This window comes from Rhodococcus sp. IEGM 1330 (genome assembly GCF_033142445.1).
In the GTDB taxonomy this organism is placed as follows: domain Bacteria; phylum Actinomycetota; class Actinomycetes; order Mycobacteriales; family Mycobacteriaceae; genus Rhodococcoides.
Genome location: NZ_JAWLSB010000001.1, coordinates 1 through 57,671, shown reverse-complemented (window position 1 = coordinate 57,671; position 57,671 = coordinate 1). Strand labels below are relative to the sequence as shown.

Sequence of the window (57,671 nt, the reverse complement as noted above, 5' to 3'; positions counted from 1 at the left end):
CCGGCGGAGACGTCGTCGTCGAAACACTCACCGGGACCAGCGAGCCCGTCCTCGTGGTGCATGGGGTCTCCAGCCAGCGCATGTTGTGGAGCTGGCTGCACGCGGAGTCCCCGCACCTGACACTCGTCGCACCGGATCTCCGCGGCAGAGGTGACAGCGTGGACGTCACGGGACCGTCGTCACTGGCCCAGCACGCAGACGACCTGGACACCGTTGTGGACGGTCTGGGGCTCGACGCCGTGCATGTCTGTGGAATGTCCATGGGTGGATTCGTGGCGGTCGAATTCGCGGCCCGGTATCCGTCCCGGGTGAAGAGTCTCGTCCTCGTCGACGGGGGCGTTCCGGTAGCACCGCCCGCCGGTCTCACACGGGACGACGTGGCGGCCGTTTTCGCGGACAAGATCGCTCGAACTGAGCAACAGTGGAACGACATAGAGGACTACATCGAGTTCTTGGTGTCGACGTCGTTGCCTCTGCTCGACGGCAGCGACCCGCTGCTACGGAAGTACGCCGAACACGATCTGGCCGACGGATCGATTCGACTGTCGTCCGCTGCGGTCGTCGCCGACGCCACCGACGTGTTCTTCGGCCCTTCGCGGTTTCGGGAACTGACGATGCCGATTCGATTCCTGCACGCGCAGTGGAGCGTTGGCTCCAACTCCGCGCCGATGTACTCGACCGAGGACATCGAAGCGCTCGATCTGACGTCCATCACCCCGATGATGGGACTCGATCACGCCGGGACGATCATGACGTCGGTCGGTGCTGCCGCTGTCGGCGCGACCGTCGATCACGCTCTGCGAGGCGAATGAACACCCGATTCGTTGCGAGCGGCGAAGTGTCGAACTACGGAGCCGCTTTCCACGCGCGCCTAGGTTCGATCCCGAGCCAGGATGCGTTCGAGGTAGTCGAGGTCCTCCCGAAGCATGGAGATGGCACGTTCGGGCCCCTCGGGTACGACGGGCTTGCCGCTGTCCTGGGCAACGGTGCGCAGTGCCATGTCGGCGAGTTGCGTGGCCACGCTCCGATCGGCGTCGGCATCGCCGCTCTGATGCCACCAGGCAACCCAGTTCAGCATGCCGATGATGCCGAGTGCCGCCGTCCGCGGATCGACGGGTCTGAATTCCCCTGCCTTGACGCCGCTTTCGACGACCGTCACGAACTCCTTGAGGACGTGCCTGCGGCTCTGCTGATACGTTCTCGAAATCTCCTCGGGGAGATCGGCTTCAGACCTGATGATCAGCTTGAAGCGGTCGGCGGTCTCGGCCTGATTCAACGCGATCGCGGTGGCCATCTTGAGGAGCTTCTCGGTGGGACCGAGATCGGATCGCTCGTTGATCTGGTGCAGAACTGCGGCAGGGGTCTCGGTGCTCTCACTGATCAGGCGCGACAGCAACTCGTCCTTGTTAGCGACGTAATGATAGAGGGCCGGCCGGGTGAGGCCCGTTGCGTCGGCGATGTCCTGGAGGGTCGTGCTGGCAAAGCCCTTCTCCGCGAACAACCGCGTGGCCTGGTCGAGAATCTGCTTCTCGACCAGCTCCCGACGCGGATTTCGCGGCGCTCCCCGCTGTGAGTCCTCGCGTGTCATGACCGAAGAATAACCGTCGCTCCCGTCAACGACCGACAGACACGAGGTGGGTGCGCGCACTGACCAGACCTGCCACCGCGTCGGGCATCCACTCCTCCGGCACGTCGACGACGACGAGTGCACCGGTGCTCCGCATCATTCGCTCCGCGAGATCGAGTCGGGTCAGGACGTGATCACGCTCGCCGGACCCGGTCAGCCACACCGTGGAGCTTGCCCTGCACTCGTCGACGATGGCCGTCGCCTTCTCGTTCCACGCAGATTCGACGTCCACGGAGACCACCGTCGTCGTCGGGTCTTCGCGAAGATCGGACGGGGCGAATCGGTCGGGAAACAGCCGCCCACCGTGTTCGATGGGCCGCGAGAGGATCCACCGAGACACATCGACAGGAACCTCCGAGTCCGCAGGGACCTGCGCGTAGCTCGCGATTCCCTTCCACGCCACCTCGGAGGCAGATTCGAGGAATCGCTCGAGACCGACCTTTCCGGCGCGCGTCATGTACGCCACCATCAATTGCTCCACGGGCAGATCCATCCGTTGGGGGAAGGATTCCCACCACTGTTCACTTCGCACGGCAATCTGCTGAAGGTGCTCCACCGCGGGGCGACGCACCCGTTCGTACTCGGTGAGGGCATCGCCGACGGTCTCAGCCGCCGCCAGTGCGGTATCGAGCGCAATGGCGTCCTCCATGGCCAGCTTCGTTCCCGAGCCGATGGAGTAATGAGCGGTGTGGGCGGCGTCCCCGAGAAGAACTACGTTGTCCACCGACCAGTTTCGGCATTGGACGGTGCGGAACTGCATCCACCGGGTCCGGTTTCCGATGAGACCGTGGTTCTGGAGAGTGTCCGCGAAGGCTTTCTCGAGATAGCGTAACGACGCCTCGTCGGTATCGGCCGGGTCCGTGGCTGCTGTTGTGGCGTCGAACCCTGCGCGGGTCCACGTGTCGACATCGGTCTCGATCAGGAACGTACTGCGATCCGGCGCATAGGGATACGCGTGCGCAACAAACGTTCCGTGCTCGGTGGTGACGGGTACGAAAATGGCGCTGGGTAACGCGAAATCCGTTCCGCACCAGAGGTAGAGGCCGGCTCCGGTGGCGATGTCGGCACCGAACCTGCCGTCGGCGGTGCGCGTCGCGCTGTTGATTCCGTCCGAGGCGATGACGAGATCGACGTCGAGATCGGCCGGCTCACGGCGTTCGCCGAATTCGAGCCGAACCCCTGCGTCACGCGCTTGCTCCTGCAGGACGGACAGCAGCGTGGTCCGGGCTATCGCGAGCAGATCGCCATGGGCCAATCGGGCGATCGACTCCCCCACCTGCATCGACATCTCGTGTGAGTACGCCTGAGCGACAATTGCATCCAGTGATGGCGCATCGGCCTGCCGTAGATTCCGCTGCGTCCGTGAGGCGAGGCCCACTCCGAACCCGAACGTGGTATTCGGTGAACTTTGTTCGTAGACAGCGATGTCGGCGTGGGGGTTGGACAGTTTCAGCAGTCGTGCGGCGTAGAGGCCACCGGGGCCACCGCCGATGACTGCGACGCGGTCGAGTTTCATTCTTGCCTCTCGAGTTTCGCGGCGACGTCGAGCCGCAAACGCTTCTTGTCGATCTTGTTGACGTTGGTTCGGGGAAGCGCGTCGATCCATTCGAGGCGCTCCGGCCATTTGAACTTGGCCACACCGAGTCCCGTGAGATGCTCCTGCACGTCGGCCATCGTCAACGGGGGCCCGTCGGTGACGAGATACGCGCACGTCTTCTCGCCCAGCCGGGGGTCGGGCATCGCAACGACGGCCGCACCCACGATGGCCGGATGGTCGAGCAGAAGAAGCTCCACCTCCTCGGCGTTGATCTTCTCGCCGCCGCGGTTGATGAGGTCTTTGATGCGCCCCTCTATCGTGACGTACCGCTCGCCGGCAACGACGGAGATCGACGCCAGATCACCGGTCCGGTAGAAGCCGTCGGAGGTGAAGGCCGTCCGATTGTGCTCGGGGGCACCGAAATACCCGGTGATCGTGTACGGGCCACGGCAACACAATTCGCCGACTTCCCCGTCGGGTAGCTCGATCTCCGTGCCGGGATCGAGTATGCGCACCTCGTCCTCCGCGCAGACAGGGGTGCCGACGGTGGTGATTCGAGCGTCGCGAGGGGCGGCGACCGGGGTGACGGTGAGCAGCCCCTCGGACATCCCGAACAGCTGACCCGCCCAATGATCTCCGCAGTCGTCGACGCGGTCCATCAGCGCCGGTGACACTTTGGCACCGGACAGGATCACGTGCCGCAGACGCTCACGCACACGATCGAACTCGGGACTCGACACGGCCTGGTAATGACCGTGGCCGATCAACACCTCGGTGGCTTCCGCGCGCTCCATCAGGTCGAACGCCGATCCGACGTCGGCGGTCGCGAGTACGAGACACGCGCCCACCGAATGCGAGGCGTGCAGACCGCAGGCAATCCCTGCGTTGTGCACGATGGGGATCAGATGGGCGACGCGGCTGTCCGCGGTCCACTCGAGCCGTTGGGCGTACATGAGTGCGTTGTTCCAGTACTCGGCATGGATCCGTGGAATGACCTTGGGCACTCCCGTTGTCCCGCCGGACAATTGGAATGCAACCACATCCTCGGGATCCGTCTCGGCCTCGATGGCTTCGACGAGAGCTCGGGCCTCGGTGGGATCGATGCCGCGCCCGAGGTCTTCCAACCGCAGTTCGTCGGTCTCCACCGCCCCGACTGTCACCACGTGGCGAACGGTCTCGCTCACTGCGGCATGTTCGTGGGCGAACGAAACCAGATCGAACGACGGCAGGCCGGCCTCGACCATATGCGCGACCGCGCCCACCGCGGCACCGATGTGCGCTATCTCGTGCATTCGGTGCGCGGCCAGTGTGGCGACCGGAACCAGTCCGGCCTTGACGCAGCCGTACCAGGCCAGAACCGTCTCCAGCCGGTTCGTCATCTGGAACAACACAGGGTCCAGGCGCACCAGTCCCAGTCGAATCAATCCGGCAGCGATGGCATCGGTACGACGGTCGAGTTCGGCGAACGTCATCGAACCCTCGGCGCTGATGATCGCGAGCCTGTCGGGATACCGAAGCGCGATGTCCCGGAACCGTCGGCTCGTGGGCAGTGGGCTCCACGAACCACTCCGGCGGTAGTGCTGCGCGCGATCCTCCGGGTATCCCACCAGCCTGCCGTCCCAGTCCGAGTGGGTCGCGTCGGTGGTCACCGTCATCGTTCGGCCACCGCAGGAAGCAATCGTGAGATCTCCAACGAATGATCGGGGTGATCGGCAGGCACGATTCCCGAGTACACGGCCGTCCAGCACCCCGGGCAGCACAGCTGACGGAACACAATGGGCGTGTCGACGTAAATGGACGGATCCGACGTCACCTGCGGCCCCGCCGCCGAGGACGGCCCCTCGTAGCGAGCCAGATCCAATACGCCGCTGGTCTTCTCGTCACCGAGCAGTCGACCGCACTGTGCACAGGCGATGACCCGAACGTCCCCGACTGTCACCTCGGACAGGTTGTCGTCGAGCCTGCGGGCAAGCGAGAGGTCCATTATCGGAGCGTCGGAGTGCTGGGTGGACCGCGTACGCCGTTCGTCGATCATGTCCCGACGTCGCGCGGTAGTTGCCGCCTCGTCGACCTTTCCGTCGTAGATCACCACGCCGTAGACCTCACTGGCACCGTCGGTAGTGACCTTGCCTTCACGCAGATCGACGCTGACCGCGGCCGGATCACGATGCAGCGGATCTCCGTAACCGCCGCCGCCCTGCCAATGCATGTACAGCACCTCACCGGGAGCGACATAGCTTTCGGCGTAGCACGCGCCGAACTCCTTTCCGCCGCCGAGTTCTTCGAGGGCTCCGGGAATCTTTCCCGCAGCGAACTGCTCGATGACGTCGGTACTGCGCGCCAGAATCTCGAGTCCGGTGTTGCCGGGGTATCCGCCGGCGAGGCCGTTGTTCTGAGCCACCGCTTTACCTGCCGAGGCGAGGACGAGGCCCATCGGGAGCGAGGTCCCGTACGGCGTGACAGCGAGCGATGCACTGACACCACCGCGTTGACGACCGGGTCCACCGGAGTCCGGCTCTTCACGACGCCACAATGTGAGTAGCGGGTAGAGGAACTCGGTCATTTCCGTATCGGGGATGCGCCCCATAGGAATACAGAAGAGTCCGCCGGTGTCCATGCCGTCGGCGGTCGGGCGTGCGCCGTAGCCGCCTGCCATCGGTTCCATCATGATGTTGAGGAACGGAACGGGTTGTTCCCCGCGTTCGTCGAGGCCTGCGATCACGGCGGTGTCCCAGGTACCGCAGCACGCAGCCTGCACGCTCTTGCCGAGGTCGACCGATCGGTCGAGCATCTGCGACAGGCATTCGGCGATGAGTGTTCCCGTCAGCCAAGCGGGTCCGATCGGACCACGGCTGACCGCCGCCGGGAAGCTCGCATTGTTGATGGTGCCCTCCTCGGACACCAGGTCGAAGCATCGCATCAACCCGCCTGCAGACCAGGGAATGTCACCCGCGAGGATCGGAAGCAACGCGAGCATGACGCCGCCGCGCATGCCTGCGTACGTGCAGTTGATGACGCCCGTCTGCTTGTCGGTGCCGGTGAAGTCGAACGTGAGATGGTCGTCGGTCTTGCTCATCGCGACGGTGATCTTGTGAACCTCGCGGTCACCGGTGTGCGACTGGTCCTGGTAGCCGGTGGCCTTCCAGGTCCCGTCGGGTAGCGAGGAGAGCTTGCTGCGCAGGCGCCCTTCGGCGTCGGTCATCATGCGCTTCATGACGGCTTTGACGGTGTCGGCACCGTACTGCTCGATGACGGCCAGCATGCGGTTGCGCCCGACGGTGTTCGCGCCGATCTTGGCGCGCAGGTCGAGCCCGACCAGCATGGGAACGCGGGAGCGCCGCACCCAGAGATCCGCGACGTCGCGCTGGAGCTCGTAGTCGCGGACCACCTTGACCGGTGGAGTCGGAAGCGACTCGGAGAACACGTCTTTCGCCGACGGATCGAACGATCCGAGTCCGGAACCACCGAGGTCTGGCTCGTGGCAGATCGCGCTGGTCCAGGCGAACAGCTTGCCCTCGTGAAAGATGGGTTGGTAGACGATGACGTCACTCTGATGCAGTCCCCCACCGACCCACGGGTCGTTGCACAGGAACATGTCGCCCTCCACGATTCCCGGGTTGGCGGCGCGGTGCTGCAGGGTCCAGTAGATCGCCAGGTCGACGGCTCCGACGAGCATGGTGTTGTAGAGGCCCACCTGAACCTCTTGTCCCAGTTCGTCACTGATCGCGAAGTCGAAATCGTTCGCGTCGGTGACGATGGGTGAGCCCGACATTCGCTTGAGTGCCTCGCCCATCTCGTCGGTGACCGACCACAGTCGGTGCCGGATGACCTCGTAGGTCAGCGGGTCGAGCTCGTCGATCTGCTGCTGGGTGACGGTGTGCACCGGCAGCGTCGGTGGGAGGGTACGGGCGAGGGCGTCGGGGTCGACGGGGCGGGACGAGAAGATCTCGGACCCGGGAATTGCGGATGTCATGGTTCGGTTCTCCTGTGGTCTCAGCCGGCGACGATGTTGAGGTTGCCGAGGCGGTCGACAGTTCCGGTGGTGCCGTGCGGGACGACGACTGTGGTCGTCGGGACTTCGACGATGGCGGGGCCGGCGAGCACATGCCCGGCGGCGAGCTTGCTGTAGTCGTAGATGTCGGTGTCGACGTATCCGATTCGCCCGTCCAAGTTGACCTTTCGGGTGCCGATGCGAGCGACCGAGGCATCGGCGGAATCGGCCGACTTCAGCTCAGGGAGGGTCGGCGAGAACGGCAGGACGCCGGTTGCACGCACGCGATAGGTGATCGCCTGAATACCCGCTTCACGGAAGCCGCTGTCCTTCCCGTAAAGGTCTGCGTAGCGCTGCTCGAAGAGATCGGAGGCGTGTGCGACGCTCGACGAGTCCAGCGAGCCTTCGGGAATGGTTGTGGCAACCTCTGCCAACTGCATCGTGTACCGCATGTCGATTTCACGTTCGACCTGGACAGACGTGAAATTGAGTCCTTGTCGACCGAGGGCTTCGCGGACGCGCTTCTCCAGGCCGTCGAAATTCGCTTCGGCGCGGGCCGGATCGAGGGGCATCGCTGCTGGGTCGGACAGCTCGGCCGCGAGGACGATGTTCGACGACGCAAGACCGTAGGCCGAGAACGCCGATGCCACCTGCCCGAGCGGAACGATGACCTCCTTGACGCCGACTTCGGCTGCATAGGCAGCGCAATGCGACGGGCCGGCTCCACCGAATGCGTAGAGAACGAAGTTGCGCGGATCGTGCCCCGCTTCGACGACTGTCTTGCGCAGCAGGTCTCCGGTTTGCGCGTTCTGGACGGCATAGATCGCGGCGGCTGCGTCCTCGATCGACAGACCGAGCGGTTCCGCGATGCGGCGTCGAATAGCCTCGCGCGCAAGCTCTTTGTCGAGTGGTTTGCGACCACCGAGCAGTCCGCGTTCGGGGAGAATACCGAGGACGAGATTGGCGTCGGCATTGGTGGGTTCGGTGCCGCCCTGTCCGTAACAGGCAGGTCCGGGTACCGCCTGGGCGCTGTGCGGCCCGATCTGGAGGTTGCCGCCGGCATCCACCCACGCGATGGCACCGCCGCCGGAGCCGATGGCGTGCACCTGCAGGGTGGGCACGTTGATCGGGTGGTGATTGATGATGGTGCTCGACGCACGCACCGGCTCACCGTCCACGACGAGTCCGACGAGGAAGGTGGTTCCGCCGACGTCGGTGGCGATGATGTTCTTGTGTCCGAGTTGCTTTCCGAGTGATACGGCTCCGACCACGCCGCCGGTGAGGACCGAGCCGACCGTGCTGATGGCGTTCTTCGGGGCCTCGGCTGCGGCAACGGCACCGCCGTTGCTCTGCATCACCAGGAGTGGGCCGGCGAGATCGAGTGCGCGCAGCTTGGATTCCAGCGAACCCAGATAGTCGCGTAGTCCCGGCCCGATCTGGGTGCTCATGATCGTCGTCGCGTTGCGGGCGAACTCACGGATACGAGGACTGACTTCACAAGAGAGCGAGACGAACATATCCGGGTCGATCTCGTGGACCAACTCACGAATACGCTGCTCGTGCGAAGGGTTACGGAACGACCAGAGCAGCGAGACCGCAATTCCGGAGACGCCGTCGTCGACGAGGCTTCGGATGGCGGCGCGCGCCGAATCCTCGTCCAGCGCGACGACGACCGTGCCGTCACGGTCGAGGCGTTCGGTGACCTCGAGTGCATGCCGCTTGGGGACGAGACCATGGGACTTGCTCTGCCCCAACACGTTCTGCAGTTGCTCGGGAGAGCCACCGAGGTACCGGCCCTCGACGTTCATGATGTAGATCGAATCCCGATGCCCCTTGGTGGTCAAGAACCCGACCGGTGGAACGTTGCCCATCACCAGGGCATTGAGCGAGGACGTGGTGCCGTGTGCGATGTGGTGGGTGTTCGCGAGCATTTCCTGCACCGGACATCCGAGTTGCTCGGCCAACGCTTCGAGAACGTCGATGACCCCCTGGGAATAGTCGGGTGGAGTCGAGGGCGCTTTTGCAGCGACCACGGTGCCGGAACTGTCGTCGAGTACTGCGTCCGTGAACGTTCCGCCGACGTCCACTCCGATCACATAGGTCATGCCGGTGTGCTCCTTAGGTCCGAGTCGAAGACGTTCTGGCGTGTGAGAGCGAAACACCCTCGAACACTGCTTACGTCTGTGTCGAGTATTCGACGTGACCGACGACATGTCAAGAGTGAATGTGAGTGCTGCCACCTTCCTCGATACTGCCCGACTCGACACCCTGATTCGATTCCCCAGGTCCGAGACGCTTGACGAATCGTCGCAGACGTCGAATACTCGTCATTAGCGTCAATTAACGAAAGGAAGTTCATGAGTATCCATCGTGTGGGCTTGGTCGTACCGAGCTCCAACGTCACCGTGGAAACGGAGATGCCCGCCCTGTTGGCGCGACATCGAGATGCCCGGTTCTCGTTCCACTCCTCGCGCATGCGCATGCAGGCCGTGTCGCCGGAGCAATTGCGGGCCATGAATGCCCAGCGCGAACGGTGCATCCTCGAGTTGGGCGATGCCGGAATCGACGCAATTCTCTACGCGTGCCTCGTCGCCCTCATGGTCGCCGGGCCCGGGGAACACCAACGGGTCGAGGGGCTCATCGCGGAACAGCTCGCCACGGGCGGATCCGATGCAGCCGTCAGGTCGAGTGCGGGCGCTCTCGTGGAAGGCCTGCGGGCTCTGGACGCGAAGAACATCGTTCTGGTGACGCCGTACATGCGACCGCTCGCGGAGAAGGTGGTCGAGTACATCGAGGCCGAGGGCATTCGCGTACTCGATTGGCGTGCACTCGAGGTGTCCGACAACGCCGAAGTCGGCTGCATCCCAGGCGAACGAGTCATGGACGCGGCACGGTCGTTGGAACTCACCGGCGCCGACGCCCTGGTGATTTCCGCGTGCGTACAGATGCCGTCCCTACCGCTCGTCCAAGCAGCTGAGGACGAATTCGGCATCCCCGTTGTGTCGGCCGCGACGGCAGGTGCCTACAGCCTGCTCCGGGCGCTGGACCTACTCGTCGATCTTCCGGACGCCGGCTCACTGCTCCGGGCAGACGCCGTCGTCACGTCGTAGATCGTCACATTCCGAGAGAGGAAATCTTCATGTCCGACTTGCCACACAAGGTCCGGGGCGTCGACCACGTCGCCTACCCCACGTTCGATCCGGCAGCAACGGTCGAGTTCTACCGCGACGTTCTCGGGTTCCCCGTCGTCCACTCCATCTGCGCAGCAGGGTGGGGCCCGGAGAAGCATCCGGACTTCATCCATTTCTTCTTCGACATCGGCAACGACGACCGACTCGCCTTCTTCTACTACTTCGGCCTCGAACCGTTCGACGGTGGACCACAGGGCGATTCCTATTCACGCTTCGCCGAGGACGTACCGACCTTCTTCATCCGCTCACGTCACCTGGCAATCCACGTCGACAGCGAAGAAGACCTGATGGAATACCGGCGGCGGCTCGACGGCAGTGACTGGCCCGTGGAGATGCAAATCCAACACGAGACGATCGAGTCGATCTACACACACGATCCCAACGGCTACATGATCGAGCTCACCCGCGCGATGCGTCCGGTCACGCCGCAGGAAGATCTCGACGCGAACCTGACGATCGACGCCCTCATCGACGTCGTTCGCGGACCCGACCCGAGTATGGCGAACCTGTTGACCCGCAAGGCCGAACTGATCGTCGAACGTGCAGCCGACTGGTCGGCCGAGAACGAGGTGGGGGTGTCGTGACCACGTTGTATGTTCTCGACATTCCCGAGAACACCACTATCGCATCGGTGGCCGACGTCGACCCAGCCGTACGCGTAGACCACGTCGGCCCGTACTTCCGCATAGTCTCGGACGGGGACATCGTCATCGACCGTCGGGCCACCGGGTGCAGGCACGCCGTCTGGTACAGCAGTGTCTCGGGCTTGGCAGATTCTCGAATCACCCAGTGGGACAAAGACGCTTTGCGCGTCGAGACATCATGACTCAGGCCCGCCTCGGCGCAGGTCGGTACATCGATGCCGCCGAGGCTCCGTCGAACACGGTCACCTCGGCGCACGAGGTCACCACTGCCGACGGTGTCAAGGTCAGCGGAGTGCTGCGGACCGTTCCCGGTGCCGAGACGGTCGTTGCATTGATGCACCCGAGACAGGACCTGACACATCACGTTCTCGTGCCCGAGCTCCTCGCCCGCGGATACGCGGTGTGGACCCAGGGCACGCGATCGGTGAACAACGACATTTCGCTGGTGCACGAGCAGGCATTGCTCGACGCCGCCGCCGGGCAGGTGTTCCTACGCTCCCATTCCTTCGATCACGTTGTGACGCTGGGCCACTCGGGCGGTGGCACCTTGTTCGCGTTCTACCACGAGCAGGCCGCGCTCGCGCCCGAGCAGCGGCTGGCGGCAACGCCTGCAGGTCGGCCGATCGACCTCGCGTCCGCGGAGATGCCACTGCCGGACGGTGCGATTTTCATGGCCCCGCACCCCGGACAGGGCGCGCTGTTGCTGCGACTGATCGATCCGTCCGTCGTCGACGAATCGGACCCCATGTCCATCGACCCGACACTCGATCCCTTCGACAAGGCGAACGGATTTGTCGACGCACCTGAAAGCTCTACTTATTCCACCGATTTCATCCAGAGGTACCGCGCCGCTCAGCTCGAGCGCGTCGCTCGGCTCGACGCGATTGCGCGGTCACGGGTCACCGAAGCATCCGATGCTCGACGGCGTTTCAAGACAAGCGGTGATCCTGCCGATCGTCGAGATGCGTTGGCACCGAGAATATCGACCGTCTATCGCACCGACGCGGACCTGAGGTTCATGGACCTGTCGCTCAGCCCCAACGCCCGCCCCTACGGTTCGTTGTTCGGCCGTCGGCCGGATCTGACGAACTACGGTCTCGTCGGCTTTGCACGCTTGTCGACGCCCGATGCCTGGCTGTCGACGTGGTCCGCTCTGAGCTCCAACGCCGACTTCGTTCGGTGCGCACCCTCGGTCACGGTCCCGTCGTTGTTCGTCGAATTGACCGGCGATCAGGCGTGCTTCCCGGAGGACGCGTCGAGGATGGCCGAGGCTCTGGGCTCGGTCGACAAAACCCGCGTGGCGATCGAGGGCACCCACTTCGGTGGACCCATTCGCGATGGCGCGCCCACCGGCGCTTCTCTGGCCGCCGCCGATATCGGTGCCTGGTTGTCCCACCACTTCATCTGACCCTCTCGCGAGCGGAAAAACATGTCACGTAACACTTTTTCTCCTGTGGTCGCACTCTGCCTAGCGGCGTTGACATTGGAGGGGTACGACCTTCTGATGTACGGAACTGTGGTGCCGTCACTCCTGGCGTACCAGCCGTGGGATCTGGATCCGGCGACCGTCGGTGTCCTCGGATCAGTGGTGGGAGTCGGCATGTTGGTCGGGGCACTGGCCGCAGGCAGCATCGCGGATCGCTGGGGTAGACGGCGCGCCTTGATCGCCGCGGTCGCACTGTTCTCGGCCGCAATGGGATGCTGTGCGATTGCACCCTCTCCCGAGATGTTCGGAACAGCGCGATTCGTCGTCGGCGTCGGGGCGGGGGTTCTGATGCCGACCGCGGCGTCGATGCTGATCGAGTTTTCCCGCCTCGAAACCAGAGCACGAACGGTCGCACTGGGATTCGTGGGCACCAGTGTCGGCGGTATTGCGGCCGGAATCTTGTCCCTGTGGCTCGTCCCGGCATTCGGCTTCCGAGCTATGTTCGCAGCTGGGATGATCCCGGCGTTGTTGATTCTGCCGATGATGGTCAGATATCTCCCCGAATCTCCCGCCTTCCTGACCTCGCGGGGCAGGACCGATGCGGCACAGGTGATCTCGACTCGTTACGGACTGGAGGAGACAGTAGAGAAATCCGGTGGTGCCCCTGAATCGACAGATCGCGGGATCGGCGCACTGTTCACCGCGAACCGTGCGCGAGTGACGTTGTCCTTCTGGGTGATGACACTGTTGTGCCTCCTCGTGTTGTTCGGCGTCGCGACCTGGTTGCCCGCGGTGATGCGTTCGGCCGGATACCCGCTCGGCGCAGCACTGTCCTTTCTGCTCGTGCTCAACGTGGGCGGTGCAGTGGGCGCACTCGGCGGTGCTCACCTGGCCGATCGGTTCGGCATCAAACCGGTGACTACCCTCGGATTCCTCTGTGCAGCAGTGTCGTTGGCATTGATCGCGACCACTCCCCCTATCGGGATCGTGTACGTTCTGGTGCTGATCGCAGGAATGGGAACGACCGGGACGCAGATCCTGCTCAACACTTTCATCGGCGGCTACTACCCCGTGTCGTGCCGGACCACAGGACTGGGCGTCGCACTCGCGGTGGGACGACTCGGCGCGATCGTAGGTCCCACTTACGGCGGACTGTTCGTTGCCGCCGGCGCGGGAACCAGCACTCAGCTGTTGGCCTTCGCCTTGCCGGCAATTATCGGCGCCGGTGTGACGATTCTGATTCCAGCTGGACGGCGTTTGTCGGCGGCCGCGGCCACTGTCCCCACTCCCAGCGGTCGGTCAACCGGCCGGCGATAACGACGACAGAAACAGGCGCAGATCCGCCGCAAGACGCACCGGCTCCTCCATCGCCGCAAAGTGACCACCGTGATTCGGAACATCGGTCCAGTGCACGATGTCGAACTCCTGTTCCGCAAGGTGTCTGATGCCGATGTCGTGCGCGAACATGATGGCACCCACCGGTTGTGACGGCTTTGCCTGCGGACCGGCCCAGGCCCCACCCTCGGCCGCGTAGACGGTGTAAGCGGCGCTACCGGCGCTCCGCGTCAACCAATACAGGGTGACATGGGCGAGTATCCGGTTACGGCCGAGAGCACCATCCGGTTCCTCGTCGAACGGGTAGGTCCACGCGCGGAATTTGTCCAGCATCCATGACAACTGACCGATGGGACTGTCGGTCAGAGCAGCCCCGATCAGTTGCGGACGCGTCGACTGGATGGAGATATACCCGAACTCCGACTCCATGAACTCGCCCACCCGCCGGTAACGGCCCAATTCGGTGTCGGTGCAACGCTTCTGCTCCGCCTCGTCGGGTTCTCGGTAAGGCGCACCGATGGACCCGTTGACATGAATGGCGGCGCAGTGGTCCGGATCGAGACGACCCATCGCCGGTGCGACTCCGGCACCGTAATCACCGCCCTGCACGACATAGGAGCCGTACCCGAGGAAACTCATCAACTCCACGAACGCCTGAGCCACGCGATCGGTACTCCACCCGTCGTCGGACAGCGGCGTGGAGAAGGCGAATCCGGGGACGGACGGCACGATCACGTCGAAGGCCTGAAGGTCGGGGTCGTCCGGCTCGGTGAGCAGCGGAATGAAGTCGAGGAACTCCAGGTACGACCCCGGCCATCCATGACACAGCAGAACAGGAGTGGAGTCAGCGCGCGACGACCGCACATGCAGGTAGTGGATGCGCTGCCCGTCGATCTCCACCACGTATTGAGGGAACGACGCGAGCTGCTTTTCGACGTCCCGCCAGCGGAAATCGTCGACCCAGGTGGTCGCCATCGACCGCAGAACGGAGATCGGGACTCCGGTACTCCAGTCGTCGGCACCGAGGGGTTCGGGCAGACGTGCGTCGCGAACACGACGGGCCAAGTCGTCGAGCTCGGACTGCGGGACGTCGACAACGAACGGGGTCGGAGGCTCAGTGATTGTCATGACGTCATCATGAAACCCATCGCGGACAGCTACGGTCCGGAATCAATGGACGAAGCGGCAGTTCAGGATTGGAGTCGTCGGGCCAGATATGGCCCCGTGATGCTGTCCGGGGACGCCGCCACCTCGGCGGGAGTCCCAGTGGCGACCACGGTGCCCCCGTTGTCGCCGCCGCCGGGACCGAGATCGATGACCCAGTCTGCGGACGCTATGGCGTCCAAGTCGTGTTCCACCATCACCACGGTGTTGCCTGCGTCGACAAGCAAGTGCAGCTGGCGCATGAGCAGTGCGACATCGGAGGGATGCAGCCCTGCGGTCGGTTCGTCCAGTAGATAGAGGGCAGTGCCTCGGCGGGTGCGCTGCAATTCGGTGGCAATCTTGATGCGCTGCGCTTCTCCGCCGCTCAGCTCGGTGGCGGGTTGACCGAGCCGAAGGTAGCCGAGCCCGATATCGCGCAAGGTCTCCAGACTGCGGGATGCTCCCGCGATATCGGCGAAGAACACCGCTGCCTCGTCCACCGACATGTTCAATACCTGGGCAATTGTCTTGTCGTGCCAGGTGATTTCGAGAGTTTCCGGGGTGTATCGCGCACCGTGGCAGGTAGGGCACGGGCCGTAGGTCCCGGGAAGGAACAGCAGTTCCACCTCGACGAAACCGTCGCCCTGGCACGTGGGGCATCGTCCTTCGGCGACATTGAAGGAGAATCGTCCGGGTGCCCATCCCCGGGCCTTGGCCTCATCGGTGGCGGCAAACAGTCTGCGGACGATGTCGAACATTCCGACGTAGGTGGCCAGTGTCGATCGGGGGGTTCGGCCGATGGGGCGTTGATCCACCCGGACCAGGCGGGTGAACGACTCGATTCCGGAGACCTCGGCCACGTCGACCTCGATCTGCGCGTCGTCGTCCTCCTCTGCCGCGGTCTCGAGTCGGTGGCGCGCCACTTCGAACAAGACCTGGCTGACGAGTGTCGACTTACCGGAGCCCGACACACCCGTCACTGCCGTCAGCACAGCGTGTGGGAACTCCGCCGTCAGCTCCCGCAGATTGTGCCGGGTGACCCCGGCCAGAGTCAGCCAGCTCTGGGTGGGGCGCGCCTCACGCTGCACAGATTCCGCTCGCCCGAAGAGGTGCCTGCCGGTGACCGACTCCTCGACCTCCTCCAAGCCGGCGACGGGGCCGCTGTACAGAACCCGTCCGCCGCCCTCGCCTGCCGCAGGTCCGATATCGACCACCCAGTCTGCGCGGCGGACCACGTCCATGTCGTGTTCGACGACGAACAAGGAGTTTCCCGACGCCTTCAGCTGGTCCAGGACGTCGAGCAGTGGCTCGGCATCCGCGGGATGCAGCCCGGCGGAGGGTTCGTCCAACACGTACACCACCCCGAAGAGACCGGAACGGAGCTGGGTGGCGATCCGCAACCGCTGCGTCTCGCCAGGCGACAGCGTCGTCGAGCTACGCCCGAGCGCCAAATACCCCAGGCCCAACTCGAGCAACACGTCGATTCTGGCCAGCAGGTCGGCGGTGATGCGTACCGCCACCTCCGTAGCCTCCCCCGACTGTTCGGCGACCGGGCGCAATACTGCGGCAAGTTCTGTCAGCGAGAGCGCATTGATCTCGGCGATCGAGTGGCCGGCGATGGTGACGTCCAGCGCGTCGGCGCGCAGTCCACTGCCGGAGCACTTCGGACAGCGGACGGTCTCGGTGAACTGCAGCGCGCGGTCCCGCATCCGCTGACTGTTCGAGTCCGACAGAACATGCATGACGTGACTACGGGCGCTCCAGAACTTACCTTCGTAACTGTGGTCGACGCGGCCCTCTTCAGGCTCGATCCACACCTTGGGGTGCTCCTCGGTGAAGAGAAGCCAGTCTCGGTCCTTCTTCTTCAGCGTGCGCCACGGCGCGTCGATGTCGATACCCATGCCGCTGACGATGCTGCGCAGGTTTGCGCCTTGCCAGGCACCCGGCCACGCCGCGATCGCCCCCTCACGAATGCTCAGCGACGGGTCGGGAACGAGCAGTTCCGTTGTCACATCGTGGAAGTCGCCCAACCCGCCGCATCGCGGACAGGCCCCGGCGACGGTGTTGGGTGAAAAGGCTTCCGCCGACAGCAACGACGCACCGTCGGGATAGGTACCGGCCCGGGAGTAGAGCATGCGCAGGAGGTTCGACATGGTGGTGATGGTGCCGACGCTGGAGCGTGAACTGGGCGAACCCCGGCGTTGCTGCAGAGCAACGGCCGGGGGAAGGCCGGTGATGGAGGCGACATGGGGTGCGCCCACCTGCTGAAGCAGTCGACGCGAGTAGGGGGCAACCGACTCGAAGTAGCGTCGCTGCGCTTCGGCGTACAAGGTACTGAAAGCCAGTGACGACTTTCCAGACCCCGACACCCCTGTGAACGCGACGAACGCATTGCGGGGTATGTCGACATCGACAGCTGCCAGGTTGTGCTCGGTAGCACCGCGCACACGGACATACCCGTCCCACGTTGAGTCCGTCACCGACCGAGACTAGCTGGAGTCTTCGGCCCGAGGGCGCGGAAGTCGCGAGCTGCGGTGCATCGGTGCCATCGCGCCTCCGAGCATATCGAGGGTATCTTTTTGGTGGGTCTGGTCGTCGTGTCGCGCGCGACGGACCCGTGCATCGAGCCACTGCATCAGGACCGGGAAGAGGGAGGCGGCATGGCCGAGGAACACACCACACGGCCGCTGTTTCGCAACGGTGCCGGCAGTGCCGCGCTGACCCTGGGCATCATCGCGCTGGTCTGCGCGTTCGTACCCTTCATCGGGGATTTTGTCGCGGTCCCAACAGGTGTCGCCGCTGTGGTGTGCGGGTGGGTCGGCGTAGGCCGAGACGAAAAGGGCATGGCGACGAATGGCCGCGAGGCAATGATCGGCGCAGCTCTCGGAGGCGCGGCCATGTTCGTGGTGTTCGTGGCATACGCGGCCACCGTCGTATGAACCGTGACAGCAACACCGCAGACTCTTCCGGCTCACCTGACTCCCATCACAAAGAGTGGCAAGTCATACCGACGCAACGGTTCCGTCCATGACCCGTCCGAGCTGGCGGGGTGATTCGATGTGAGCGATGCTGACCGTTGCCATCGAGTGGCGAAGGTCAGCATCGGCTCCCGATCCCGTCCATCTTGTTTCCTGGACGTCATCGACTCGGATCACCTGGTGGCGGTGTCGCCGCTGAATCCTCGACCGGGACGTCCCGATCCAAGCCGAAATCCGGGCGGGCAGGGTCAGGACTGATGGGTGGAATTCCCCAGCCAGGACTGCAGAACCAAGGCCTGCTCGATGTCGAATCTGTTGTCGGCGATCGGGTGTCCGATCATGTGTTCTGCGCTCTTGACCCGATATTTGACGGTGTTGTAGTGCACGTGCAGTTTCTGTGCGGTGGCTTTGTGGCTCGACTGATGGTCGAAGAAAGCGAGCAACGTCTCTCGCAGTCGTTTTGCCGACTCGGTGTCGTCAGCGAGCTGCCCTAGAGTGCTGCGGATCCACTCGTTGGCGCGGCCCAGATCGGTACTGGCAAGCGAGCTGACCGCCAGTCCCGGGTCGTCGTAGGAGGTGACGGAACGGCGTGCATCGTCGGCCAGAACCGCCACCGCGCTCGCGTGCTGGGCCTGTTGATGTGTGGTCCGAAACCCTGCGCTGCCGAACTGCACGGTACCCAGAGCAATGCGAGCATCCCTGAATTCCCTGTCGTCGAACAATTCCCGGACTCCGTTCAGGTCCGGACGGTCTGATCCTCGCCCGAGCGGTAGCCACGCCCACGCAGTCAGGCTGTCTGCGGCCACGAACAGCGGTTCTGGGTTCGCACCGAGCATGTCGCAGATCCGGCGAGTCAACTGTTCGAGCCTGGACAGGCCGTCTCGTTCGGAGTCCGGTTCGACCATCCAGAGAACCGCCCCGCAATGACGCTGGTCGAGTTGATATCCGATGGTGTGGGACGCCCGCTGATTGTCCATCGGCGTCGATGACGACAACAGTTCGCGAATGCGCGTGGCCTTGACGTTGTGTCGGTTGGTAAGCCACCGTTCGTGTTCGACCTGGTACGCGGCAACGACCTGCTCCGAGATCCAGTCGATGTACACCGAGCTGATCGAGACAATGCGATGCGAGACCTGCAGTCCCAGAACAGGATCGATGGAAGACGCCTGCAATCTGGCGAAGATTCGATCCAGCAGCGTGGACTGGCCGAGCCGGTACGCACGCACGAGCGCGGTCACGGGAATCGCATGCTGGGCAAGCCTGCGGGCATATTCCATCGCAGCGGATGGTGCGTGCAGATGGTCAGCCGTGATGCCGTGCTGCAGGACGTGGAAGACGGTATCGACGTTGCCCTCGATGCTCGCACCGAGCAACTCCAGCAGCTGACTGTCCCCACCCAACTCCGCGATCTCGCGTTCGAGGACGGCACGAATGTTGCGTGACTCCTCGACCAGGTGCGCGCTCATCTCAGCGATGACGTACGCGACAACAGCTTCGACTGCGGACTCGGCGTGTACCTTGATCGGCGGCGGATGCACGGATTCGACAATAGGCGATCCGCCACGCTGCGTTTGCCCCTTTCCTCTGTTCGAGGTCTTGTCTCTGTAAGACAAACGACGCCTGAAACTCTATTTCCCGGAGATATGGCCTGCGTCACACGGGATCCTTAGCGTTGGGGCGACCGCTTCCCCCAGTGAAGGACCCTCATGCATCTGCCCGACCTTCTCGATCTGCGCGCTTCGACAGCTCCGGACGCGTCTGCCATCACCGACGATCGAGTGTCACTGTCCAATCGCGAATTCCGCGACGCCGTGAGCTCGGCGGCGGCGCTGCTGTCCAGTCGCGGTATCTCACACGGCGACGTTGTGGCGATCATGCTGCCGAATCAGGTCGAGTTCGTGATCGCCCTGTTCGCGGCGTGGCGGTTGGGTGCGACTGCGACGCCGGTCAATCCGTCGCTGACCACGCAGGAGATCGACTATCAGATCGACGACTGCTCGGCATCGCTGGTGGTCACGGCACCGGAGTTGGCATCGAAAGTCCCCGACGAGGTTGCACACGTAACGGACCTGACCGCGCACCCGGCCGCCAGTACCCGAGCAGCAACCGCCCCCGACGATCTGGCCCTGCTGATCTACACCAGCGGGACGACGGGAAAGCCCAAGGGCGTCATGCTCGACCATGCCAACCTCACGGCGATGACGTCCATGAGCGTCGAACAATTCTCCCTCGACGCCGACGAGCACAGCCTGCTGATTCTTCCGCTCTTCCACGTCAACGGCATTGTCGTGAGCATTCTTTCGCCCCTCGTGGCGGGTGGGCGCGCCACCATCGCCGGCCGATTCGACCCGTCGACGTTCTTCGACCGAGTCGAAGCTGCCCGCCCGACCTTCTTCTCGGGTGTGCCGACCATCTACGCGATACTCGCCAATCTCCCGGAAACCGTGAAACCCGACACCAGCTCGGTGCGGTTCGCCGTCTGCGGCGCGGCACCGGCGAGCCCAGCACTGCTGGCCGCATTCGAGGCCAGGTTCGGTGTACCGGTGGTCGAGGGCTACGGCCTGTCCGAGGGCACCTGCGCCTCGACGGTCAACCCGCTGAACGGTCTCAGCAAGCCGGGAACAGTCGGACTCCCGCTACCCGGTCAAGAAATTCGAATCGTCGACGAGCACGGCGACACCATCGCCGACGGGCGACCCGGTGAGGTTCTCATCAAGGGAGCCAACGTGATGCGCGGCTATCTCGGAAAACCCGAGGAGACAGCGGAGACCATCCTGGACGGCTGGCTGCGAACCGGCGATATCGGCACACTCGACGAGGACGGATATCTGACGCTTGTCGACCGCGCCAAGGACATGATCATCCGCGGCGGCGAGAACATCTACCCCAAGGAAATCGAGAACGTCGTCTACCAACTCATCGGCGTATACGAAGCGGCCGTGGTCGGTCAGCCGCACGAGGTCAGAGGCGAGGAGCCGGTGGTGTTCGTCTCGCTCACTGCCGACGCCACCATCACCGAAGCCGACATCGATGCGCACGTGAAAGCCGCACTGTCCAAGTACAAGTGGCCCGTCGACATCATCGTCGTCGACGAGGTTCCCAAGAACCCTGTCGGGAAGATCGACAAGCCCTCACTGCGCCGGCGACTGGCCGCGCCTGCCCCCACCGCGTAAACCATTCACTTCCCCGAAAGGACTCACGATGGGTCTGATGTCACCGACTCTGCCCGATATCGACCTCGGGCAGTGGCGTCGCCTCCCTCAGCTCGAACGCTTGAAAATCCAGGTCCAGCATTGGGGCGAATACGGTTTCGGCACACCCGTGGGGGCCTATCTGTTCTACGTGATCAAAATGATCGCGTACGTCACGATCCCCCTGTGGATCATCTCCTCCTCCACACCTGGCCTGGGCGCACTGTCGGAGATCGGCTCGTGGTGGACCCAGCCGATCGTCTTCCAGAAGTTCGTCCTGTTCACCGTCCTGTTCGAGGTGTTGGGATTCGGTTGCGGCTCAGGGCCGTTGACGATGCGTTTCTTCCCGCCCGTCGGCGGCTTCACCTACTGGCTCCGCCCCGGAACGATGCGGCTCGCCCCGTGGCCCAACAAGATTCCGCTCACCTCCGGTGACACCCGCACCGTCGGCGACGTCGCGCTGTACGCCGGATTGATCGCTGTGCTGGTCTGGGGACTGATCTCCGACGGAGTCGCCGGTGGTATCGGCTCCGCCGGAATGCTCGCACCGGCAGCGCCGATAGCTGTGATTGCGCTCCTGGCGCTCGTCGGCCTGCGGGACAAGACCATCTTCTTGGCCGCCCGCTCGGATCAATACCTCGTCATGGTGATCGCGTTCCTGTTCCCGTTCGTGGACATGATCATCGCGCTGAAGCTGATCATGCTGGCCATCTGGTGGGGCGCTGCGACATCCAAGCTCAACCACCACTTCCCGTTCGTGGTTTCCGTGATGATCTCCAACAGCCCGCTTCTGCCCAGCACCTGGCTCAAGCGAAAGCTGTACCGCAACTTTCCCGACGACATGCGGCCGTCGACCTTCGCGAAGATCGCCGCCCATCAGGGAACCGTCATCGAATACGTCCTGCCGGCCATCCTGATCTTTTCGATGAATTCGACGTTGACGACCGTGGTGCTGATCGGCATGACCATTTTCCACCTGTTCATCCTCTCGACCTTTCCGGCCGGGGTGCCGCTGGAATGGAACCTCTTCGTCATCGGTGCCGCGTGGTTCTTGTTCGGCAACTACACCGGCAGCGAGTACTCGCTGTGGAACGCGACCAGCGTCTGGCCGTATTCGATCGTCGTCGCGTTGGTAGCGGGCATCATCGTCGGAGGAACCAAGCCGCAGTGGATCTCGTTCCTCATGGGCATGCGGTACTACGCGGGAAACTGGGCGACCAACACGTGGATCCTGCGCCCCGGTGTCGAGGAGCGACTGCAAGCGGAGATCGTCAAGTCCGCGCCCATGACCAAGTTCCAGCTGATCAAACTGTACGACGAGGACACAGCCGAGTTCATGATGCAGAAGTTCACCGCCTGGCGATCGATGCACAGTCACGGCCGAGCGCACATGGGCCTGATTTCGCGAGCGGTCGACAACCGCGACGACTACGTCGTACGGGAGGGCGAGTTCCTGGCGGGCGCGTTGCTAGGCTGGAACTTCGGCGAAGGCCATCTGCACAATCAACAGTTGCTGGAGGCTGTGCAACGTAAATGCCATTTCGCCGACGGCGACATCCGGGTGGTCATGATCGAAGGGCAGCCGATGCACCGAGGAACTCAGAGCTACCGGATCGTCGACGCCGCAACCGGCGTCATCGAAGAAGGAACGGTTGCAGTGTCCGAGATGATCACCCGCCAGTCGTGGCTGGACGAGACGGGGTCGATTCCCGTCACCGTCACCTCGCTGCCCGACGCAGTGGGACAACGATGACGACAGCAACAGTCGTCGGATCGGGGCCCAACGGTCTCGCGGCCGCGGTGACGCTGGCGATGGCCGGTGTCGAGGTGACGGTCCTGGAAATGGCCGACAAGGTCGGCGGCGGCACCAGAACCTCCGAACTGACCCTGCCGGGTGTGCTGCACGACGATTGTTCGGCCGTGCACCCGGTGGGGGCGGCGTCACCGTTCTTCAACAGCCTCGACCTCGAAGCCCACGGATTGACGTGGAAACATCCGGAAGTCGCCGCCGTGCAACCCCTCGACAACGGCCGCGCCGGGGTGATCCACCGATCCATCACTGACACCGCGGCCGGGCTCGGCATCGACGGCGCTGCTTGGCAGCGATTCTTCGGACCGTTGGCGGATCGATTCGACGACTTGACCACCGATTTCTTCCGGCCGCTGCTGCACATGCCACGTCACCCGATCACGTTGACCAAGTTCGGCCTCAACGCGCTGGCACCGGCGTCGCTGACCGCCCGCCGGTTCAAGACACCCGAGGCGCGCGCGGCGTTCTCGGGCGTCGCGGCCCACGCTCTGTATCCACTGACTCGGCCCACCACTTCCGCCGTCGGAGTGATGATGATCGCCGCGGGCCACAAGTACGGCTGGCCGGTGGCCGAAGGCGGCTCACGGGCGATCAGCGACGCGCTGGTCTCGATATTGACCGAGCATGGCGGGAAAGTCGAGACGGGCGTCAGAGTGACTCGGCTGCAACAGATTCCGACGAGTGACATCGTCATGCTCGATCTGTCACCGACCGCGATCGCCGATATCGCCGGCGATGCTCTCCCCAAGCGAGTGGCACGGCCCTACCGTCGATGGCGCTACGGTCCAGGCGCTTTCAAGCTCGACCTCGCCGTCGAGGACGGGATTCCCTGGACGAACGACAACGCCCGCCGCGCCGGAACAGTCCATCTCGGTGGAACTTTCGAGGAGGTTGCCGCTGCGGAACGCGACGTCCATCGAGGAGTGATGCCGCGTCGGCCGTTTATCCTACTCGGCCAGCAGTACTTGGCCGACCCCAGCCGCTCGCAGGGCAACGTCCACCCGATCTGGACCTACGCTCATGTACCCAACGGATACACCGGCGACGCCAGCGAGGTGATCATCGACCAGATCGAACGCTTCGCCCCAGGTTTCCGGAAGCGAATCAGGGCCCGCTTTGTCCGATCGACCACCCAGATGCCGACCTACAACCCCAATTATGTGGGCGGCGACATCATCACCGGTTCGAACGATCCGGGACAAGTTGCTGTGCGGCCCCGCATCAGCGTGAACCCTTACTGGACCGGCATCGACGGCGTCTACATCTGTTCCGCAGCAACACCTCCAGGAGGCGGAGTACACGGAATGGGCGGATACAACGCGGCTCGGGTAGCTCTGCGCCGACTCGGCACCGTCACCGCCGTTCGTTAGCCACTGAATTCGAAGGTCGGTGGTGTGCCTCGGGTGCGCAGCTGAGGGTCGGGTGCGTCGCTGGGCGAGCGAGGGTCGCCGGGTCTATGGGCGGCCCCGGAGGTCCTCGAGGACTCCCGGTATCTACCCGCCGCTTCCGTCTCGTGTCATCGCCGTCCTCCAGCCCAGGCTGGCTCGAATCGCGTCGCCGACGTTTGCAGCGAGATCGCCGGCATCGCCGAGGTCGGTCCGCTCGAAATTGAGAAGTTCGGGTGCGGTGTGCGGCATAGGCAACCGATTCGGCTTGCTCGCGTGCGCGGTGTCCGTCTGTCGATCGATGCCCAAGCGAAATGCTCGGGATGGGGCCATGCGGGTCGTCGGTATCCGTTCGGCATCACGTGGAACTGCCGAACAGTCGATGGTGAGCAGCGTTCGATCGTGGCGTGCGAACGTCTGCTTGTCTGCAATGACAACGTACAAGCCGTCGTTCGCCTCGGCGCGCGTCGCCAGACGCGTGAGCACCCGACGAATGCGCTGCTGACACTGCGTCCGGTCCGAGGAAATGACCAGCGCGGCACCTGATACCGAGGATCGCGCGTGGCGGGCCTGCTCCGTCAGGCTGGTCCACGCGGCGTCGTCGTCATCACCGAAATATGTTCGCAGCAGCCATAGTTCAGAGTTCTTCGTACCGTCGTGCATGATGATCCAATCCGAGAACGACGGAGTGCAGCGAACCGCACGATCAAGCGGAGGGAACCGTCCCCAGTTTCAAGGGCACGTTGTCGGCCAGGAATGAGAGTTGGTCACCGACCACCGAGGAAAAGAGGGGTTCGACGTACGGATCGAAATGGCCACCGTTGTAAGTACGAACTGTGGCACCGCGAACTTTCGCCGCGGCGCGTTGTGCGACGGACGCCGGGGTGACGGAATCCTCGGACGCGATCTGCACCAGCGTGGGGCAGTCGATAGCCGACATCGTACGGCCCGGGGAGTACCGCCAGATCTTCAGCAGTATCCGCGCCGCAACGGTTTCGGGGTAGTCGCCGTCGGACAGTCCCGACTCGTGGAGCAAGCGGTCACGCCCTTTCATCGCGTCGGGTGAGACCATCACCGCACGAGCCCCAGGCAGCCCGACACTGTCGACGTAATGCGGCGATCGCCCGAGCGCAGCGCGGACGATGTCGGTGATGGCGGCCGGAGCCAGGCGCAACCCCTGCCTGAACCCGGTCGCACGGACGGCGGCAATACCGTCGATGTGGGGCACCTGGGCGATGACCGCTGCAAACCGTACTCCGTTGCTCGCCAACGTGAGTACGTGTCCACCGGCGAACGACGTGCCCCATCCGACGATTCGGTTCTCGTCGACTCCGTCGAGCGAGCGAGCGAAGTCGACTGCGTTACGCCAATCGGCAAGCTGCAGAACAACGTCCAACAATTGGCGCGGTTCGCCATCGCTGTCCCCGAAGAACCGGTAGTCGAAGACGCACACCACGTAACCGGCATCGACGAAACGCTCGGCGTACGCGTAGAGGCGCAACGCGCGAGGACTACCGAATCCGTGCGCCATCACGATTGCCGGCAGTGCCTTGGCAGAGGACATGCGGGGACGAAAGACCGTAGCCGCGCAACGAACTCCGTCCGACATGAACGCTGATTCGGTACGGGTGAAGCCGGTGTGGTTATCGGTGGTCATGCGTTGGGCTCTCTGTTCTACAGCAGGTCGGCGATCGGATCTCACAGCTTGAAAGGGTTGAGGCTTTTGCCGAGGTAGTAGCCGATGCGAGTCGGAATCGGCTTCGCGGCAGCAGCAGTCACTTTGTTGACCATCCCGGGCACGCACACCGGCGTGCCGTTGTTCACTGCCCGCCATCCTTCTCGGACAACGTCCTCGGGCGACTGCCACAGAAGAGAGGGCAGCTTCGATGTTGCTGCATCTCGGGTTCCCATGACGTCGTGGAACTCACTGTGGGTGAAGCCAGGGCAGAGCGCAGTCACGTGGATTCCGTGCGGGCGCAACTCCGTATCGAGTGCTTGCGACATGTCGAGCACATAGGACTTGATTCCGGTGTACAGCAGACTTGCACCGGGTGGAAGCAACGCCGCCAACGACGACAGATTCACGATTCGGCCGTATCCGCGTTCTTTCATGCCGGGCACCGTCAGATGAGCGAGTTCGGTGACGGCAGTGATCATCACCTGTATCTCCGCGGCGAGTGCCTCGAACGGCGCATCTGCGAACGTGGAGTTCCCCGACATGCCTGCGTTGTTGACGAGGATATCGACGTCGACGCCGAGGGATTTCGTTTTTTCGAGAATGGCCCGGGGCGCGGAGCGATCGGCGAGGTCCGCGGACACGACGTCGCATCGCACATCGTGCTGGGACGACAGCTCGCCCGCCAGCGCAGTGAGTCGGTCCTCGCGACGCGCAACGAGAACGAGGTTGTGCCCCTCGGCTGCGAGGTGTCGAGCAAATGCCGCGCCTATACCTGCTGATGCTCCGGTGATCAGCGCAGTTCTTCCGGTCTTCGACATCGACGGGCCTCCACTCTTGAACGGTATCCAAGGACGGTAGCAGGCTCTTGAAGACCATTCAAGATATAGTTGGTCATATGCCCAGGAACCGCGGACTTCACGACAGGGAGAGCAAGCGGGAGGACATCGTGGTCGCCGCCCGCGAAATGTTCGTGAACGACGGCTTCGATCGCACCTCGATCAGCCGTCTCGCGAAAGCTGCAGGCGTCACCGCGAATACCTTGTACTGGTACTTCGGCGACAAGGACGACATCCTGGTCGCTGTTCTGACGGCCATCGCCGCTGAGGACGCCGCGGACTATCTCGACGTCGTCGATCTACCGCTGGCCGACCGGTTGTTCTGGCTGGTAGAGCGGCTGCGGAAAGTGGGCCCATTGGTCTCCACCGTGCACGATCGGGTGACGGAGTCCGAGGCCATCGATCAATGGCACAACGGGTTTCATGCCTTCGCCGAATCGTTGTTCGCCGCCGATATCGAAGCTGCAGGCCTGTCCGGTGAGGCGGCCGACGCCATGCTCCGCATCGGTACGTTCGTCGTCGAGGGTTTACTGACTCACGCGGCGTCACCTGCAGACTCCCGAGCAGTCATCGACCAACTCGTCGACACCATCGCACCCGCATCAGGAAGTGATCCACCATGAGTATCGAACCCAATGCCGCATCGACCGGGCGTCCGCGAACCGCGGCCGACCACTCCGACCACATCGACTCGGAATCGATCGTCACGACTCCGTCTATGGACCCGTTCTATCTGGCCCCGACCGGTTTCGAGCGGGCGGAGCCGGGGACCGTGTTGCGATCCCGCGAGGTGACACTCGCGTTGTTCGGCGTCATTCGGCAGAAGGTGTCGGCGTGGCAACTTCTGTATCGGACCACCAGTCTCGACGGGGCAGCGCGCGTCGCGGTCACGACGGTGGTTCTTCCGGTCGGGGGTCGACAGCGACGACAGCGCGCTCTGCTGTCCTACCAGTGCGCGATCGACGCCGTGTCGGATCGGTGTTTCCCGTCGTACGTCCTGAGGGCCGGCGCTCGCGCTGTGGGGTCCGTACCGCAGTTCGAGTTCATGATCATCCTGTACGCACTGCGCCGCGGATGGGTTCTGTCCCTTCCCGATCACGAGGGCATGGACGGGCGGTGGGGAGCACCCGTCGAGCCCGGCTACTGCACACTCGACGGCGTCCGCGCGGCACTGTCTTTCGAGCCGCTCGACCTCGCCGCTACCACCCCTGTTGCGCTGTGGGGGTACTCGGGCGGCGGATTGGCGACGTCATGGGCCGCCGAGGCTGCGGGCGACTACGCCCCTGAACTCGACATCGTCGGCGCAGCACTCGGATCGCCCGTCGGCGATCCCGGGTCAGCATTTTCCCGCCTCAACGGCACGATCTTCGCGGCGCTGCCCGCGCTGGTGGTGGAGGGCTTGCGTCGCACCTACCCCGAGCTCGACCGCCTCGTTCGTGAACACGTCGCCGCTGCGGGGCTCGAGACCCTCTCATCCCTGCACCGCAAGACGACAGTGCACGCCGTCGCGTCCATGGTGATGCACGACCTGGAGCGGCACCTCGATATCCCGATAGCAGACCTCTTGGCGACACCCGAGATGGTGCAGATTTTCCAGGATATTCAGCCAGGAAAGTCGGCACCCACGTTTCCGCTTCTCGTGGTGCAGGCGGTGCATGATCCGATGATCGACGTGGACGACGTGGACGGGCAAGTACGCCGGTATCGTGCTGCGGGAGCGAATGTCACGTACATCCGTGATCGCCTCAGCGAACACCTGTCGCTGCACCCGATCGCAGCCCCCGTCACTTTGGATTGGCTCTCGGATCGCTTCGCGGGCAAGCCGACCGACGAATCGTCGACGAACACCGTGTGGTCGCTGGCGGGATCATTGCCGGGGTTGCGCGGATTGCTCGGACTTGCGGTGTCCACCGGACGTGCATTCGCCGGCCGAATCGGTTGATACACGAACGCATCGGTACCGAATGCGGTCAGGTCGGTGACAGCCGTCGTCGATCTCGGAGAATCGATGCGTTGGGGCCCGGTTTTCGACGGTCGTACGGTCGGGCGACCGGACCGAGGTCTGCGTAGTCACGTTCGGCGTGCGCTCATGCCACGGGCCACGATGTCGTCGACGAATCGGCGGGTCAGTGTGTCCGTCCGCGTCCCGACCATCACGACCACAGATCGCTGGAGCGGCGGCCTCATCGGTTTGACGACGCCGGCAAATCTTGCCGGTAATGCGGTGGTCGGAACGAGGGCGATTCCGAGACCTGCGTGAGCGAGTTGTGCTGCAGTCGCGGCATTTCGGGTATAGGTCACAGCATCGAGATGGATGTCGTGGGCTGCCGCGACGGCGTCGAACCATCCGCGCAGGCCATTTGTCGGGTGGTACTGCACGATTGGTCTACCGGCGAGATCGGTCCACGAAACGGCCGGCTCATCGACCAGATCGAGGCCCTCCGGGACGACCGCAACGATGTCCTCCCTTCCGATTTCATGGATGACGCCGGTGAACCGCGCGGAGGACGGACCGACTGCAAGGTCGATGTCGCCGTTCGAGAGTGCGTACGCCATAGCGTCCGCACTGCTGAATTCGGTCAGATCCAGTCCGATGTTCGGATACTTCCTCGTCCACTTCCGCAGCGTCGGCGCGAGGAGTGGAACGGTCATGCTCTCGGCGCACGCCAGTCGCAGTCGGCCCTCACTTCCCTCCGCCAACGCTCGTCCGGTCCGCACAATTCGGTCGGCGGCCGCCAACGCCGCCCGCGCATCGTCGAGCAACGCGCGACCGGTCGGAGTAGTCCGAACCCCGCGCGGGAGCCGGTCCAGCAGCGGGGTGCCGATTTCCGATTCCAACGACGCCAGCTGATGAGACAACGCAGGTTGCGACAGATGCAACTGCGCCGCGCCGGCAGTGACAGAACCGGCGTCTACCACGGCGACGAAGCATTCGAGGGCACGCAGGGTGGGCATCGGTCGAGAGTAAACGACGACGGGAGTCCGGATGGCTAACTGGAATCCTTTGTCATGTAGCGGCTTACCGTCTGCACGAGAACCGTGCTGAAGAAAATGCCGATGAGGGTGAGAATCACGCCGGAACGAATATCGCCGTCGATGAAATTGGTGACGGCGACGAAGTAGGCGATCGCAGCCATGACGATCCCTGCGGTCATTTTGATTCTGGGGTCGATACTCATGTGTCTCAGTTCCTTTCGAGGAAACTGTTGTGGGGTGGTCGCTCGATTCGGTGAGCCGACCTACGCAATTCCGGCTTGCTGGAGGAAAGTCAGGTTGTCTTCGAGGTGCCAGTCCGCGTCGATTCGGCTGTCGCCGACGTGCTGTATGTCGATCGCACCGAATTCGATCGGTTCCGCGTTTCCGGTGTGGCCGTCGTACGTGCCGGTGAAATGACCCCGAAAGATCAACCGCGCTGTGAACGTGTCGCCGGCGATGTAGAGATCGGCGAGCTCGCACGTCAAGTCGGGTACCGCGGTGCGGAACGTGCTCGACGCCGCGACGGGGCCGGCCGGGCCCTGTGGCCGGCCCGACGGCAGCGTGTTGTCGACAAAGCTGGGGTCCACTGCTCGGTCGAGGTACGCGGCGTCGCCGGTGTTCCAGAACGTGTACAGCGTTTGTGCAAGGCGCACCACCTGGCGCGTGCGGTCGGTGACCGGTGCATCGCCGACGTTCACGGTTCCGGGGGCGACGAGGTCGGCCGCAGAGTCCACCAGGGGGCGGTCAGAGCTTGTCGTGCCGGTGGAGCATGCCGACAGCGACAGCGTGATCGCCGCCAGCGCCGTCATTGCTGTGAGCTGCCTCATGAGAGCCGCCCGCCGCCGTCGACGTGCAGCGTGACGCCGGTGACGAAAGTATTCGTCAGCAGAGACAGCGCAGCGGCCGCAATATCGGACGGTTGGCCGACTCTGCGCACAGGGTTGGTGCGTGCAGTGTCCGCGAACAGCGTGTCCTTGCCTGATCCCATGGAGTCCCAGGCCCCCGAATCCACGATGCCGGGCGACAGTGCATTGACGCGCGTGGGTGCGAGCTCCACCGCCAGCGCCTCCACCAGGAACGCCACCGCGCCGTTCGTCGTCGCCATCACCGACAGGCCGGGTGCAGGTTTCCAGGCGGCGACACCGGAGAAGAACAGATACGAGCCCCCCTCGCGCACCTGTGGCGAGAAGTGCTTCGCCAGCAAAATCGGTCCGATCACTTTGGCGTCGAACGCGTTTCGGACTGCGGTGCCGTCAAGATCGGCGAGTGGTCCGTTCGCATGATCGGCGGCGAGGCTGATGACATGGTCGACCGAACCCACCGACGAGGCTGCCTGCGCGATGGAGGACTCGTCCGCGAGGTCGATCACCACCGCACTCGCTCTCGGACCCAACAGTGCGACTGCTGCGTCGAGGGACTCACGGCGTCGGCCGGCGAGGACCACCTCACCGCCACCGTCGAGAACAGTCGACGCAATGGATCGGGCGATTCCCGACGCTCCGCCGATCAGAAGTACTCGCATTGTGATGACCCTTTCGTTGTGTATGTCTGCCATTCGAGTGAAGCAAGAAGTCGACCGTCGAACAATCGATAGATTAATTGACTGCTATAGAAAGATTCGATACCGGCCATTATTTTCGGGTCGACGATCCGATGGAACTCATCGCCGAATCCGTTGGCATGCGCGGCGTCACGCAGTGTGCTGTCGTCGGCCGAAGCCCGGTGGGCAATCGCCACCGCCTTCTGGTACCCGATGACCGAGGAGAGTGCGATGACGAGCATCCGTGACCGGACCACGCACCCCGACCCCTGACGCTGGCACGTGTGGATTGTTGCGAAAGGACGCAATCGTCGCCTGATGCGCGGTCCCGTATCCGAGCAACGCTCTGGTGGCCGATTCGTAGATGGAGGCTCGTATGGCACCCAGCGTCTCCGCTTTCTTGCCGGTCACAGGTGGAACCACGTGTGAGAGTGCGTGTTCGAAGAGTTGTTGGTTATTCGCAGGGTCATCGACCAGCCCTGCATCGAGTGCGGCCGAGGCGTCATAGCGACGACCTGTTGTCATCGCGGCAGGTGCTGATTTCAGGGCTAATTCGTGTGCGATTTACGCCAACTGCGGGCCAGACAGTGTACGTTGAGATATCAATTGACCTTTATGGTATCTCAAAGGAGTAATCGTGCCGGATCGTTTGCCCGCCCTTGCTTTTGCTGACCACGTTGCACTGTCTGTTTCGCTGGGGTCTGAATTGATTCCTGTGCGAGGGGTCCCGGTTATCCCCATGCCGCCTCATGTGGTGGAGGCGGCCACCGATGCCGCAGGTCGGGTTTTTTCTCGTCGCACTCGAGGTGCCTCGGATCTGCGTCAAGCGATCTCCACGATCCTGACACGCGAACACGGGATAGCCGTGGACGCAGAAACAGAGCTTCTGATCACCCATGGTGCCCAGCATGGAATGAGCATCGCCTTACGTGCGCTGCTGCACTCCGGGGATGAGGTCGTCGTCCCCTCACCCACATATTTTTTCGACGGGATGATTCGGATGGCCGGCGCAATAGCGCGATATGTGTGTTCGACAGCGCAGACCGGCTGGTCGCTCGACCTGGAGGGCATCGCCGCCGCTATCACCGATCGAACGACTGCGATCGTTCTGTGCAACCCGAACAATCCGACCGGAAATGTGCCGACGGCCGACGAACTCCGCCATGTCCTCGCCCTGGCCGACAAGCATGGACTCACAGTGTTTTCCGACGAATCGTATGAGCGGTATGTCCATGAAGGGCCCCGCTACACCCCTGTTCGGGCGCTGGGAGGCGATCGCGATCGCGTGGTGACGGTAACCAGCTTGAGTAAGAACTACGCGTTCTCGAGCTGGAGAATCGGATACGTTCACTCTTCCCCGGCCACGATCGACAAGATTCACGCGGCCCTGGAGTGGGACGTGATCAACATCGGAGACATCTCGCAGGCCGCCGCCACCGCTGTGTTGACAGGACCCCAGGAATGGTTGGATGTCGAGTTCGCAACGATGAAAGCGCGCCGCGACGTGATGCACAGCGTGCTTGCCGAGGCAGATGTTCCTGTAGTCCTTCCTCGGGCGGGGATCTTCTTGTTTGCCGATCTGACCGCATTGGGTCGGCGCGGGGACGACTTGGAAGACTTCCTACTCGATGCAGGAGTGGCCGCGCTGTCGGGTGGGGGATTCTTCGGACCAGATACGCATGTCAGATTGCTCTACGGTGCTGCGCAGTCGGAAGTACGGGCACTGGGTGAGCGGGTCGCGGAAACGGTGTCGGATGTCAGATCCGCGGCGTCGAGGCTGTAGAGACGAGTTGCTAGCCAGGCAGCAGTATCGGTGTTGACGTTACTGCGTGACTACTGGTCAGCGCCTCGATGATTTCACGGCGCGCTGACTTGGTACGGTTCCGCATCGCTATGCGAGCGGCGTCTGGATCTCGGGCGACGACTGCGTCGACGATTGCTGCGCGCTCACCGATACGCGCCTCGGGCATCGAGGGTGAGAGCGTGACGGCCAATCGAACGACCCGCTCGATCTCGTCCAAGACCTCGACGACGCTCCGGGTCAAGCGAGCGTTGCCGGATCCATTGGCGATGATGGCCTCGAACTCGTAATTCTCGCGTAACCGCGTTTCCAGGTGTGGGCCACCGAGCTGGCCGTAGTTGTCATCTGCACACAATTCGACAAGACGATTCGATTGCGCTGCAACAAGTCCCAGAGTTGCGGTGAGGGCCGCTGCCTCACCCTGCAGAAGCGTTCGCATGTCGCAGAGGTTCGCGACATCGCCCAGTGTCACCGACGAAACCACGTACCCAGCGCGAGGCAGTGGCTGCACCAGACCGTCGCGGTGCAGTCGCGCAAGCGCCTCACGAACCGGCGTTTTGCTCAAACCCATCGAGGCTGCCACGTCGGGTTCGGTGAAGTGTTGACCGGGCGGCCTCTTGAGCTCGATGATGTCGCGCTTCAAAGTGAGGTATGCGCGATCCATCATCGACCCGGTCACGTTGTGCTCGAGCAGTAGTGCTGGCCTGTACTTCATAGCCTTTCCCATCTTCGATTACGAACACTTTAACCCACTTGGGAATATGTGTCGGCAGAGTAAAAGATCTCAACATGGTCTTGTTAATATCTCTGACGCGGGTTAACGTCTGGTGACGCGAAACACACTCAGTCGTCGCACCGAGAGGCACGCCCACCGACACGACGGCCAATGCTTCGGTCCACCGTCCGCGTCGCCAATCTTGTCTTCAGAAAGGCCTTTCAATGACCCCGTCCAACTCCGTGGATCCGAATGCCGACGCGTCGTGGCGCGTCGCAGCTGACATCGGCGGCACGTTCACCGACGTCATCGCCCTCGGTCCCGGCGCACGCATCGTTCCGATGAAAGTACTGTCGACACCTCCGGACTTCGGCACGGGTGTCATCGACGGTGTAACGGCCGCGATGACGAACGCAGACATCTCCGCCGGGGACATCTCTGCAGTACTGCATGCCACCACCGTCGCAACGAACGCCATTCTCGAGATGGAAGGTGCGCGAACGGCTTTGGTGACGACCAAAGGGTTCCGCGACGTTCTCGAACTCGGCCGGCTTCGGCGCCCCCTGCTGTACGACCTTTCGTGGAAAAAACCCACACCATTGGCGCGCCGTCGCCATCGATACGAAATCGATCAGCGCATTCACGCAGACGGTCACATCGACATCGCGATCGACTTCGACGAAGTCGATGCCCTTGCCCGCCGACTCGAAGCGGACGGCATCGAAGCGCTGGCCGTGTGCCTGATCAATTCGCACGTTCGACCCGACGAAGAGCGCGCTGTCGCACGCCGACTCGAAGAACTGCTCCCTGATGTGTACGTGACCACCTCGGTCGACATCTCCCCCGAGCCCGGTGAATACGAGCGAAGCAGCACAGCGGTAGTCAACTCCTACATCGGGACCGTGGTGCACAGTTACGTAACCGCGCTCGGCCGTAACCTGCGCGAGCGCGGCATCGATGCGCCGTTTTCGATCATGCAGTCCTCTGGAGGACTTCTCGACGCACCGTCAGTGGTGGAACGTCCCGTACAGATCATCGAATCCGGTCCCGCCGCGGGCGTTATCGCCGTGCAAAAGCTCGCCCAACTCCTCGGCCTCGACAACGTCGTCGCGTTCGACATGGGCGGAACGACCGCGAAAGCATCTCTGATCGAGAACGGGCAGCCGTTCTTGGCCAACGACTACGAGGTCGGCGGCGGCATGAACATCACCCGCAGCATGGGCAAAGGAGCAGGCTATACCGTCCGTGTCCCCTCGATCGACATCGCGGAAGTCGGAGCAGGCGGTGGCAGCATCATCGGTGTGGACTCGGCCGGTGCCCTGCACGTCGGCCCCGGTAGCGCCGGTTCACGGCCGGGACCGGCCTGCTACGGCCACGGCGGCGAACGGCCGACCCTCACCGATGCCAACGTCGTCCTCGGCTACCTCAACCCCGACGCTATCGCCGGCGGCCGAGTGACGATCCAGCCGGAACTGGCAGCCAAAGTCCTCGGCGCGGTAAGCGATCGCATCGACTCCGACCCAGGCGCGATCGCACGAGGAGCCTACGACGTCGCCATCTCCAACATGACCAAAGCCGTCAAAGCGGTTACCAGCGAACGCGGACGCGACCCGCGGGATGCCACCATGGTCGCCTTCGGAGGTGCCGGACCGCTCTACGGTGCCGCACTGGCACGTGAATTGGGAATCAAGACCGTCATCGTGCCAGTGCACACCGGCCTGTTCAGCAGCCTCGGACTCCTCGTCGCCGACAGCGAATACCAGTCCGTCACCCCGTTCCGCGGCGAACATCTTTCGCTGGAACACTTTGCCCGCGAGTTCGACGAGATGGCGGCCACGGTCACCGAGCATCTCGGATCCGACGGCGTCCGTATCGATCGAATCTTGGATATGCGCTACCACGGACAGCGGTTCGATCTTCGTATTCCGTTGCCTGAGGGCGATATCGACGATGCGTTGCTGCACGAGGTGAAGCAGCGATTCCACGCGGAGCACCACAAGACCTACGGTCGATCGGGTACCGACGACCTGGTGGAGATTGTCAACATCCGCGTCCGCGGCTTCGTACCGAACACGGTCACCATCGACCGAGCTCTGACGCTCACCGAGGCCGACCCCGGTCGACGACGGTTCCGTATCTGTCGCTTCGACACCACGGTCAGCACACCGGTCATCGCGCGAGCACATCTGACACAGACCCCTGAGGCAGGCCCCCTGGTGATCGAGGACATGGATTCCACGACGCTGGTTCCACCGGGCACCACGGCCCATCTCGACGAGTACAACAACATCATCATCATCTGGACGGACATCGAGGTCATCGCATGAGCAACACCATAATTCGAGACGCAGCCACTTTCGAAGTCTTTCGAAACGCAGTATCCGGGCTCGCCGACGAGATGGCCATCACGATCCTGCGCACCGCACACTCCCAGATTGTGGCATCGAGCATGGACTTCTCCACCGCACTATGCGATCCACACGGCCGTATCATCGCGCAAGCAAACACGTGCCCAGTACATCTGGGGTCGATGCCAGCCGCGATCGACGCCATGTTCGCCGAGTTCGGAGACTCCATCGCAGACGGTGATGTCTACATCCTCAACGACCCGGACAAAGGTGGAATGCATCTACCTGACATCTTTTCCGTAGCACCGAGTTTCGCAGATGGACAGCTGATCGGATTCACGGTCACGGTGGTCAATCACACCGACGTCGGCGGCTGGGCAGCAGGTTCGATGGCCGTGCAGTCGACCTCCATATTCGGTGAGGGCATTCAGATTCCGCCTTCACGACTGGTGGCAGGTGGAGAACTGAACGCAACGTTCCTGGATGTGATCCTGAGAAATGTTCGCGAGCCCGATCTGTTGCGCGGGGATCTGGAATCGCAGTGCGCTGCCAGCCACGCAGGAGGTCTCGGCCTCCGTGGCCTCGTCGAAAAATACGGCATCGACGAATACGCGCGCCTGATCGACGAACTCCTCGACTACTCCGAAACACTCGTGCGCACCGAATTGAGCAACGCCCCCGACGGGTGCTACCTGTTCGACGATCAGATCGACGATGACGGTCTCGGCTCAGGAGCAATTCCTTTCAAAGTCGCGGTCACCATCGCCGACAGCGGAATCACGTTCGACTTCACAGGATCCTCACCCCAGGTCGCGTCGGCACTCAACGCCACCGCGTCGTTCACCCAATCCGCCTGTTACGCAGCACTTCAAGGTGCACTCGGCTCGGACATCCCCGCCAACAGTGGCTTCTACCGCCCCTTCACCTTTGTCATTCCCGAAGGCTCCATCCTCGACGGAAAGCGTCCGTCCGCTCGTGGGGCCCGAGGACTGGTGGCATATCGCATCATCGACACCGTCCTCGGAGCTCTCGCACCTGCATTTCCCGACCGGGTACCGGCCGCAGGCGACGGAGGACCGAACTCGGTGGCAGTGGGCATCGTCGAATCCGACGGTAGCTCGGTGATTCTGTGGGACATCCTCTGCGGATCGTGGGGTGCAACGCCTACCGGCGATGGGAACGACGGCATCAGTCCACTGGGTGCAAACCTCGCCAACACACCGATCGAAGAACTAGAGAAGTCCGGACACATTCGGATCGACGGATACGGATACCTTCCCGATACCGGCGGCGCAGGAACCTTCCGCGGTGGAGTGTCCACCTTCCGAGACATGACCGTGCTGCACGAGAACGCCAGTGTCCAAATCCGCTCCGACAGACGCACATCGTTCCCCTACGGACTCGCCGGCGGCGGCACAGGATCTCCCTCTGCCAACATCCTCGACCACGGCACCGACGCCGAACAGCTCATCCCGTCCAAACCACATCTGACCGTGCAGGCGGGCAGCCGCCACCGCCAGGTCACGGCGGGAGGTGGCGGCCACGGCGATCCCCTGCGCCGCGATCCGCTGCATGTGCTCGACGACGTGCTGGATGGAAAAGTCACTGCCGAAGGTGCCCTGCGCGACTACGGAGTTGCCATCGACATTGCGGCGGGCCGAGTACTCGTCGACGAAACCTCCGCCGCCCGGGCCGTCTCTTACGGCCGTTGACCACCCTCTCCCCTAACCATCTCCGGAAGGCCGCGCCATGAACGAAGGCTGCACCACTGTGCTCGATGAGGATGCCGAACGTCGCCTGTGGCGCAAAATCGGATTCCGCATCATCCCTCTCGTGGGGATCGCGTACATCGTCAGTTACATCGACCGGGCAAACCTCGGCTACATCGCAAAACCCATGACCGCCGACTTGGGCATGACCACAGCACAACTCGGCCTCGCCGCAGGGTTGTTCTTCCTCGGCTACATCCTGGTCGAGGTACCCAGCAACATGATGCTGCGACGATTCGGCGCACGCATCTGGATCAGCCGCATCGTCATTTCGTGGGGAATCGTCACCGCACTCACCGGCGCAGTTCACTCTGCCACGCAGTTGTACATCGCTCGCGTGATCCTCGGATTCGCCGAAGCGGGCCTCGCTGCCGGAATCTTGCTCTTCCTCACGTTCTGGTTCCCGAAGAAGCAACGAGCCTGGGCAATGTCGGCATTCTTTTTGTGCATCCCGCTGTCGAGCATCCTGGGTGCCCCGATCGCAGCTGCATTGCTGAAGTGGGGAGAGTCGCTGTTGGGCATCGCGGGATGGCGTTCGCTATTCGTAGTCGAGGGTGTCCTCACCGTGCTGATCGGCATCGTTATTTTCCTCTTCCTGCCCGACCGTCCGGCGAAAGCCAAGTGGCTCACAGAAGAGGAGAAGGCCTATCTCGGGGACACCTTGGACGCCGAAGCGGCGGCGCAGGTCGAACATGGTGCCATGACCGGGATGCGTCAGGCACTGACGAACGGCCGTACGTGGGCGTTGGCGGTGGCCTTCTTCGCCATAGTCTTCGGCCTGTACCCGCTGGCTTTCTTCCTTCCGACGATGATCGAGAATCTCTCTTCGAGCGTCGGATCCGCAGCGAACGTCTCGAGCGTTCTTCTCGCTGCTATACCGTCCGCAGTAGCTATCGTGGTAATGGTGATGTGGTCCCGCGTAGCAGCGCGCCGCTCGGCGGTGTTCTCCACGACGATCCCGATGGCGTTCGGTGCCGTAGGCCTGGTGGGTGCAACGTTCACGCAGAACGGTGCACTGTTCATCATCGCGGTCTGCGTCAGTATTTCCGGCATCTACACAGCAATGCCTCAATTCTGGCGGATACCAGCTCTTTCGATGACTGGAGCCGCTGCCGCCGCCGGAATCGCGTTGATCAACTCGGTGAGCAACCTCAGCGGCTTCGTCGGCCCCTACGTCACCGGGGCCATCGAGACCGCGACAGGAAGTTATACCTACGCACTGCTCACCATCGCCGTAGTGATCACGATCGGCATCGCAATTCTTCTGACTGTGGGCCGACGCGCCGAGGCGCTCGGTGTTCGAAGTGATGAAGTGGCCACCGAGAGCGCGGGCACCCAATGACCCGCGCGGGCGACGGGCTACGGACTGCACTGATCGTCGGAGATGTCCAAACCGGAATCATCAGGGAGTTTCGGTTCGCTCGACCGGTCGTTTCGGTTCTCGCTCAGACGATTCCGATGGCTCGGCGCGCAGGTGTACACATCGTGTACCTGCGTGCCGGGCTGCGGCCCAACGGGACCGATGTGCATCCCAACAACGCTGTGATGCAGCAATTCCATGCGATGGCAGATGTGTTCCACGAGACCTCCGATGACACCTGGATCGACGATGCTCTCACCGTCGATCCAGCTGACTCGGTGGTTCTCAAACGGCGGGCCAGTGGCTTCGCCGGTACAGATCTGGACCTGGTGCTGCGGAGTCAGCGGATCGACCGAGTCGCCATCTGCGGTGTAGCGAGTTCGGCTGTGGTGGCGGCAACGGTCTATGCCGCAGCTGATCTGGACTACGAGGTGTCGGTGCTCTCGGATGCCTGCGCCGACCCCGATCCCGCTGCACATCAGTTCCTCATGGAAACGTTGTTCCCCGCACGTGGAGTAGCGGTGTCGACCGCTGGAGAGTGGCTCGGCCGCGATCGCGGCCCGGCGCTCGAACCGCCCCCGAGAGGCCCAGAACCTCCAGGGGTCCATTGACGGAGTGTCTTGCCGACCGAGTATGGCCAGTTGCCCTCTACGAGATGTACTGGGTGACTGGCCACTTTCGTGAGCCTGCACGTAGGACTTGGCAATTCGCTGTACGGGGTCCGATAGCGAATAGCCGACAGTCGACCTACCCAGTTCTCCCGCCCGGTGCCGAGGCCAGAGTGCAGGTACCGAAACTCCCCCAACAGTTTTGCAGAGCTTCGTACCGCCGATCGGAGACGGTACGAAGCTCGAATCGATCGTTCGTCAACGGTGTGCAGCTGCACCCAGGCGCTCACGAACGATGGCGTCCGCCGCCTGGCCGGCCAGAAGTCCTCGATCGTGCTGATGCGCCAAAATGCGGGTGACTGTGGCCCCGACTTGTTCGACCTGTTTCACAACCGCATGGCGGGGCTTGTTCTCGATCTCACCGGCGACCTGGATCAGACCGCCGCTGTTGGCGACGAAGTCCGGAACCCACACGATTCCCCTGTCACGGAGTAGTTCTTCGACACCCGGTTGTGCAAGTTGGTTGTTCGCAGCTCCGCAGACGACAGCTGCATCCAAGATGCGCGCGGTGGTGTCAGTGAGAGTGGCACCCATCGCGCACGGCGCGTAGATGTCGATGTCTTTGTCGATGACGGTCTCGGCGACTGTCACGCCCGGGAAATCTGCGCTTACTCGTCGAACTGCGGCAGGGTTGACATCCGAGGCGGTGATCGTTGCCCCGGCCTCGGCGAGCAGCGCAATGAGGTTGTACCCGACCTTCCCGGTTCCTTCGACTCCCACACGGCGGCCGCTCAATTCCTTCGAGCCCCACACTGATTCCGCAGCAGCGAGAATCGAATGGAAGACACCTCGTGCGGTGAGGGGAGCACTGTCACCCGAGCCTCCGGCTGCAGGTGTACGGGCTACGACGTGCTTGGTCGAACGTCCGATCACGTCCATGTCGTCGGAGGTTGTACCGACGTCGCCTGCGGTGATGTAGCGACCGCCCAGGGTGTCGACGAACCGTCCGTAGGCCTCGAGCAATGCGGGGGTTTTGACCCGAGCCGGGTCGCCGATGAGAACAGCTTTGCCTCCACCGAGCTGCAGACCGGCCACCGCTGCCTTGTAGGTCATGCCACGGGAGAGGCGCAGCGCATCCGTCAGGGCTGCCTGCTCGTTGCCGTAAGGGAAGAAGCGCGTACCTCCCAGGGCCGGCCCCAGGGTGGTCGAGTGAATCCCGATGATCGCTTTCAATCCTGTTGCGGGGTCTTGGCAGAACACCACCTGCTCGTGGGGTGCGGCATCAGCAAAGTCGGATCTGTCGAAAACCCCTGATGCAGGGGCGGTATCGGTCGGGTCGGCGGTATCGGTGGTCATGATCATTGCTCCTGAGTGGGGTGTGTTCGGTTGAATGGATGAAAGTAGTTGAGTGGAGACCGTTCTCGGTCGGACGGCAAATCGGAAACCGATCGGGTCCCTGGCGCTGTGTTCGCGCCAGTTTCACGGCGACACAAAGTACTGCTCTCCGTGTCGTCCACGGCTATGGCGGTCTTCGGCTCCGGCTGTCGTCTAATTGGACCCGAGCACTGGTCGATCGATTCCGAGGCGCTCGAGTGTGTCGAGGTAGGTGGTGATGTTGCGTAGTTTGACGTCTTCGTACCCGCGGATGAGGTCGGCGGCCTGGGCGAAGTCGACAGCTACGGCGTAGGTGTCGATCGACAAGGTGGACGTCAATTCGCGCACGATCGACTCGTAGTGCGCCAGTAGAATGCGTTCGATGCGACGGACTTTGGCGTATCCGAACGGATCGAACGGTGTGCCGCGTAGGAACCGGCCTCGTGCCAGAACTTTCAGCGCTATGTGGCTCCTAGGCCCCATACCGATCTTCTTCTTCCGCCCCAGAGCTTTCAGTGCTGGCGGGTGGAGCTTGTAGGTCAGGTTCTTCCCGCCGGGGACCTCGGCTGCGACCGAGGTAACGAATGCGGGGTCGGTGAGCATCCGCGCGACCTCGTATTCGTCCTTGTAGGCCATCAGCTTGTGCAGCCCGTGCGCCACGGCGTCGGTGTAAGCAGAACTGGTACCGACAGATTGGTCGGCGTCCCACACCGACTGGAGGATGGACAGGTATCGGCGCGCATGACCTTTGCCTTGATACGACATCAACTGTGCTGCACGTCGTTTCACTAGGTCGAATGTGTCGCCCTCGATCGTCAGGCCTTCGAGCAGATCGGCGGGAACCTCGGTGTCGCTGCGCGTGGACGCGGCGCGCGGCAACACCGCTTCCGAGAAGATCTCCGGTTCGGCCACGTGAGTGCGGCCCCAACGGAACGCGGCGATGTTCGCCGCCACGGCAACCCCGTTGATGGTGATCGCCTCTTCGATCGATTCCGCTGGAATCGGCAGACCACCGGCTTGGTATGCGGCACCGACGAGGATGAAATTGGCGGCGGCGGTGTTGCCGAAGAGGATGTCCGATGCGGCAAGGGCATCGAAGGCGTAGATGTGCGCGGACCGCGCTGCTAGTCGGCCGGTGAGGTCGTCGTCGGCCGGATACTGAACCGATGGGTCGTACACCATGTCGCCGGTGGGGGTTTTGCTCGTGGAAGCGATTGTGATGGTTCGATCGGCATCGGCGTACCCGACGTTCTTGGCGTCGGCGGCGGTCAGGAGATCGAAGGCGAGGATGCAGTCGGCCGAGGATGGGCTGATGCGGTTCGATGATTCATTGCGTTCGGTCGCGAGGCGTAGGTGCGAGGTGACCGGACCGGCTTTTTGACTCAAGCCGGTTTGATCCAGTCCCTCCACATGAAGACCCGCGCGCAGCGCCGCCATTCCGAGTACCTGATTGACCGTGACGATTCCTGTCCCGCCGATTCCGGCAAGGAAGACATTGTGAGTGCGGGTCAGCGCGCTGCGTTCCGGCTCGGGCAGGGACGGTGCCTCGGGAACCGCGGTGCGTGCAGGCTTGGTGCCCTCGGGGATTTCCACAGTCACGAACGAGGGGCAATCGCCTTCGAGGCAGGAATAGTCGGTGTTGCACGAGCTCTGGTCGATGGTGGTCTTGCGCCCGAATTCGGTGTCGATCGGTTGTACCGACAGACAGTTGCTCTTGACCCCGCAGTCGCCGCACCCTTCGCAGACGGCCTCGTTGATCACCACACGAGTGCGGCGTGCTGGGAGGTGGCCGCGCTTGCGCTTACGACGCGCTTCGGCGGCGCATTGCTGGTCGTAGATCAGAACGGTGACACCGGGTGTGTCGCGCAGAATGCGCTGAGCTTCGTCGAGTCGTTCACGTTCCCACAGTGTCGTTCCTGCTGCGAGGGAGGCACCGCGGTGACGTTCGGGTTCGTCGGCGCAGATGATGATTTTCCGGACGCCTTCGGAGGCCAGTTTGCGGGTCAGTTCCGGGACGGTGAGCCCGGCTTCGGCGTCTTGGGCTCCGGTCATGGCGACGGCCGAGTTGTAGAGAATCTTGTAGGTGATGTTCACCCCGGCAGCAATGCAGGCTTGCACTGCGAGTTGGCCCGAGTGGAAGTAGGTTCCGTCGCCGACGTTCTGAAAGATGTGGTCGATGTCGGTGAAGGCGGACTGACCGATCCACTGTGCGCCCTCGCCGCCCATCTGGGTCAGCCCTGTCACCTGTGAATCGGTCCGCGAGGACATGGTGACGAGCGTGTGGCAGCCGATGCCGCCGCCGGCGAGAGACCCTTCGGGTACCGCGGTGGACCGGTTGTGCGGGCATCCCGAGCAGAAGTACGGTGCCCGCTTGGCGGGCAGAACGGTCAGATCCAGCACAGGCGGTGGCGGCTTCGGCAGGTCGGCATATCCGTCGAGGATCCGGCGCAGCGGACGTATCAGCCGTGCGGCGGTGAGCTCTCCGTCCGACGGCACGAGAGGCTTGCGGTCCGAGTCTTGTTTACCGACGATACGAGGGGCACCGGTCGATCCGTACAGTATTTCTTTGATCTGAGTTTCGACGAACGCCGTTTTGTCCTCGACGACCATGACCGCTTCGAGGCCGTCGGCGAACTGCCCAATCTTCTTCTCGCCCAGCGGGAAAGGCATGCCGATACGCATTACGCGGATGCCGAGATCGAACAGTCGCTCGGAATCGAGCTCCAGTTCGTCGAGGGCTTGACGGACGCTGTCATAGGCAGTTCCGACCGCCACGATGCCCAGGTGCGCGTGCTTCGGATAGATATCGATGCTGTCGATGTCGTTCGCTTCGTTGAACCGGCGCACCATTTCCCAGCGCGGGCCGTACATATCGGCCTCGGCGAGCAGGCTGTCGGGCGGGGAAGCGAGAATGCGTTGACGGTAGCTCCACGGCCGACCCTCCCACTCCATCTCGGGTCGCTCGATGGTGAAGTCCGCAAAGTCTCGGTCCATAGTCCAGATACCGTCCGCGACGTCGGCAACGAGCTTCATCGACGACCAGCACCCCGACACCCGAGACAACTCGACGCCGAGCAAGCCGAAGGCGATCACTTCCTCGGCGTTACGCGGAAAGAAGATCGGCATTCCCAATGCGGCCAAGGACTTTTCACTCGCCGCGGGGACACTGGACGACTTCGCGGCTGGGTCGTCCCCGACGAGCACGAGCACACCCCCCGAAGGGTGGGCACCATACATGGTGCCGTGACGAAGCGAATCGCTCGCCCGGTCGAGACCGGGCCCCTTCCCGTACCACACGCCGACGATGCCGTCATGTGTGCGTTGACCTTTCGGCAATTCCATCTGACTGCCCCACACGGACGTGGCAGCCAATTCTTCGTTCATGCCGGGCACCAGACGTACGTCGTGCTCGTCCTTCAACTCCGGAATCCCGGCCAGAAGACGGTCGAGACCCGCCAAGGGGCTCCCCTGATAGCCCGAGACGAACGTCGCAATACTCGTGCCGGCCCGTCGATCACGCTCGTGCTGTTCGACCAACTGCCGCGCAATTGCCTGCACCCCTGTCATCAGCACAGGACCTGACGTGATCCGGTACCGATCGCCGAGGTCGACGACGCGGGCAACGATCCGTGATTCTTCGACCTGAGTCATGAGGTGAGTCCAATCGGTGCATCTGAAACGGAAGCAACCTTGCATTTACTCCACCAAGACTGCATCTGTACGCTCGGACGATCAATAGATTCCACTACAACTATTCATATCGTTCAGCCAGTAACGGCCATCACGTTTGGAGTTGGACCGAATGCTCAACATCGACAGGCTCGACATCGAATTGCTCGGTGCGCTCTCGCGCAACGCACGGATGGGCATCATGGAACTGGCGTCCACTCTCGGAGTAGCACGCAACACGGTCCAAGCACGGCTGAGCCGCATGATCGACGAACACTATCTAGTCGGCTTCCGACCCGAGATCGACCTGACTGAGATCGGAATCGCAGTCCAGGCGTTCATGGCGTTGGAGTTGCAACAGGGCAGGTTGCAGTCCGTGGTCGATGCACTCACATCGATGCCGGAAGTACTCGAAATCCACGCCACGACGGGCCGTGAGGATTTGCTGGTTCGTGTCGCCACCACCACGCAAGCCGAGCTACAGGACCTGATTCAGAAGGTGGTGTCAGTGCAGGGGGTTTCGCACTCGAGTACGACTCTCGCCTTGACCACGCCGCTGCACTACCGAATCCAACCACTGCTCGAGCATCTCGGTCAGCAACGTGGATGGGGACGATCGACCCCCATTCCCCGGTGACCTCTCCCCCAGCCACACCTTTCGTCGCACGGCGGGAACACCGAATGGATGACGGGATACACGAACGCGACGTTCCGTCGACGGGTAGACGACCAGCCACAGACGCAGAAATCACAGTTCGCACCAAGACCGAAAAAGGATAGGAGTCGGCGGCGACGTAGGTCACCGACACATACGGAAAAACTGTGTTGAACAAGCGTTTCTCTATCGATGATGCGGAGAATGCAATTTACGTTGGCGACATCCGAGAATGCTTCATCGAAGGCGTAGCTCTCGTCGCGGTGCCTGCCTATTTACGAAACCTGTTTCAGCACAACATTTTCGACAAGAGAAGCTGAGAGTTCGCGGGTGTCGACGAGGTCAGACAGCCCGAGTTGCGACAGCCTCGTGGCACCGAGCCGCACGCAGAGACAACCATTCAACGCGAAAACCAACCCTGAGCTCCACGAATGCGGATACGTCGACGGAGAACGTACCTCCGCCCTGGATCTGAAACCCGCTGTCTCGGTCGCCTACTCAGATCCCCGGAAGGCCGCCGACGACCACGTGACCACCCGAAACCCACTGTCTCGATCCAGAAATCTGGATCCATATGGACTCTGGTGCCCCCAGTCGGACTCGAACCGACACTGTGCGGATTTCCAGTCCCTGGAAGTGGATCCACCCAGACTTCCGTGGACTCGATATTTGTTTGTTCACAACGCTTTTCGTGCATCACTGTCCAGCCCAGTCCAGGACCGAACGTACCGACTTGTGACACTCTCGTGACACCGAACTGCCGCCGATCCTCCGACACCGGACAGTCCTGATCGGTGTCGGACAGCCACGGTATCGGGTGGACGGAGAGCGTCCTGGCGCATCGACGCTCTGTGCGGACTCGTGACAACGAGACTCATTCGTCGCGAACCCATACCGCTCTGGGACTGCCCCCTGCCCGTTCCGCGTGGAGTTTGGTTCGTGGCTTCGGGACCACGGTTGTGAACGAGTCGACGATCGAGTTCGTCCTAGCTGGTGTTCGCTATCACGCGGGGTATGAGGTGGATGATCTCGTAGGCTTCGTAGAACGCGCCGACGATGAACAGTGGGGCTGCGCCCAGGGTGAGCCAGCCGAGTTGCGTTAGGCCGTGGCGATATCCCTGAGCACGCGTCATCGGGGGCGGCGGGCGGATCCACGATTTGCCGAGGATGTAGGACCCGAGCATGACGAGAATGTAGGCCTGAAACTCGATCAGCAGTGTAAGGGAATGCGGGAGGAGAATATTGGCGTAGACCTCGTTGGTGGGTGCAAGTGTGACGCCGAAGCTGAAGGCGCGAAAAGCGAATACTGCAGTGCCCAGAAATGGCACGATAAGTGACGGTAACGCTATCTGTACAAGTGCCGTCGGTACTACGTTGATCGTCAGGATCGTCAAGCCGAAGAGCCAAACGCTGTGCTTGACGGCATCCACGATCGAGGCATTTCCGCCGACCTCGCCCTGGAATGGGTCGAGACCCATGGTCTGTAGATCAGGGAAAAGCACGGTTACGCCCATGCCGAGCACGAACAGGCCGTATACCAGCCCGTTCAGCGCTAGGTAGGGGCGTAGGTGGGTGTGGATGATCTCAGGGGGTCTACGGAGCAATCGCATTGTGGATCCTCTCAATCTCATATGAACCGTTCTGGTCCTATTCAGACCGATTCGGTTCATAACCTACCATATCGGTCCTAACTGGTAAGCTGCCAACCATGCCCCGTCAGTCGAAAGAAGAAATCGATGCCGAGATCGTGGATCGCGCATCGGCGTTGTTCGCACGTCACGGATATCAGCACACGTCGCTGCAGCAAGTCGCTGATGCCGCCGGGTACTCGAAAGCCGGCTTGTTGCACAGATTTTCCACCAAGGAAGCTATCTATCTCGCGGCCGTGCATTCCGCGTTGGGAAGGATGAACGCCCTTGTCGAGGAGATCGCCGAGATCCCTGCCGGGGCCGAGCGCACTCGCGCCGTGTTCGAAGCGTTGGTCGACGCGACAACACAGTGGCCGGGAACCGCTGCGTTCTTGCAGACAGTCGTCAACGACAATCCTGCGGATGCGGCGCCCGAACTGGTGCAGGCAGGCGCAGCGTTGGTCGCCGCCTTGGGGTCGAGCCCAGAGGGGATGTCCGATGACGCGCTGGTCCGGTTGATCAGCGCGACAGCAGGGCTACAGGCGGCGGCGTCGACGGCAGCGCGCCGGGACCGAGCGCGACAATGGCGGCCTTTGATCGTGGCCGCGGCTATGGATGCAATCGGTCCCGCACGGCTCGACGGCCCAGCCAACGCAGATTGACGGAGTTCTTCAGACTCGGACGGAACGAGTGGTGGCCCGGCGGCGCTGGTGTCGCTACAGCGAACAGGTCGAACCTTTCACGGGCAGTTCGAGATGTGCGAGGTATATCGCCGCACCCGTGCCGTCGCATGCGCCCTGTAATGCCGCATGATCTTTCGTCTGCACTCCGCCTTCGTATCTGAAGTGCCTCATCGGATGATAAATGTAATGGACGAGTCGGGTAATATGCACCAATAATGATGCTGTGGCGCACTGTTTTTCACGAACTGCGGCATCCAAGATCAAAGCATGAACGAGACCACACCCAGTCCGAAAGTCCGATATCGAGTAGGCGCAGTAGCGGCCGCACTGCCGCTGGTGTTCGCGCTCGCAGCATGTGCACCGGAAACTGCGCCGGTGCAGGTGGCTACCGACACCGGCGCAGTCACGCACAGCGGGAACGATCGTGTGCCGGAGGGCGCGTCTTGGACGCAGCACTTCTTTCCATCGTCGGTACCCTCTTCGCCGGACGGTACCGAGGTCGAACTGCACGCCGATGTCCTTCTGCCGGAGGACTTGCCGGAGGGTGAGAAGCTACCGGTGATTCTTTCTGTGGGCTCGTACTTTGGCCATTCCGGACAAATTGGGGTCGAAGATTTCGAGCACACCGGTCCCTCCGATCGGTTCGGCAACCTCATCGAAGAAGGCGACATTTTCGATCGCGGATATGCACTCGTCATGGTCGACCTGCGCGGCTTCGGCGGATCCAACGGATGCCTGGACTTCATCGGCACCGGCGAGCAAGCAGATGTCGAAGCCGCCATCGATTGGGCTGCTACCCAGCCCTGGTCGACCGGATCAGTGGGTATGTACGGCAAATCCTACGACGCGATCACCGGCCTGGTCGGGAACAATCTCGATCAGGACTCGCTGAAAGCTGTTGTTGCGCAGGAACCCATCTGGGACCTGTACCGCAACAACCGCTCCAATGGAGTCCCGAGAAGCCCCATGGTCCTCACCGCGAACTCGTACAACACCATCGCGAAACTCCCTCAGATGCCCGACGACGACGAGCGCTACCGCGCGAACGCCGACTTCGAGACGGCGAACCCCGGTTGCGAGGTTGTGAATTCGCTCGGCTATCAGACGGCGGACCCGAATTCGGACTTTTGGTCGACCCGTGATCTGGCTGCGCGAAGCGCGGGCACCGATACCCCACTCCTGTTCACCCAGGGCTTGCTCGAATGGAACACCGAAGCAGAGGCAATGGACGAGTTTCTCGCCAATCACGATGGTGTCGAGCGCGGTTGGCTCGGGCCCTGGGACCACGTCCGGGGTGACGACCGCGACGAGAACGGCACTCTGAAAATGGGCCGCGAAGGATGGATCGAGGAAGTCATGTCGTTCTACGATCAGCACCTCAAAGGCATCGAGCCTTCCGCGGAATACCCCGCTTACGCCATCCAGGACAACACCGGAACCTGGCGCGCCCAGGACACCTGGCCCGTCAGCGACACGACCGTCGAACTTCCGATCGGCGGCGGAACATATCTGGACGACGGCGCGGAGGGCGACCCGGCCGACGAGACCGGCAACAGTTTCATTCTTCGATCGACACCCCTCGCAGCCGACACCCGCATCACCATCACCCCGCGTATTTCCCTCGACGCGGTCGGGCACGGGAACGTGATGGTCAAGCTCTACGACGTTGCCCCAGACGGGACAGCAATCCTGTTCGACGAGCAAGTCTCTCCCGTCAAGACCGGCCCTGTAGCCATGGACCTCAAGTCCACCGATTGGACGATCAAGTCCGGCAATGCCCTCGCCGTACAGATCGGCACAATTGAGGCAGGCCCGCTTGGTGATTGGATCGACACGCCGTCGAACGAGACAATCACCGTCACGAACGCACGACTCCAACTAGCGCTCGACGACCCAGCCGACGACACCACCACGCAAGGCGAGCGTGCACTGTTCCTCGACACCTACCTCAGCTTCTCCACGATCCCATTGCCTGACGGCGAACCGAGCTTCAACGTGCCGCCCGCACGCGGCTGATCCATCAGTTTCCGCACTGTCAAGAGAGGATCGCGGCTCCAACGGACCGATAGCCGAGAGCTGCAACAATGCGCCGGTCGAGCCGTGGCCGTGGCCGTGGCGACATCCGGCCGGGTGCTGGGTACCTCGTGGATTCGTTACCGCCCGGCCCAAGGCGAACGTAAGTCGCCGATGCGTCCGTAGGCGACCATTTCGGTCCAGAATGCGCACAGGCCGGATGCCCATTGCTCGGCCGTGAGGGGAAGGGCCGGCGGGTGATATCCGTAGTGGTCGATCCACGTGCGGTCAGTTGGGCGTACGCGTAGTTCCGGCTCGGTCGGGATGGGTACGTGGGCGTCGTAGAGAGCGGGGCTGCCGGTGAGCTGGTAGACCAGCCTCGCAATCCGGCCTTCGAGGTCGAGCGAGAGCGGCACGAAGCGGGTGTCCACCACACCGCGGATACGAAGCCTGTCGGCGAGAACAGTGAACGTATCGAGGGTGCCGGGGTCGGCGTTGCGGCTGTCGACACGGACTCGCCATCTACCGTCGGGGGTCGTCCTCGGGTCGAGATAGCGGGCAGTGGCCGCATACGGACCGAATGTCGAGAGACGTTGTTGCAGTGACGTGTTGCCCGCACTGGGCGCGAGTTTGCGCACGGCGTTCTCGGTCGGGTTGTCGATCCGAGACCAATCGAAGTTGTCGGGCGCGAGCACGGGCGTGGCGGTGCGGTCGAGGATGACCCCGAACCGGAACGACGCCGCCGCCGCCGCGGCAATCGAATCTCGGCCGTCACGGTATTCGTACGCATGGTCGGCCCACCGATCACCCAGCGCGGCACGGACCCACCCCTCAGCTTCGGTCACCGGGATCGGTGCATCCGGAGGACCGATCGTCCGCAGCGGGGGTTCCGTCGGCGGTAGTTGTCGACCGACAACACGCACCCGTACGAAGACCGGTCCGGTCTCGGATGGGAAGGTGCCGAGATCGTCGGTGTACGGGCGAAAGCTACACGCGACGAAGACGCGGATCGTCTCGTCCCGTGATGCTGTTCCCTGGAGCCGCTCGTGCGGGCCCAGGCGGTCATCGGAACGGCCTCGAGAGGTCACCAGAAGTTGGATGTGATTGTGCAGTCTCGTGATCACGGCGGGATGGCTGCGACTCACGAATTGCGCCACCATGCGAACGTCCCCCATTTGCGCGGCGGTGAGCTCGCCCGGAGCGGTCGCCGCCCGCACGTTCGTCGGATCGGTCGGACAAATCCCGTCAGTCATGGCGTCGACCTCCGGCGCGGCGGTGCGGGAACTCGCGCACCAGTTCCGGGTGGCACCCACGCAAATACAACCCGGTGAATGTGAGCGCGTCGTCGGCGAGCCAGTGCCAACTCTCCCGCGGCCACGTCGCGGCCTCGGCGCGCGCATCGGCAACGGTCGTCACACCGGTGTCGCTGTGCCGCAGGATCACCGAGCCGTCGTCCCAGTCGATAGATGATGCGCGAGCATCGAGAGGACGGTGCGCAGCGATGATCTCGAGGTCAGCGTCGATCTCGAACGCCTCGTGCTGAACCCGCCTCCGAAACGCACTGTCCAACAGCGTGTCCTGCGTCAACGACGCCGCGAACCACGGTCCATCACCACCCTCGGCCTGCACCAGCAGCGCCGACACAGCGCCCACCACACCGACGTGCCGCCGCGTCACAGGCGCAGTGACGATAGCCAGACCGTCGTCGACGAGCACAACCGGCGCATTGTCGAGACCAAGGCATTCCCTCGAAGTGGTAGGCACCCCGAAGTATTCGTCGTACTCACCGGACAACAACTCGTCGAGCAGAGGACCTGTCGCACGGCGCGCCACTGCCCACCGATCCTGCCGGTCGATCGCATCGACGAGTTGACCGACAAAGGCGATGAAGCCTCCCCGGCCGGTACCGGAGCCGAGACGGTTCGCCGTCACAGCACGATCACCGAAAACGACGCCGGCCTCATACCGGGTCATCGCCCGCATCGACCGAGGCATGGTCACCAACGACAGTGCCCTCAGCCCCGATGGTCCCAGCACCCTTGGGCGAGCGTACGAACCACCCGCCGGAGTCCCCGGCAGCCATCGGCGCTACGACCTCCGACCAGCCCACAAACCCTGCGGCGGTGAGTATGTCGCGTTCGGTACGTGGACGTTCGGTCGGGAAGGCGCGCCACGTCGCGATGAGTTCCTGCACAGATTCGAGCACGGTGATCTCGGGACCGCTGTCCGGGTGCGCCATCGGTGCGGCGGGGACATCACTCCACAGGTGCGCCCCAATGGCCGGGTGCACGAACCCGTCTGCGATGCGCGCCGACATCATCCTGCTGTGCGCCCGCGCGCCCGCCGCGCATACGCCGTCTCCACGATCAGCACCGAGACCGAAGAACAACTCCTCGGCGAGTCGATAATGTTCCTGGTTGATGCGCGACCCGTCCGCGACGCGCTTGTCACCGGATCTGAACCGTGTGAATCGGGAGAGCACCCCCGCCACCACAGCCGCGGTGTCGGGCGGGATCAGCGGCGGCACCAACGCCAGGTCACCGTGGACAGCCGACAGATAGCCCATACACGCGATAGGGAATCTGCTCCAGTCGCTCCCCCCACCGCCACCCCCGACGCGGTGAAGACGAAGTTGTCGAACAGATCTCGGTGGAACGGCGGTAATCGGCGCATCGCATCTGCATCGGCCAGTGACACACCGTCGTAGACAAACCGTTCGAGGGTTCGACCCTCGACTTCCTGCAACCACATATGAAAGCCCGCGCACTAGGGGGCCGCCGAACGAAGCCGACGGGCGCGAGATCACCAGGCACCAGTAAACACGCCCGGACTTCCGAGCACAACGACAAGCAGTGCATGTGCAGCCTCGACGAACGAAACGTCATGCACTAAGGGCGCACCAGCACAGCGTTATCGGCGCTAGTTCCACCGGGACCCCAACCAAGCCTTGATCACACTTCCGGCTGCGACAGAACGCTGGTCGGCCAGCTACCGCGACTCTGAAAGTATTGTGTTGCTTCGGGTTCCTCTGTGTACTCCAACAAGTTCCCCACTTTTTGAGCCAACACCTTACGCACTTGACTGGGCTCGGCGAAGAAGAATTCTCGCCTGACGTTCGCGTGGTTCAGTCGACGAGTCGTGAAAGCCGCGCGGAGTGCTCCCTCCAGGGCAACGGCGTCGTCAGAGAAGTACAACGCGTGCACATCGAATGGGAACGGTACCGAGGCGCTCCCCAATTCGCGGACCCGGTCCATTGGTTCGAGCCGCCGCGTCATACCAAACTTGACCACATCCGGGCCGAATGCGCCTCGTTTGCTGATCACATACACATAGCCGGCGCGAATATTGGCACGTCGATAGTCGTTCTGCTCGATGGCCTGGTCGAGGTCGTGCAACTTGTCTCGAATACGCTGAGCCTCCTCATCGGTGCGGCCGGCCATGGAGTCGAGCACGTGCTGATAATGCGCTCGTTCCTTGTCGAGCTTTTCCCCCTGCGCGGCCAATTCCAGCTCGACCTTCTTTTCCTCTCGGAGGCGTTCGCGCTCCTCGCGTTGAGCGAGTTTTTCTTCTTGGACTTTCATCATGTAATCAGCTGTGAGCTCGAGTTCTTCTACCCGGAGTCTGTGATAAGTCTCGGCGACATGCATCTGCATCATGTCTCCGAGCTTGGCGATCGTGGCAGCTGCCTTCTCCAGCTTGTGGCTTTCTGTGACACCGAGCCATGGCACGCGAGGCAATACCCACTCCTACGAAAGCGCGCTGGGCACAAAGCAATGGTCGTTCGTTTACAACAGCTGAACCGAATTAACGTCGACCAAGCGCGCAGTTTGTACAAGCAGATCTCCGCACATGGTTGGAACAAGAACGAACCTATCGATGTCGACAATGAGCGTGCAATCTGGCTAGGCCGCGCCCTCGCCCAGCGCTATACAGGCGAGAATCCACTCGGCGAGGCGGCGCGTCTTACTGGCCTAGACCGCTCGTACTTCGAGTCATGGACAGATTGGGAAACTGTTGTGCCTGCGAACGTAATTGAGCTGCATCCTTGTCGTCCAACGTCACGGGTGCCCGCGTCGTACTCGCGCTGCTAGGAGTGGGTCCCGAGCTACATTCGTTCGCTCTACGGAAACCTTCCTGGCTACAAGCCGATGTCGGTGACCGCATTCCCTACCGGGGCGCGTGCTCGCGGCGATACACCTCGACGGAGGCGACGCTGGCGTGGCCGGTTTGGCGGGCGACGGCGGATCCGTTGGCACCGTTGCGTGTGCCTTGGGTGACAAAGTCGGCGCGTAAGGAGTGCCCGCCCAGTTTGGCGATCGCGGCCGGGTCGTAGCCGGCGTGTTCGGCGCGGCGGCGGATGGCTTGGTGGATCGCGGCCCCGGACAGTGCGGTTGCACCGAGGTTCCCGTTCTCGGCGAAGGCCCGGAGTAGTGGTTCTTACTCTCTCAAGAGACCCGACGCACCGCCAAGGTCGCCACCTCGACAGAGGGTGCGGAATTACTCATATCGTGAACGTCGCCGTGACATACCCGATTCCTGAGATGGAAGCCGTGTAGGTCGACCCAGGCTTGACGTCGATAACTGGACCGAGAGACCCGGTGAGGATGATATCGCCTGCTCGCAGTGGCGATCCGTGCTCCAAACTCGTATTCGCCAACCACGTCAATGCCTCCCACACACTGTCGAAGGCATCCGATGCTTGTCCATTAGGAACACGCTCACCATCTTCCTTCATGGTTACTGCAATCGCACCGAGTTCGGGAGCATTCGTAGGGTGCGTCGAATCGCCCAGCACGTATGAGCCGAATGACGCATTGTCCGCGATGGTATCGGCCAAGCTGATGTCCCACCCCGCGATCCTGCTATCCAGTATCTCGAAAGACGCGCGAACCTCGCTCACTAATGCAACAGCCTGCTGCATAGAGACCGGTTCCGATATGTCTGCCGCAAGGATGAGCGCAATCTCCGGCTCGATCCGCGGCTGCAACAGTTGACGAGAATCCACAACACCGTCACCACTGACAGCAACGTTGTCGAGGAGGAACCCGAAATCTGGCATGGTTACCCCCAGCTCCTGCTGGACTGCCCGCGAGGTGAGGCCGATCTTGCGGCCCACCACAGTTCTACCTGCCTTTACGTTTGCAACTATGTTGCGAAACTGGATCCTGTATGCGGCGTCGATATCGTCTCGGCCGATCAGGTCACGCACCGGCGCACAGGGTGTGCCCTCCATCGAAGAAGACAAGAGCCTCGCGGCAGCTGCAGTAATCGGTTGTCGCTCTACCGATGTCACGGCACAAACCTCATTTCCAATATCCCAGGTAATACCACTTTAGATCCTCGGTAATACCACTTTAGGGAAACCGACGCCGCATGCAGAACATTTACTCTTCATACAATCATACTTCAATAGTATTTCGCGATTCGATCTTCGAGTCGTCAAGCGCTATACCGAATCCTGACCGCTGAGGAAGTTTCACTCTGCCACCTATCGCTACCGGAGGATCGACCTCGAAGTGATGGCGCAGCGGTACGATATTGACGAGATACTCCACCTTGGGACACACGATGGGCGACTGACTTGCAGCTACGTGTAGCGCCGCGTGAATGTTGTGGCCGTGCGCAATCATCGGGATGGCGTGCAGCTCGGCCATCGCGCATATGCGAACAAGCTCGGTTACACCGCCACACCATTCTGGATCCGACTGTACGACAGCAAGAATTCCTTCATTCAAATACGGTACTAGATCGTTCCGATCGTACAAGTGCTCACCCGCAGCCAGTGGCACCGAAGTGGCCCGGTGTAGCTCCTGGTATGCAGCGAAGTGGCTCGGCAGGAACGGCTCTTCGAGCCAGGTCGGGTTCAACCCTTCCACTCGACGAGTCCACGCTTTGGCATAAGCCAAATCCCATCCACGAAAAGCGTCGAACATCATGTCCGCTTCGTCGCCGATCGCACGTCTGACGCAACGGGCGACCTCCACATTTCGACGTAGACCTTCCTCACCATCGGATGGGCCGTCACCGAGGAACCATTTCTGCCCCTCGAAACCCTCGCCCTTTGCCCAACTCACGCGTTCCTCGACCGAATCCTCGTCAAGAGGTGTGCCCAGCATGCTGGCATAAGCCGGAACATGCGCTCGCGCCGAGCCGCCGAGCAATTGCCACACGGGTGCGTCGAAGACTTTGCCTCTGAGATCCCACAGCGCATTGTCGACCGCGCTCATCGCCATCTTGAAATGACCATGTCGAGAATGCCGGTCGACCCGATCCAGCGCATCCCACGTGATGGTGACAGACAGAGCGTCACGCCCGATGAGCCGCGGACCAATCTGTGCTACCAGTGGCACCACGACCTCCGAATCGATGGGACCGTAAACGCCTTCGACTCCGGCATCCGTACCGATCTGCAGATACCGTGCCGTCATCGAACCACCCGCACCGAACGGATTCTTCGGAACAGTGCGAAATTCAGGATAGATCCTAGCGGCGTTTACCTGCGGCGGCCAACCGCGGTCAGGATTGGCTGGAGAACGTCCAGTAACCTCGACGATCTTGACTCTCGTAATCACAATTTTCTTCAATACAATCTCCGATGGCTTATATTGTTGCGAGCGTGCATTTTCGACTCTAATGGAACTGTCGCGGGATCCTACCGAGCGCTGCTACCCGTGTGCAGCGGCTTGATCAACTTGGCGCAAACAGGGCGGTCGGCGCCTGATCGGGGCCATCGGCCAGTTCCTCGAATTCATTGATCGCATCGATGTCATTCCCCATGGAGATGTTGGTGACCCGTTCGAGGATGATCTCCACGACGACGGGAACCTTGTGCTCGTTGGCGAGAGTCCTGGCCCGCACCAACGTCTCGCCGATGAGGTCGGGATCGGTCACGCGAAGCGCTTTGCAGCCCAGGCCTTCTGCCACCTGCACGTGGTCGACGCCGTAGCCCTTGGGGATACCGGGCTCAGTGTCCACGGTGTCCTGGTGGTTGATGTTGTCGAACCCCAGCTGCACGCAGAAGTCCATGTCGAACGCGCGCTGCGCCTGCCGGATCAGCCCGAGGTACGAGTTGTTCACCACCACGTGCACGTACGGCAGATTGAACTGCGCACCGACGGCCAGCTCTTCGATCATGAACTGGAAGTCGTAATCTCCCGACAGTGCAACGACATTCGTCTTGGGATCGGCAGCCACGGCCCCGAGCGCCGCGGGGATGGTCCAGCCGAGTGGGCCGGCCTGCCCGCAATTGATCCAGTTGCGGGGAGAGTAGACGTGCAGGAACTGACCGCCCGCGATCTGCGAGAGCCCGATGGTGCTGATGTAGCGGGTGTCGCGGTCGAAGACCTTGTTCATCTCCTCGTACACGCGCTGAGGCTTGATCGGCACGTTGTCGAAGTGCGTGCGCCGATGCATCGTGCGCTTGCGGGTCGCGCAGTCCTCGACCCAGCCCGAGAGATCACGCAGCGTACCTGCCGCCCGGCGCTCTTCGGCGACGGCCACGAACTGCTCGAGGGCGGCCTTGGCGTCGGAGATGATGCCGTAGTCGGGCGCGAAGACGCGTCCGATCTGGGTCGGCTCGATGTCCACGTGGACGAACTTACGGCCCTTGCGGTAGGTCTCCAGTCCGCCCGTATGCCTGTTGGCCCAACGGTTTCCGATGCCGAGCACGAAGTCCGAGGCCAGCATGGTCGCGTTGCCGTACCGGTGCGCGGTCTGCAAACCGACCATGCCTGCAGCGAGACGGTGATCGTCGGGGATGG

General features: G+C 62.6%; 47 protein-coding genes and 1 pseudogene (1 of these 48 running past the window's edge). 20 read left to right on the top strand and 28 right to left on the bottom strand.

Features of this window, described 5'->3' with window-relative positions:
* Positions 1–812, top strand: the 3' portion of a protein-coding gene (locus tag R4P57_RS00240) for an alpha/beta fold hydrolase (RefSeq protein ID WP_317800897.1). The gene continues 25 nt to the left of window position 1, outside the view; only the last 812 of its 837 coding nucleotides appear in the window; its start codon lies off the left edge, out of view; it ends in the stop codon at positions 810–812.
* Positions 813–871: 59 nt separating this feature from the next.
* On the opposite strand, the gene R4P57_RS00235 is transcribed toward R4P57_RS00240, so the two are convergent.
* Genes R4P57_RS00235 through R4P57_RS00215 form a run of 5 tightly spaced genes read right to left on the bottom strand, consistent with a single transcriptional unit; the run spans position 872 to position 9,260 of the window.
* A complete protein-coding gene (locus R4P57_RS00235) occupies positions 872–1,588 on the bottom strand; it encodes a TetR/AcrR family transcriptional regulator (RefSeq protein ID WP_317800896.1) in 717 nt (238 codons plus the stop codon).
* A 25-nt stretch (positions 1,589–1,613) separates the two neighbouring features.
* Positions 1,614–3,143: an FAD-dependent monooxygenase gene (locus R4P57_RS00230; RefSeq protein ID WP_317800895.1), complete on the bottom strand. Its 1,530-nt coding sequence runs from the start codon at positions 3,141–3,143 to the stop codon at positions 1,614–1,616.
* The gene (locus tag R4P57_RS00225) at positions 3,140–4,819 is read right to left on the bottom strand and encodes a (2,3-dihydroxybenzoyl)adenylate synthase (RefSeq protein WP_317800894.1); all 1,680 of its coding nucleotides are present in this window, start codon (positions 4,817–4,819) and stop codon (positions 3,140–3,142) included. The genes R4P57_RS00230 and R4P57_RS00225 overlap by 4 nt, the downstream gene beginning before the upstream one ends.
* Positions 4,816–7,137, bottom strand: coding sequence for a hydantoinase B/oxoprolinase family protein (locus R4P57_RS00220; protein WP_317800893.1), 2,322 nt, complete (start codon positions 7,135–7,137; stop codon positions 4,816–4,818). The genes R4P57_RS00225 and R4P57_RS00220 overlap by 4 nt, the downstream gene beginning before the upstream one ends.
* A 20-nt stretch (positions 7,138–7,157) precedes the next feature.
* Positions 7,158–9,260: a hydantoinase/oxoprolinase family protein gene (locus R4P57_RS00215; protein ID WP_317800892.1), complete on the bottom strand. Its 2,103-nt coding sequence runs from the start codon at positions 9,258–9,260 to the stop codon at positions 7,158–7,160.
* 252 nt (positions 9,261–9,512) lie between these two features.
* Here R4P57_RS00215 and R4P57_RS00210 point away from each other — a divergent pair, with 252 nt between their 5' ends.
* The 5 genes from R4P57_RS00210 (at position 9,513) to R4P57_RS00190 (ending at position 13,733) form a co-directional block, all read left to right on the top strand.
* Positions 9,513–10,265 carry a maleate cis-trans isomerase gene (locus R4P57_RS00210; RefSeq protein WP_317800891.1) on the top strand — a complete coding sequence of 251 codons (753 nt, stop codon included), beginning with the start codon at positions 9,513–9,515 and terminating at the stop codon, positions 10,263–10,265.
* A gap of 29 nt (positions 10,266–10,294) precedes the next feature.
* The gene (locus R4P57_RS00205; protein ID WP_317800890.1) at positions 10,295–10,930 is read left to right on the top strand and encodes a VOC family protein; all 636 of its coding nucleotides are present in this window, start codon (positions 10,295–10,297) and stop codon (positions 10,928–10,930) included.
* Entirely contained in the window at positions 10,927–11,172 is a 246-nt protein-coding gene (locus R4P57_RS00200) for a hypothetical protein (RefSeq protein WP_317800889.1), read from the top strand. Before R4P57_RS00205 ends, R4P57_RS00200 begins: the two co-directional genes overlap by 4 nt.
* Positions 11,169–12,398, top strand: a complete 1,230-nt coding sequence (locus R4P57_RS00195; RefSeq protein WP_317800888.1) for an alpha/beta hydrolase — start codon at positions 11,169–11,171, stop codon at positions 12,396–12,398. The genes R4P57_RS00200 and R4P57_RS00195 overlap by 4 nt, the downstream gene beginning before the upstream one ends.
* 111 nt (positions 12,399–12,509) lie before the next feature.
* Positions 12,510–13,733: an MFS transporter gene (locus R4P57_RS00190; protein WP_411742260.1), complete on the top strand. Its 1,224-nt coding sequence runs from the start codon at positions 12,510–12,512 to the stop codon at positions 13,731–13,733.
* On the opposite strand, the gene R4P57_RS00185 is transcribed toward R4P57_RS00190, so the two are convergent.
* Together R4P57_RS00185 and uvrA are read right to left on the bottom strand one after the other, a co-directional pair.
* On the bottom strand, positions 13,716–14,879 hold the full coding sequence (locus tag R4P57_RS00185) for an epoxide hydrolase family protein (RefSeq protein ID WP_317800885.1): 1,164 nt from the start codon (positions 14,877–14,879) through the stop codon (positions 13,716–13,718). The two genes, R4P57_RS00190 and R4P57_RS00185, sit on opposite strands and share 18 nt — an antisense overlap.
* A 62-nt stretch (positions 14,880–14,941) precedes the next feature.
* On the bottom strand, positions 14,942–17,374 hold the full coding sequence (gene uvrA, locus R4P57_RS00180; RefSeq protein WP_317800884.1) for an excinuclease ABC subunit UvrA: 2,433 nt from the start codon (positions 17,372–17,374) through the stop codon (positions 14,942–14,944).
* Between the two features lie 180 nt (positions 17,375–17,554).
* Between uvrA and R4P57_RS00175 the strand changes: the two genes are divergently transcribed.
* Complete coding sequence (locus tag R4P57_RS00175) at positions 17,555–17,833, top strand: hypothetical protein (RefSeq protein WP_317800883.1); 279 nt, start codon at positions 17,555–17,557, stop codon at positions 17,831–17,833.
* A gap of 287 nt (positions 17,834–18,120) precedes the next feature.
* Here the strand turns inward: R4P57_RS00175 and R4P57_RS00170 are convergent, their stop codons facing one another.
* Positions 18,121–19,410 (bottom strand): PucR family transcriptional regulator, encoded by a 1,290-nt coding sequence (locus R4P57_RS00170; RefSeq protein ID WP_317800882.1) that lies wholly within the window; start codon positions 19,408–19,410, stop codon positions 18,121–18,123.
* Between the two features lie 168 nt (positions 19,411–19,578).
* On the opposite strand from R4P57_RS00170, the gene R4P57_RS00165 reads away from it, so the two are divergent.
* From R4P57_RS00165 to R4P57_RS00155, 3 genes are read left to right on the top strand one after another with little or no spacing between them, the layout of a single operon-like run.
* Positions 19,579–21,045, top strand: coding sequence for a class I adenylate-forming enzyme family protein (locus R4P57_RS00165; protein ID WP_317800881.1), 1,467 nt, complete (start codon positions 19,579–19,581; stop codon positions 21,043–21,045).
* A gap of 28 nt (positions 21,046–21,073) precedes the next feature.
* Entirely contained in the window at positions 21,074–22,816 is a 1,743-nt protein-coding gene (locus R4P57_RS00160; protein ID WP_317800880.1) for a DUF3556 domain-containing protein, read from the top strand.
* Positions 22,813–24,243: an NAD(P)/FAD-dependent oxidoreductase gene (locus R4P57_RS00155; protein WP_317800879.1), complete on the top strand. Its 1,431-nt coding sequence runs from the start codon at positions 22,813–22,815 to the stop codon at positions 24,241–24,243. The genes R4P57_RS00160 and R4P57_RS00155 overlap by 4 nt, the downstream gene beginning before the upstream one ends.
* A gap of 123 nt (positions 24,244–24,366) precedes the next feature.
* Here R4P57_RS00155 and R4P57_RS00150 read toward each other — a convergent pair whose 3' ends face one another.
* From R4P57_RS00150 to R4P57_RS00140, 3 genes are read right to left on the bottom strand one after another with little or no spacing between them, the layout of a single operon-like run.
* Complete coding sequence (locus tag R4P57_RS00150; protein WP_317800878.1) at positions 24,367–24,921, bottom strand: DUF6924 domain-containing protein; 555 nt, start codon at positions 24,919–24,921, stop codon at positions 24,367–24,369.
* Between the two features lie 43 nt (positions 24,922–24,964).
* Positions 24,965–25,915, bottom strand: coding sequence for an alpha/beta hydrolase (locus R4P57_RS00145; RefSeq protein WP_317800877.1), 951 nt, complete (start codon positions 25,913–25,915; stop codon positions 24,965–24,967).
* 41 nt (positions 25,916–25,956) lie between these two features.
* Positions 25,957–26,754 carry an SDR family oxidoreductase gene (locus tag R4P57_RS00140; protein WP_317800876.1) on the bottom strand — a complete coding sequence of 266 codons (798 nt, stop codon included), beginning with the start codon at positions 26,752–26,754 and terminating at the stop codon, positions 25,957–25,959.
* A gap of 77 nt (positions 26,755–26,831) precedes the next feature.
* Between R4P57_RS00140 and R4P57_RS00135 the strand changes: the two genes are divergently transcribed.
* Positions 26,832–27,395 carry a TetR/AcrR family transcriptional regulator gene (locus R4P57_RS00135; RefSeq protein WP_317800875.1) on the top strand — a complete coding sequence of 188 codons (564 nt, stop codon included), beginning with the start codon at positions 26,832–26,834 and terminating at the stop codon, positions 27,393–27,395.
* On the top strand, positions 27,392–28,714 hold the full coding sequence (locus R4P57_RS00130) for a lipase family protein (RefSeq protein ID WP_317800874.1): 1,323 nt from the start codon (positions 27,392–27,394) through the stop codon (positions 28,712–28,714). Before R4P57_RS00135 ends, R4P57_RS00130 begins: the two co-directional genes overlap by 4 nt.
* Before the next feature lie 128 nt (positions 28,715–28,842).
* Here the strand turns inward: R4P57_RS00130 and R4P57_RS00125 are convergent, their stop codons facing one another.
* From R4P57_RS00125 to R4P57_RS00105, 5 genes are read right to left on the bottom strand one after another with little or no spacing between them, the layout of a single operon-like run.
* Complete coding sequence (locus tag R4P57_RS00125) at positions 28,843–29,727, bottom strand: LysR family transcriptional regulator (RefSeq protein ID WP_317800873.1); 885 nt, start codon at positions 29,725–29,727, stop codon at positions 28,843–28,845.
* A gap of 35 nt (positions 29,728–29,762) precedes the next feature.
* Complete coding sequence (locus tag R4P57_RS00120; RefSeq protein ID WP_317566401.1) at positions 29,763–29,951, bottom strand: hypothetical protein; 189 nt, start codon at positions 29,949–29,951, stop codon at positions 29,763–29,765.
* Between the two features lie 60 nt (positions 29,952–30,011).
* Positions 30,012–30,575 (bottom strand): ester cyclase, encoded by a 564-nt coding sequence (locus tag R4P57_RS00115; protein ID WP_317800872.1) that lies wholly within the window; start codon positions 30,573–30,575, stop codon positions 30,012–30,014.
* The gene (locus R4P57_RS00110) at positions 30,572–31,303 is read right to left on the bottom strand and encodes an SDR family oxidoreductase (RefSeq protein WP_317800871.1); all 732 of its coding nucleotides are present in this window, start codon (positions 31,301–31,303) and stop codon (positions 30,572–30,574) included. Before R4P57_RS00110 ends, R4P57_RS00115 begins: the two co-directional genes overlap by 4 nt.
* Positions 31,255–31,530, bottom strand: a complete 276-nt coding sequence (locus R4P57_RS00105) for a hypothetical protein (protein ID WP_317800870.1) — start codon at positions 31,528–31,530, stop codon at positions 31,255–31,257. Before R4P57_RS00105 ends, R4P57_RS00110 begins: the two co-directional genes overlap by 49 nt.
* A 497-nt stretch (positions 31,531–32,027) precedes the next feature.
* On the opposite strand from R4P57_RS00105, the gene R4P57_RS00100 reads away from it, so the two are divergent.
* Positions 32,028–33,071 carry a pyridoxal phosphate-dependent aminotransferase gene (locus tag R4P57_RS00100; protein ID WP_317800869.1) on the top strand — a complete coding sequence of 348 codons (1,044 nt, stop codon included), beginning with the start codon at positions 32,028–32,030 and terminating at the stop codon, positions 33,069–33,071.
* 10 nt (positions 33,072–33,081) lie between these two features.
* Here R4P57_RS00100 and R4P57_RS00095 read toward each other — a convergent pair whose 3' ends face one another.
* Entirely contained in the window at positions 33,082–33,804 is a 723-nt protein-coding gene (locus R4P57_RS00095) for a GntR family transcriptional regulator (RefSeq protein WP_317800868.1), read from the bottom strand.
* A 224-nt stretch (positions 33,805–34,028) separates the two neighbouring features.
* Between R4P57_RS00095 and R4P57_RS00090 the strand changes: the two genes are divergently transcribed.
* From R4P57_RS00090 to R4P57_RS00075, 4 genes are read left to right on the top strand one after another with little or no spacing between them, the layout of a single operon-like run.
* A complete protein-coding gene (locus R4P57_RS00090; RefSeq protein WP_317800867.1) occupies positions 34,029–36,131 on the top strand; it encodes a hydantoinase/oxoprolinase family protein in 2,103 nt (700 codons plus the stop codon).
* Positions 36,128–37,864, top strand: coding sequence for a hydantoinase B/oxoprolinase family protein (locus tag R4P57_RS00085; protein WP_317800866.1), 1,737 nt, complete (start codon positions 36,128–36,130; stop codon positions 37,862–37,864). Before R4P57_RS00090 ends, R4P57_RS00085 begins: the two co-directional genes overlap by 4 nt.
* Before the next feature lie 37 nt (positions 37,865–37,901).
* The gene (locus R4P57_RS00080; protein WP_317800865.1) at positions 37,902–39,263 is read left to right on the top strand and encodes an MFS transporter; all 1,362 of its coding nucleotides are present in this window, start codon (positions 37,902–37,904) and stop codon (positions 39,261–39,263) included.
* Complete coding sequence (locus R4P57_RS00075) at positions 39,260–39,892, top strand: isochorismatase family cysteine hydrolase (protein WP_317800864.1); 633 nt, start codon at positions 39,260–39,262, stop codon at positions 39,890–39,892. The genes R4P57_RS00080 and R4P57_RS00075 overlap by 4 nt, the downstream gene beginning before the upstream one ends.
* A 255-nt stretch (positions 39,893–40,147) precedes the next feature.
* Here R4P57_RS00075 and R4P57_RS00070 read toward each other — a convergent pair whose 3' ends face one another.
* Both R4P57_RS00070 and R4P57_RS00065 read right to left on the bottom strand, forming a co-directional pair.
* On the bottom strand, positions 40,148–41,245 hold the full coding sequence (locus R4P57_RS00070; RefSeq protein WP_317800863.1) for a Glu/Leu/Phe/Val family dehydrogenase: 1,098 nt from the start codon (positions 41,243–41,245) through the stop codon (positions 40,148–40,150).
* A gap of 192 nt (positions 41,246–41,437) precedes the next feature.
* The gene (locus tag R4P57_RS00065; RefSeq protein ID WP_317800862.1) at positions 41,438–44,914 is read right to left on the bottom strand and encodes an indolepyruvate ferredoxin oxidoreductase family protein; all 3,477 of its coding nucleotides are present in this window, start codon (positions 44,912–44,914) and stop codon (positions 41,438–41,440) included.
* A gap of 151 nt (positions 44,915–45,065) precedes the next feature.
* Here R4P57_RS00065 and R4P57_RS00060 point away from each other — a divergent pair, with 151 nt between their 5' ends.
* Positions 45,066–45,569, top strand: coding sequence for an Lrp/AsnC family transcriptional regulator (locus R4P57_RS00060; protein WP_317800861.1), 504 nt, complete (start codon positions 45,066–45,068; stop codon positions 45,567–45,569).
* Between the two features lie 1,004 nt (positions 45,570–46,573).
* On the opposite strand, the gene R4P57_RS00055 is transcribed toward R4P57_RS00060, so the two are convergent.
* Positions 46,574–47,197 carry a stage II sporulation protein M gene (locus tag R4P57_RS00055; protein WP_317800860.1) on the bottom strand — a complete coding sequence of 208 codons (624 nt, stop codon included), beginning with the start codon at positions 47,195–47,197 and terminating at the stop codon, positions 46,574–46,576.
* Between the two features lie 98 nt (positions 47,198–47,295).
* On the opposite strand from R4P57_RS00055, the gene R4P57_RS00050 reads away from it, so the two are divergent.
* The gene (locus R4P57_RS00050; protein ID WP_317800859.1) at positions 47,296–47,877 is read left to right on the top strand and encodes a helix-turn-helix domain-containing protein; all 582 of its coding nucleotides are present in this window, start codon (positions 47,296–47,298) and stop codon (positions 47,875–47,877) included.
* Between the two features lie 288 nt (positions 47,878–48,165).
* Complete coding sequence (locus tag R4P57_RS00045; RefSeq protein ID WP_317800858.1) at positions 48,166–49,914, top strand: CocE/NonD family hydrolase; 1,749 nt, start codon at positions 48,166–48,168, stop codon at positions 49,912–49,914.
* Positions 49,915–50,051: 137 nt separating this feature from the next.
* Here R4P57_RS00045 and R4P57_RS00040 read toward each other — a convergent pair whose 3' ends face one another.
* From R4P57_RS00040 to R4P57_RS00005, 8 genes and pseudogenes are all read right to left on the bottom strand, one after another.
* On the bottom strand, positions 50,052–51,164 hold the full coding sequence (locus R4P57_RS00040; RefSeq protein ID WP_317800857.1) for a hypothetical protein: 1,113 nt from the start codon (positions 51,162–51,164) through the stop codon (positions 50,052–50,054).
* A complete protein-coding gene (locus R4P57_RS00035) occupies positions 51,157–51,885 on the bottom strand; it encodes a hypothetical protein (protein WP_317800856.1) in 729 nt (242 codons plus the stop codon). The genes R4P57_RS00040 and R4P57_RS00035 overlap by 8 nt, the downstream gene beginning before the upstream one ends.
* Positions 51,872–52,477, bottom strand: a complete 606-nt coding sequence (locus tag R4P57_RS00030; protein ID WP_317800855.1) for a hypothetical protein — start codon at positions 52,475–52,477, stop codon at positions 51,872–51,874. The genes R4P57_RS00035 and R4P57_RS00030 overlap by 14 nt, the downstream gene beginning before the upstream one ends.
* 385 nt (positions 52,478–52,862) lie before the next feature.
* The gene (locus R4P57_RS00025) at positions 52,863–53,639 is read right to left on the bottom strand and encodes a GIY-YIG nuclease family protein (RefSeq protein WP_317800854.1); all 777 of its coding nucleotides are present in this window, start codon (positions 53,637–53,639) and stop codon (positions 52,863–52,865) included.
* Positions 53,640–54,049: 410 nt separating this feature from the next.
* Positions 54,050–54,345 (bottom strand): annotated as a pseudogene (locus R4P57_RS00020) (tyrosine-type recombinase/integrase); the annotation flags it as partial.
* 67 nt (positions 54,346–54,412) lie between these two features.
* Positions 54,413–55,120, bottom strand: a complete 708-nt coding sequence (locus R4P57_RS00015; protein WP_317800853.1) for a 2-keto-4-pentenoate hydratase — start codon at positions 55,118–55,120, stop codon at positions 54,413–54,415.
* A gap of 190 nt (positions 55,121–55,310) precedes the next feature.
* Entirely contained in the window at positions 55,311–56,495 is a 1,185-nt protein-coding gene (locus tag R4P57_RS00010; protein ID WP_317800852.1) for an enolase C-terminal domain-like protein, read from the bottom strand.
* A 103-nt stretch (positions 56,496–56,598) separates the two neighbouring features.
* On the bottom strand, positions 56,599–57,671 hold a 1,073-nt coding region (locus R4P57_RS00005), incomplete at its 5' end, for a thiamine pyrophosphate-dependent enzyme (protein ID WP_317800851.1).

Coding starts and splice junctions, on each gene's coding strand:
- R4P57_RS00185 (WP_317800885.1), bottom strand. CDS start 14,879: ATGACAATCACTGAGCCTCCGACCCCGTTCGTTGTCGACGTCCCGCAG.
- R4P57_RS00115 (WP_317800872.1), bottom strand. CDS start 30,575: ATGAGGCAGCTCACAGCAATGACGGCGCTGGCGGCGATCACGCTGTCG.
- R4P57_RS00195 (WP_317800888.1), top strand. CDS start 11,169: ATGACTCAGGCCCGCCTCGGCGCAGGTCGGTACATCGATGCCGCCGAG.
- R4P57_RS00235 (WP_317800896.1), bottom strand. CDS start 1,588: ATGACACGCGAGGACTCACAGCGGGGAGCGCCGCGAAATCCGCGTCGG.
- R4P57_RS00205 (WP_317800890.1), top strand. CDS start 10,295: ATGTCCGACTTGCCACACAAGGTCCGGGGCGTCGACCACGTCGCCTAC.
- R4P57_RS00140 (WP_317800876.1), bottom strand. CDS start 26,754: ATGTCGAAGACCGGAAGAACTGCGCTGATCACCGGAGCATCAGCAGGT.
- R4P57_RS00160 (WP_317800880.1), top strand. CDS start 21,074: ATGGGTCTGATGTCACCGACTCTGCCCGATATCGACCTCGGGCAGTGG.
- R4P57_RS00080 (WP_317800865.1), top strand. CDS start 37,902: ATGAACGAAGGCTGCACCACTGTGCTCGATGAGGATGCCGAACGTCGC.
- R4P57_RS00165 (WP_317800881.1), top strand. CDS start 19,579: ATGCATCTGCCCGACCTTCTCGATCTGCGCGCTTCGACAGCTCCGGAC.
- R4P57_RS00125 (WP_317800873.1), bottom strand. CDS start 29,727: ATGCCCACCCTGCGTGCCCTCGAATGCTTCGTCGCCGTGGTAGACGCC.
- R4P57_RS00110 (WP_317800871.1), bottom strand. CDS start 31,303: ATGGCAGACATACACAACGAAAGGGTCATCACAATGCGAGTACTTCTG.
- R4P57_RS00060 (WP_317800861.1), top strand. CDS start 45,066: ATGCTCAACATCGACAGGCTCGACATCGAATTGCTCGGTGCGCTCTCG.
- R4P57_RS00035 (WP_317800856.1), bottom strand. CDS start 51,885: ATGACCCGGTATGAGGCCGGCGTCGTTTTCGGTGATCGTGCTGTGACG.
- R4P57_RS00095 (WP_317800868.1), bottom strand. CDS start 33,804: ATGAAGTACAGGCCAGCACTACTGCTCGAGCACAACGTGACCGGGTCG.
- R4P57_RS00220 (WP_317800893.1), bottom strand. CDS start 7,137: ATGACATCCGCAATTCCCGGGTCCGAGATCTTCTCGTCCCGCCCCGTC.
- R4P57_RS00155 (WP_317800879.1), top strand. CDS start 22,813: ATGACGACAGCAACAGTCGTCGGATCGGGGCCCAACGGTCTCGCGGCC.
- R4P57_RS00100 (WP_317800869.1), top strand. CDS start 32,028: ATGCCGCCTCATGTGGTGGAGGCGGCCACCGATGCCGCAGGTCGGGTT.
- R4P57_RS00105 (WP_317800870.1), bottom strand. CDS start 31,530: ATGCTCGTCATCGCACTCTCCTCGGTCATCGGGTACCAGAAGGCGGTG.
- R4P57_RS00085 (WP_317800866.1), top strand. CDS start 36,128: ATGAGCAACACCATAATTCGAGACGCAGCCACTTTCGAAGTCTTTCGA.
- R4P57_RS00090 (WP_317800867.1), top strand. CDS start 34,029: ATGACCCCGTCCAACTCCGTGGATCCGAATGCCGACGCGTCGTGGCGC.
- R4P57_RS00135 (WP_317800875.1), top strand. CDS start 26,832: ATGCCCAGGAACCGCGGACTTCACGACAGGGAGAGCAAGCGGGAGGAC.
- R4P57_RS00210 (WP_317800891.1), top strand. CDS start 9,513: ATGAGTATCCATCGTGTGGGCTTGGTCGTACCGAGCTCCAACGTCACC.
- R4P57_RS00075 (WP_317800864.1), top strand. CDS start 39,260: ATGACCCGCGCGGGCGACGGGCTACGGACTGCACTGATCGTCGGAGAT.
- R4P57_RS00055 (WP_317800860.1), bottom strand. CDS start 47,197: ATGCGATTGCTCCGTAGACCCCCTGAGATCATCCACACCCACCTACGC.
- R4P57_RS00230 (WP_317800895.1), bottom strand. CDS start 3,143: ATGAAACTCGACCGCGTCGCAGTCATCGGCGGTGGCCCCGGTGGCCTC.
- R4P57_RS00030 (WP_317800855.1), bottom strand. CDS start 52,477: ATGGGCTATCTGTCGGCTGTCCACGGTGACCTGGCGTTGGTGCCGCCG.
- R4P57_RS00040 (WP_317800857.1), bottom strand. CDS start 51,164: ATGACTGACGGGATTTGTCCGACCGATCCGACGAACGTGCGGGCGGCG.
- R4P57_RS00050 (WP_317800859.1), top strand. CDS start 47,296: ATGCCCCGTCAGTCGAAAGAAGAAATCGATGCCGAGATCGTGGATCGC.
- R4P57_RS00120 (WP_317566401.1), bottom strand. CDS start 29,951: ATGAGTATCGACCCCAGAATCAAAATGACCGCAGGGATCGTCATGGCT.
- R4P57_RS00145 (WP_317800877.1), bottom strand. CDS start 25,915: ATGACCACCGATAACCACACCGGCTTCACCCGTACCGAATCAGCGTTC.
- R4P57_RS00065 (WP_317800862.1), bottom strand. CDS start 44,914: ATGACTCAGGTCGAAGAATCACGGATCGTTGCCCGCGTCGTCGACCTC.
- R4P57_RS00045 (WP_317800858.1), top strand. CDS start 48,166: ATGAACGAGACCACACCCAGTCCGAAAGTCCGATATCGAGTAGGCGCA.
- R4P57_RS00130 (WP_317800874.1), top strand. CDS start 27,392: ATGAGTATCGAACCCAATGCCGCATCGACCGGGCGTCCGCGAACCGCG.
- R4P57_RS00175 (WP_317800883.1), top strand. CDS start 17,555: ATGGCCGAGGAACACACCACACGGCCGCTGTTTCGCAACGGTGCCGGC.
- R4P57_RS00215 (WP_317800892.1), bottom strand. CDS start 9,260: ATGACCTATGTGATCGGAGTGGACGTCGGCGGAACGTTCACGGACGCA.
- R4P57_RS00150 (WP_317800878.1), bottom strand. CDS start 24,921: ATGCACGACGGTACGAAGAACTCTGAACTATGGCTGCTGCGAACATAT.
- R4P57_RS00070 (WP_317800863.1), bottom strand. CDS start 41,245: ATGACCACCGATACCGCCGACCCGACCGATACCGCCCCTGCATCAGGG.
- R4P57_RS00225 (WP_317800894.1), bottom strand. CDS start 4,819: ATGACGGTGACCACCGACGCGACCCACTCGGACTGGGACGGCAGGCTG.